Below are 54,812 nucleotides of genomic sequence, written 5' to 3'. Positions count from 1 at the left end.
CTGGGCGGCGCCCTGCTGTCGCGCTTTGCGGCCGCGCCGTCGGACTACCAGCAGACGGTTGCGGAGTACCAGGCGCCCACGGCGGCCGACTCCGTCGCAGGCAGCGCGGATGCGCAGGCCCTGGACAAGTCCGCACTGAGCGATGTGTCCGTGGGCGCTGCCACCGTGAGCCTGAAGATCCGCACGCAATCGGGCCAGACCGTGGAGCTGCGGATTGCCACGAACGACGGCAGCGAAGCGGGCAGCAGCAGCGGGCTGCGGGTCGAGGTCAAGAGTTCCGGCACCTTGAGCCAGGCCGAGAGCGCGGCCATCGCCCAGCTGGCCGACGGGCTGGACGAAGCGCTGGAAGGCCTGGGAAAGCCGGGCAAGCCCCAGCTGGAACTGGGCAAGCTGATGGACTTCGATCGCAGCGTGCTGTCCGGCCTGGACCTGGACATCAAGAACCCCAAGCCTTCGCAGCCCCTGTCCTCGTTCAGCCTGCATGTGGGCGCCGATGGCCGATCGGTGGCGATGAAGGGCGCGGCGGGCGAGCTGGCCGTCAACCTGGAGTCCGACGCGCCCGCAGGCGCCAGCGCGTCGCAGCGCCAGTCCGCGCTGGACCAGCATCTGAAGCGCTTTGATGCCGCCGCGCAGCGCGGCCGTGCGGATGCGGCGCTGGTGGACATGTTCAAGAGTGCCTTCAGTCAGCTGCACAACGCGCAGGCGCCGGCCGCGCCGGGCGCCATCGTCGCGCTCTCCGGGCTGGAGCGTTCCGTGCAGTCCCTGCAAAGCGGCCTGGCCGATTTCCAGGCCAGCTTCAGCGGTGACTTCGAGAACACCAACGAATTCGGCGCCGTGACCGAAATCGGCCGCGCCGAGTACCAGGTGGGCCAGAAGACCACCCGGCAGTCCCGCGGCAGGGAGGGCGAGTCGATCGCCCAGGTGGTGACCGAGTCCCTGAACGCCGAGTCCAAAAAGGCGCGCAACCGCAGCATGCTGGATTTGCAGTCGGGCAACTATGACCTGACCAAGGTGCAGGACAGCCGCACCATCACCACGCTGATCGAGACAGCCGGCAAGCAGGTCACCGGCGCGCTGCGCAAGACGCAGGAGCGCCAGATGCAGACGTGGGACCAGCTGGTGGAGCACCGCACCCAGCAGCACCGCGAAACGCCCGGTGGGCGCAGCTTCACTGAGCAACTCGCGTTGAGGTAGTCGCGCTGAGATAGTCGCGTTGAGGTAGTCGCGGCGCGGGCCGGGCCGTGTGTCGTCGTTGTGTCACAAAACTTCCGTATAAGAAGTTTTTTTGAACAAGACATGACAACGGCCCGCGCGTTCATGACCGAATTTCATCTTGCCGTCATCCAGGGCGGAGCCACTCAATGAACGCGCGCCGTGCTTTGGCGGCGGGGCTGGCGGCGCTGCTGCTGGCGGCCGTGGGCGGCGGCGTCTGGTACTCGCGCACGGCCCTGGTGCAGGACCGCCAGGCGCAGCGGGCGCAGCAGCAGGCCGTGACGGCGCGCGGCCTGATCGGCTCCGAGAAGGAAGCCTTCTTCCAGGACGAGCGCGTGCGCGACGTGCTGGCGCGCCACGGCGTGACGGTGACGGTGCAAAAGGCCGGCTCGCGCAGCATTGCCAACAGCTACGACCCCAAGCAGTACGACTTCGGCTTTCCCTCGGGCGCGCCGGCCGCGGCCCAGCTCAAGGCGGCGGCCAGGGCCGGCACGGTCTACACGCCGTTCTACACGCCCATCGTGTTCGCCAGCTGGCGGCCCATTGCCGAGATCCTGATCGCCAACGGCGTTGCGCAAAAGCAGGGCGAATTCTTTTACGTGACCGATCTTCCCGCCCTGCTGGCCATGGCCGGCAAGGGCACGCGCTGGCGTGACCTGAAGGCCTCCGGCGCCTTTGCGACCGGCAAGGCCGTGCTGCCCGCCAGCACCGATGTGCGCAGCTCCAACAGCGCCGCCATGTACCTGGCGCTGGCCAGCTATGTGCTCAACGGCCAGCAGGTGGTGCAAAGCCCGGCCGACCTGGAGCGCGTGATGCCGCAGGTGGCGCCGCTGTTTTTGCGCCAGGGCTTCCAGGAAAGCTCGTCGGCCGGGCCGTTCGAGGACTACCTGGCCCTGGGCATGGGCAAGGCGCCGCTGCTGGTGGCCTATGAGTCGCAGCTGGTGGAGTTCCTGCTGCGTCACCCGCAGCGCAGGAGCGGCGAGATGGTGATGCTCTACCCGCAGCCCACGCTGTATTCCAAGCATGTGCTCGTGCCCTACACGCCGGCAGGCGAGCGCGTGGGCCAGTTGCTTGAATCCGACCCGCAGCTGCGCGCATTGGCGCAGGAATACGGCTTTCGCACCGGCGGCGACACGCACGGCCCCGAGCGCTGGGCCGGGCAGGGCGTGCAGGCGCCCGCGCAGCTGGTGGATGTGATCGAACCGCCCAGCCAAGAGTGGCTGGAGCGAATGATCGTGGACATGGAGCAGCGCTTCAAATGACCGAACGTTCCAGGAGCAACCGATGAGCAACACCCCCCAGACCACCGCTGCCAGCGCCGCCGTGGCCGTGCCTGCGCAGGAGCAGGATTTCGTGCTGGAGCCGCCTGCGCCCGCCCTGCCCGTGCCCATCGAGTCGGCCAGCGGCAAGGTCCGCCTGAAGGCCGAGGAAGTGCAGCAGCTGGACGCGCAGGTGGCGCAGTTCATCGACGACATCACCGCCAACGACAGCCAGTCGCCCGCCTTCAAGGGCGCGGTCGAGCGCATCCACGGCATGGGCAACAAGGAGGTGCAGGCCGCTGCGGCCGTCTCCAACCGCATGCTGGAGCGCCCCGTCAAGACGCTGAACAACGGCCTGTTCGACCAGGGCAGCCAGATCGGCCAGGGCCTGATCGACCTGCGCCGCCAGGTGGAGGCGCTGGACCCCTCGCGCCAGGATGACCTGTTTAAGCCGCGTAAGCTGCTGGGCCTGATCCCCATGGGCAACAGGCTGGTGGACTACTTCGACAAGTTCCAGTCCAGCCAGAGCCACCTGAACGCCATCATCGACAGCCTCAAGCGCGGCAAGGACGAGCTGCTGCGCGACAACGCCGCCATCGAGCAGGAAAAGGCCAACCTGTGGGGCCTGATGGAGCGGCTGGAGAAATACATCCACATCGGCAAGAAGCTGGACGCGGCGCTGGAGGCCAAGGCGGCGCAGCTGGACGCCAGCGACCCTGAAAAGGCGCGCGTGGTGCGCGAGGACATGCTGTTCTACGCACGCCAGAAGGTCACCGACCTGCTCACCCAGATGGCGGTGAACGTGCAGGGCTACCTGGCGCTGGACCTGGTGCGCAAGAACAACCTCGAACTGGCCAAGGGCGTGGACCGCGCGACCACCACCACGGTCTCTGCCCTGCGCACGGCCGTCATCGTGGCGCAGGCGCTGGCCAACCAGAAGCTGGTGCTGGACCAGATCACGGCGCTGAACACCACCACGGGCAACCTGATCGCCGGCACCAGCGAGCTGCTGCGCGAGCAAAGCGGGAAGATCCACGAGCAGGCGGCCGGCAGCACCATCGACATCGCCAGGCTGCAGCAGGCCTTCGGCAACATCTACCAGACCATGGACGCCATGGCCGACTTCAAGGTCAAGGCCCTGGCCTCCATGCAGACCACGGTGGACACGCTGTCGCAGGAGGTGGACAAGTCCCGCGCCTATCTGGAAAAGAGCCGCCGCGAGGACGTGCGCGAGGCGCTGCAGGCGCCCGCCGGCGAGGTGGTGCTGTGAGCATGTTCCGGCGCCTGGCGGCCTGGTGGCTGCTGGGCCTTGCGCTGGTCCTGGCCGGCTGCGGCAAGTCGCCCGAACCCGCGCCGCAGGCCGCCGCAAAGGCCGATGCGCCCGCCGGTCCCCAGGGTGCGTTCACCGTGCTGGCCGGCTCCGAACTCAAGGACGTGGCGCCCGCGCTGGAGCAGGCCGCCACGGCGGCGGGCGTACCGCTCAAGCTCAGCTATGCAGGCACGCTGGAGATGGTCGAGCGCATCAATGCGGGCGAGCAGTACGACGCCATCCTGCCGCCCAATGGCGCCTATCCCGCGCTGGCGCTGGCGAACAAGCCGCTGGCGCGCGAAAAGCTTTTCTACTCGCGCGTGGCCCTGGGCGTGAAGGTCCCCGTGCTGCACAAGCTGGGCTGGGAAAAGGCCCCGCCCACCTGGGCCGACATCGCACGCGCTGCCGCCCAGGGCCGGCTGCGCTACGGCATGACCAATCCGGCCAGTTCCAACACCGGCATGAGCGCACTGTTCGCCGTGGCCTCGGCCGTGGCCGGCAAGACCGAGGACCTGGACGCCAGGGAGGTCAATGCCAAGGTGCTCAAGGACTTCCTGTCGGGCCAGAAGCTCACCGCCGGCAGCTCCGGCTGGCTGGCCGAGGCCTTCGAGCGCGAGCCCGGCGCCGTCGATGCGCTGGTCAACTACGAGGCCGTGATCCTGCGCCTGAACGAGAAGCTGCCCGCCGCCGACCGGCTCACCCTGGTCTACCCGCGCGACGGCGTGATCTCGGCCGACTATCCGCTGATGCTGCTCAACGCTGCGCGGCGCGCAGACTATGACCGGCTGGTCGCCCAGTTCAAGGCCCCCGCCTTCCAGGGCCAGCCGTTGCGCCAGGCCCAGCTGCGCCCCGCCAGCCCCGAGGCGCAGGCCAGCCCGGCCCTGCCCACGGCGCCCGTGGTGGAGCTGAGCTTTCCGAACCGGCTGGAGGTGATCGATGCCGTGCTCTCGGCCTACCAGAGCGATCTGCGCCGTCCGGCCACCAGCATCTTCGTGCTGGACGTGAGCGGCTCCATGAAGGGTGCGCGGCTGGCGCAGATGAAGGAGGCGCTCAAGCTGCTGTCCGGCGCCGAGGCCTCGGCCGCCAGCCAGCGCTATGCCGCCTTCCAGGCGCGCGAGCGCGTGCTGCTGATTCCGTTTTCGGGCCTGGTCGGCCAGCCCGCGCGCGTGCAGTTCGCGGCGGGCGACCTGCAGGCCGCAAGCGCCCAGGTGCTGGCCTATGCCGACAGCCTGGTGGCCGACGGCGGCACGGCCATCTACGACGCGCTCACGCTGGCCCAGCAGCAGGCACGCCAGGAACTGCGGGCCGATCCCGAGCGCTTCGTCAGCATCGTGCTGCTGACCGATGGCGCCAACACGGCCGGCCGCGACTGGGCCGCATTCGAGCGCGAGCAGCGCATGGCGCGCGACGGCGGCGCGCCGCTGGTGCGCGTTTTTCCCATCATCTTTGGCGAGGCGCAGTCCGGCGAAATGCAGGCCCTGGCCGCGCTGACGGGCGGGCGCGCCTTCGATGCGCGCAACACCGGCAAGAGCGGGCTGCCGCTGGTGTTCAAGGAAATCCGGGGCTACCAGTGACAGCGCCGCCAGCGATCGGACCCGCCTGATGCGCCGCCTGCAGCTTTTCTTCTACGGCAATGGCAACCTCGCCGGCCTGGCGCTGGCCCTGCTGGGGCCGGTGCTGCTGTTTGCCGGCGTGATCGGTGCCGGCTGGGGCTGGATCACGCTGGGCCTGTACGTCGCGGGCCTGCTGCTGGGCTGGGCCCTGCAGCCCGCGGGTGCCAGCTTCGAGCGGGCGCTGCAGCAGCACTGGAGCGCCGAGGACATCCGCGAACGCATCGACGAGCTGGTGCAAAAGGCCCGCCCGATGCTCACGCCCGAGATGCAAAAGCACCTGGACAGCGTGCGCGGCTCGGTGCACGAGGTGCTGCCCTCGCTGGCCGACGCCGGCCCGGTCTTCAACGACGGCCTGTTCACCGTGCGCGAAACGGTGCTGCAGTACCTGCCCGCCACGCTGTCGCACTATGCGGCGCTGCCGCCGCTGTTCCGTGTCACCCAGCCCGTGCAGGACGGCAAGACGCCCAGGCAGCTGTTGACCGAGCAGCTGGCGCTGCTGGCCGGGCAGATGCAGCAGGTGGTGGCCCATGTGGCGGCCAGCGACGCGCAGGCGCTGCTGGCCAATGGCCGCTTCTTGAAGCAGAAGTTCGACCAGCCGGATTTCCTGAAGTGAGGCGCCTGCAGGGTCGTCCCGCCACGCTGCGCGGACCCTGTGTTAGCATGCTCCGCCATGCAGCCTGCTGCATTCCCGTCTTCCAGACACCTGAACTCTCGATCCAAGACAGCCATGAACGGTACGCCCGTTTCGATCATCGTTGCACAGTGGTGGCGCTTCCAATAAGGAAGCGGCACGTCGTCGCGGTTGCGTACCGCACCTTGCCGCCGTGACGGCAGCAAGGCTCACTCAGCAGATGGCTCCCCGGCACGGCGGCTCCCAGAACCCAGGAGATTGCCCAGATGCCCTCAGATTCCCCCTTCCAGACCCAGGCAGCATTGCGCGCATTCCCGCGCCAGCCTTCGCTGCGGCATGCCCGTGCCACCCGTTTTTCCCTTTGAGACCCAGGAGCCGGTATGACCAGACTGCTGATGATCGACAACTACGACAGCTTCACCTACAACATCGTCCAGTACTTCGGCGAGCTGGGTGCCGATGTCACCGTGGTGCGCAATGACGAGGCCACGCTGGACGAGGTGATCGCCCTGGTCGAGCGCGAGAAGATCGACCGCCTGGTGATCTCGCCCGGCCCCTGCTCGCCGGCCGAAGCCGGTATTTCCGTGGCGGCCATCCAGCACTTTGCAGGCCGCCTGCCCATCCTGGGCGTGTGCCTGGGCCACCAGAGCATTGGCGCGGCCTTCGGCGGCGACATCGTGCGCGCGGGCCAGCAGATGCATGGCAAGACCAGCGTCATCACCACCGACCGCAAGGGCGTGTTCGCCGACCTGCCCGAGCAGTTCACGGTCAACCGCTACCACTCGCTGGCCATTGCGCGCTCCAGCCTGCCCGAATGCCTGGAGATCACGGCCACCAGCGAGGACGGCGAGATCCAGGGCGTGCGCCACACCAGCCTGGCCATCGAGGGCGTGCAATTCCACCCCGAGAGCATCCTCACCGAGCATGGCCATGCCATGCTCAAGAATTTCCTGGAACAGAAGGCCTGAGCAGGCCGGCACCCAACCGAGACACCGCAATGACCCAGATCACCCCCCAGGAAGCGCTGCAGCGCACCATCGAGCACCGCGAAATCTTCCACGACGAGATGCTGCACCTGATGCGCCTGATCATGCGCGGCGAGCTGTCGCCCGTGATGACGGCGGCCATCGTCACCGGCCTGCGCGTGAAGAAGGAGACCATCGGCGAGATCACGGCCGCGGCCGAGGTCATGCGCGAGTTCTCCAACAAGGTCCATGTGGAGGACAAGCGCCACCTGGTGGACATCGTGGGCACGGGCGGCGATGGCGCCAACACCTTCAACATCTCCACCTGCTCCATCTTCGTGATCGCGGCGGCGGGCGGCAAGGTCAGCAAGCACGGCGGGCGCAGCGTCAGCAGCAAGAGCGGCAGCGCCGACGCCATGGAGGCGCTGGGCGTCAACATCCAGCTCAGCCCCGAGCAGATCGCGCGCAGCATCGCCGACGTGGGCATCGGCTTCATGTTCGCGCCCAACCACCACCCGGCCATGAAGAACGTGGCGCCCGTGCGCAAGGAGCTGGGCGTGCGCACCATCTTCAACATCCTGGGCCCGCTGACCAATCCGGCCAGCGCGCCCAACATCCTCATGGGCGTGTTCCACGAGGACCTGGTCGGCATCCAGGTGCGCGCGCTGCAGCGCCTGGGCGCCGAGCACGCCATCGTGGTCTATGGCCGCGACGGCCTGGACGAGATCAGCCTGGGCGCGGGCACCCTGGTGGGCGAGCTCAAGGACGGCGTGGTGCGCGAGTACGAGATCCATCCCGAGGACTTCGGCCTGCGCATGGTGGGCACGCGCGCCTTCAAGGTGGACAATCCCGAGGAATCCAAGGCCATGCTGCTGGGCGTGCTCCATGGCGAAAAGAGTGCCGCGCGCGACATCGTCTGCCTGAACGCGGGTGCCGCCCTGTATGCGGCCAACGTGGCCTCCAGCATCGAGGACGGCATGGCCCGCGCCCAGGCGGCGCTGGACAGCGGCGCGGCCCTGGCCAAGCTCAACGAACTCGTGGCCTACACGGCCCGGCTGACGGCCTGAGCCGCGCAGCCCCCATCGACCACCGAATACAAGAAACCAAGGAAAGCAACGTGTCCGACATCCTCAAGCAAATCTGCGACGTGAAAGTGCAGGAAGTGGCGGCCGCCCAGAAGCGCATGCCCTTCGCGGACATGCGCCGCGACGCCGAAAGCCGCGTGCTCACGCGCGACTTCGTGGGCGCGCTGCGCGCCAAGATCGCCGCCGGCCAGGCCGGCGTGATCGCCGAGATCAAGAAGGCCAGCCCCAGCAAGGGCGTGATCCGCGAGGACTTCATCCCCGCCGACATCGCGCAAAGCTATGCCGATGGCGACGGCAAGGGCGTCAGCGCCGCCTGCCTCTCGGTGCTGACCGACAAGCAGTTCTTCCAGGGCAGCGTGGACTATCTCAAGCAGGCGCGCGCCAGCTGCCACCTGCCCGTGCTGCGCAAGGACTTCATGGTCGATCCCTACCAGATCTACGAATCGCGGGCCATGGGCGCCGACTGCGTGCTGCTGATCGCCGCCTGCCTGGACGACGCGCAGATGGCCGAGATGGAGCAGATCGCCCACAGCCTGGACATGGCCGTGCTGGTCGAGGTCCATGACGGCGCCGAGCTGGACCGCGCCCTGCGGCTCAAGACGCCGCTGGTGGGCATCAACAACCGCAACCTGCGCAGCTTCGAGGTCAGCATCCAGACCACGCTGGACCTGCAAAAGAACGTGCCCGCCGACCGCCTGCTGGTCACCGAGTCGGGCATCGGCAGCCGCGAGGACGTCAAGGCCATGCGCGATGCCGGTATCCACGGCTTCCTGGTGGGCGAGGCCTTCATGCGCGCCAAGGAGCCGGGGGAGGCGCTGGCCAAGCTGTTTGCCTAAGACGCGTCGTTGTGCGGGCCGGCCGGTGAATCCGGGGTCCGCACGATGCGCACCACCCCGAGCTTGAGCCCCAGCATGGCCAAGATGCGGTTCATGGTCTGCACGCTGCCTTCGCTGCGCTCCTGCTCGATGTCCTGCAGCGTTCTATAGGAAACGCCGCAAAGCTTGGCCATCTCGGCCGTGGTCAGCCGCATGGTCTTCTTCAGATGCCGCACGGCCTGCGGCAAAGACCATTCGGGGTGGGCCAGCACATCGTCAATGGCCTGCCTGCGCAGCTCCAGCTGCTGGGCAATGGGAATGGGGGTGAAACGCTTGTCCATGGTCTTCAGCGCAGCGCAGCGAGCTCCTGCGCACGTGCCAGGAGGGCGGGACGCAGGTGGCCGAGAACCTCGGGCTCCAGCCCTAGCGCCAGACCGTCTGCGGCGATGCGCTCCAGCGCGGGAATCATGGCCTTGAGGCCTTTCACCAGTGGATCGCGCTGCAACGGAGCCGACTGCGTGCCCCGGCGTTTTCGAGGGAGCTGCGCGGCCAGCGCACAGACGCTATCCAGCACACGGCCCCAATCGGGCCGGCCGCCCTGTTCATCCCGCCAGCGGATGCGTCGGGCAATGCCGTCCGGGTGGAGATACATGGGCGCAAAGTCGTACAGGGGCGTGAGCGCGATGCGGCCATCGAAACCGCGCTGCACGGCGGTGTTGCGCGCGTGGTTGTCCTTGTTGCCCAGGGCCAGGTTGGCAATGTCGCGTTTGATGTATTCGAGCACTTCCTGCTGCGGGTGGCTGCAGTGCCGCATCAGCTCCAGGCAGACCGTGTCATGGTCGGGCACGGCTTCGAAGCCTGGCATGCCGGTCAGCGTGGCAATGCTTTCCTGCGCCAGTCGCGTGACCGCGCCCCGGTGCACCTGCCGGTCAAACCGTCGTATGAACAGCGCACGCTGGTGCAACTCCAGCGGTGCATGCACCCGCAGTCCCAGATCGGCGGCCAGACGCATATAGGTGGCCTCATGCCTGAGGATGCAGGCCAGCTGCGGGTCGGTGCCGCGTCCGAACTTGACGATGTAGTGCTGCACCGCCTGCTCGTCCGCAAGGGTGTGGTCCAGGTACAGCAGACCATCCTGGGCGCGTGTCAGCAGCACCTTGGGCCACTCGCCTTGTATCCCGGAGGACCCGGCAACAAACAGGCCATGCGAGGCAAGGTACTCGGAGAACTCGTCGCCGCGTTGCGCAACCTCCTCGTCGGTGAACCCGCGCATGCCTCCCCCATGGTTGCCCAGCCATTGCGCCGCTTCCTTGACGCGCAGGTTTCCTATGGGGTTACCTGCCCCGGCCAGCAGCAACTGCCAGTCGGCAACCGCACCTGCCAGGGGAGATTGGCCCAGGCGTTGCAGCAGCTCGCGCCGACCAAAGCCTTGAGGCAGCATGTCGATCAGAAAGACTGGCCAATGCACCTGCTGCAGGGGCTCCAGCCCCACAGGCCAACGGGCGCAAAGGGCGCGGGCATCGGTGGCGCCCGCATGCTGGACCGCCCAGTCCACGGTATAGCCCGAGTAGGTGCTGGCCTTCCAGCCTTCTCCTTGCTGCCCGCGCAGGTCCACGCTCGCGACGTCGTGCCAGGCGCTGCAGTGGTGCAGTTGTAGAGTGCAGTTTGCGGTCATTTACACGAAATTCTAGGTAAAGCATTGGACTGACTCAAGGTTTTTCGTATGTTTTTCCGTGTAACCATTGTCTGTCTTTGGGGAACCATTGGAGGCGGACGTACCTCCCCGCCGCAGGGAAAGGTATGCTTGCCGTGATCCAACAGGCATGGCGCTTGCGCCCATGCATTTCAGCTGTACTTTATTGAGGGAGGCTGCTGCCTCGGCATGTGGCGGCGGTGCCCCCATCCGCCATGGCCCTTCAAGACGACGCAATCGCCCCGGCGCAAGCCGACCAACTCCAATCCGCCGATCCCGCCGACTGGCCCGTTGCGCCCGACTGGCAGCCCCTGGTCGAGGACTTCTTCGCGGGTGCCACGGGCCAGCAGCTGCTGACCTTTCTGCACCAGCGCCTGGAAGCCGGCGCGGTGATCTTTCCGCCCCAGCCGCTGCGCGCGCTGGAGCTGACCCCGCCCGATGAGGTGCGCGTGGTCATCCTGGGGCAGGACCCCTACCACGGCCGGGGGCAGGCCGAAGGCCTGTCGTTCTCGGTGGCGCCGGGCGTGCGCATGCCGCCCTCGCTGCAGAACATCTTCAAGGAGATGCAGCGTGACCTGGGCGTGCCCTTCCCGCCGTTCCCCAACCCGGGCGGCAGCCTGGTCAAGTGGGCCAGGAACGGCGTGCTGCTGCTCAACACCTGTCTCACGGTGGAGGAAGGCCAGGCGGCCAGCCACTCGGGCAAGGGCTGGGAGCTGCTGACCGATGCGGTGATCCGGCACATCGCCCAGGGCACGCGCCCCGTGGTCTTCATGCTCTGGGGCAGCCATGCGCAGTCCAAGCGCGCCTTCATTCCGGCCGACCGGGGGCATCTGGTGCTGACCAGCAACCATCCCTCGCCTCTGTCGGCGCTGCGCCCGCCCGTGCCCTTCATCGGCAACGGGCACTTCGGCAAGGCGCGCGACTTCCGCGCCCAGCACGGCTACTGAGCGGCCCGCTCGGGGCGTGGCTCCACGATGGGGAACACGCTGTCGAAGCGGTCCAGCATGGACATGAGCGCTGTCACCTTGGAGGCGTCGCCCTCGATGCGCAGCTGGCCGCTCTTGATGGCCTCGGCCATCGTGGTCTCCTGGCCTGCAATGGCGTCCAGCGTGGCGCGCGTCAGGCGCAGGCTGGCATGGGCGGAGGGCGCAAGGCCCGGGCTCTGGGTGAGGGCGCTGTTCTCCAGGTTCAGGCTGCGCTGCTCGCCGGTGTCGGTGAAGGTCCAGTTGAGCACGATGCGCTGGCCTGCGGCCTTGCCGGCGTCCAGCCGCACGCCCAGGTAGTCGAAGAACATCTCCAGCGGCAGGCTGCGCACCAGGTCGCGCGCGGCGCTGCCGGGCCTGGGAAGTTGGGGCACGCCCTGGCGCAGCTCCGCCGCGCCCTGCAGGAAGGCGTTGCGGGCCGTGGCCGATTCCATCTGGTAGCCCAGCTGCTCATAGGCATTGGCCGCCAGACGGCGCGCGGCCTGGTTGGCCGGGTCGGCAAAGACCAGCTGCGAGGCGATCTGCGCCACCCAGCGGTATTCGCCGCGCTCGTAGTCGGCCTGCGCACGGCGCAGCACGGCGTCGGCGCCACCCATGTATTCCACGGTCTTGCGCGCCGCGGGCACGGGCGGCAGCGCCTCCAGCTGGGCCGGGTTGCCTTCGTAGTAGCCCAGGTAGTGCTGGTAGATGGCGCGGATGTTGTGGCGCAGGTGGCCGTAGAAGGCATGTGTGGCGCCGTCGCGGGCCAGGGATTCGGGCATCTTCAGCATCTCGGCGATCTCCGAGCCCACGTAGCCGTGGTTCATGAGGCGCACGGTCTGGTCGTGCAGGTATTTGTAGGTGTCGCGCTGGCTGGCCAGCATGCGCTGCAGCCGGGGCTGGCCCCAGACCGGCCAGTGGTGCTGGGCGATCAGGATCTGTGCCTGGCCGCCATAGGCGTGCAGGGCGTCGTTCAGGTGGCGTGACCAGCCCAGCGCGTCGCGCACCTGGGCGCCGCGCAGCGGCAGCAGGTTGTGCTGGGTATGCACGGCGATCTCGGCCATGTTCAGCACCTTGAGCTGGGGGTAGTACATGATCATCTCGGCCGGCGCCTCGGCCCCGGGCGTGAGCGTGAATTCGATGTCCACGCCGTCGATGCGCAGGGTCTCGCGCGGCTTGTCGATCACGCGCGTGGGCGCGATCAGCCCCATGGTGCCGGGCGCACCCGCCTTGCCCAGCCCTGCGTCCACCTGTCCCCTGGCATCGCGCGGCAGCAGCATGCCGAACTGGTAGAGCGCGCGCCGGCCCATGGCGTGGCCGGCGATGACGTTCTCGCCCACGGCCTCGGCCATGAAGCCAGCGGGCGCGATGACCTGCACGCGGCCCGCATCCACCTCTTCCTGGCGCACCACGCCGCGCACGCCGCCGAAATGGTCCACATGGCTGTGCGAGTAGACGACGGCCACCACCGGCTTGCGCGGTCGGTGCTGGTAGTACAGGTCCATGGCGGCCTGGGCGGTCTCGGTGTACATCAGCGGATCGACCACGATCAGGCCCGTCTCGCCCTCGATGATGCTCATGTTCGACAGGTCCAGGCCGCGCACCTGGTAGAGCCCGTCCGTCACCTGGAACAGGCCGCTGACGCGGTTGCGCTGTGCCTGGCGCCACAGCGCGGGGTGCACGGTGTCGGGCGCCTGGTCCTGCTGCAGGAATGCATAGGCCTGCATGCCCCAGATGGGCCGGCCCTGGGCATTGCGCACCACCAGCGCATCCGCCGAGGCGATCAGGCCGCGTTGCGCGTCCTCCATGGCCTGGGCGTCATCCTGAGGCTGCTGCGCCAGCGCAGCCTGCTGGGCCGCGCGCGTGGCCGCGCTGGCTGCCTGTGGCCGGGCCATGTCGGAGACCGGCAGGCTGCTGCCTGCGCAGGCGCTCAGCAGGGCGGCGGCGGCCAGGCAGGCCAGCAGGCGGCAAGGGCGCGCCAGCGCGCGGGGCAGGGGGTGTGAGGCTTGCATGGGAAGGTCTCCTGGCATGTGTTCGATGTCAGCGGCGAAAATACGCAGGCCCGCCGGCTGTGTCTGTCAGCCACCCGACATCCCTTTCCATGCAAGCTTCCCTCGCCTCTTCCTACCTGCCCACGCTGCGCGCCGGCCGCTGGTTCAGCGCACTGGCGCCGCAGTTTGCCGATTTGCTGCTGGCGCTGGCACAGCCGCGCCGCCTGGAGGCGGGCGAAGCCCTGTTCCTGCGCGGCGATGCGCTGGAGGGCGGTTTGTTCGCCGTGGTCCGCGGCAGCATCGGTTTCTCCGGTGTGGGCGGCCAGAGCGAGCAGGCGCGCGAGGCTCTGCTCACGCGCATGGGACCGGCCACCTGGTTTGGCGAGATCGCGCTGTTCGACGGCTCGCCGCGCACCCATGATGCCCACGCCATGGAGCCCAGCGAGGTGCTGCAGGTGCCGCGCCAGCCGCTGCTGGACTGGCTGCAGCAGCATCCCGCGCACTGGCATGACCTGGGCGTGCTGATGTCGGGGCGCATGCGCGCGGCCTTCGCGGCGCTGGAGGACCTTGCCCTGATGCCCGCACCCCAGCGGCTGGCGCGCCGCCTGGTGGCCATGGCGCGTGGCTACGGCGAGCGGCTGGACGACGTGCCGGCCCGGCCGCGCCTGGATATCACGCAGGAGCAGCTGGCGCGCATGCTGTCGATCTCGCGCCAGACCACCAACGTGCTGCTGCAGGGCCTGCAGGCGCGCGGCCTCATCCGGGTGCAGCGCGGCGAGATCGAGATCCTGCAGTGGCAGGCGCTGTGCGCCGAGCGGTTCTGAGAAGGCCCGGTTGTGTGAGGGTCCATCAAGGCGGCGCTACGTGCTAACTGGCCGCCGTTTCAGACCACCAGCACGCCTTCCACGTCCTGCACCTTGCACCGCGCCAGTGCGAGATGGGCCTTGGCCCTGTCGAGCACCAGGTAGAGGAACAGTCCCTCGCGGTGGGCGCGCGCCTTCAGGGCGGGGTCATTCTGCATGGGGGCTGTCCTGCGACAGGGCTTCGATCTGCAGCAGCAGCAACTCGATCAGTGCCACCATCTGCGCGCGCTCGCGCACATCGGCCGGCACCACCGGGCATAGCAGGCCACGCGACTGCAGGTGCAGGGCAAATCCTTCGAGGTCGGGCCGGCCATGCCGGTCCATGCGGCACACGGCCACCACGCAGGCCGTGGTGCGCAGCGTGGCGGACAGGGCATTGATGTAGGTATCCAGGTCGCCCAGTGGGTCGGGCCGACTGTTGTCGATCAGCAGGATCACCTCCAGCGCGCCGTGCGAGAGGATGTTCCACATGAAGTCGAAGCGCTCCTGGCCCGGCGTGCCGTACAGGTGCAGTTTTTCGCCGTTGTCCAGGGTGAGTTCTCCGTAGTCCATGCCGGCGGTGGTCAGGGCCTTGTCCACTGCCGCATCGGTGTTGCGCACGTCGGTGCTTACCGGAGCGATCTCGCTGATGGCGCGTATGGCGGTGGTCTTGCCCGCGCCCGCGGTTCCGCAAATCAGGATCTTCAGCTCACTCATGCACGGAGGCTCTCGTCAATTGGGCCAGCCGCTGGCGGATGCGGTCGAGAATGCCCTGGGCAGGACCCGGGGCAGCGCTGCTGCGGTGTGCCGCGGCGGTCCAGCGCAGCAGGCCGATGGCATCGAGGCGGTTCAGGAAGGCCGCGCAGATCTCCGGCGCAAGGCCTGAGCGCCGGCACAGCGCCTGCAAGGTGGTCGGCCGGCCCGTCATCAACGTGGCCAGGCGCATGTGGTGCGCGCTTGTCAGCAGCCGCTGGGGGGGCCAGCGCAGCAGCTGCACCAGCATGTCGGTCGCCGCTGCCGGGTGGGGTGCCACCACCATGCGTTGCCCGGATGCCGTCTGGCGCACGGCCAGGGCGCGCAGGCCCATGGCATTGAGGCAGTCCTCCACCGCGTCGGCGCGCAGGGGCAGGCTCAGGTAGTCACCCGTGGGGCGGGTGCTCTGGGGCTGGCGGCCCACGCGCAGCGTCACCCGGCTGGACGGCGGCTCGTGCACGCCGTCATGTAGTACCACCAGGTCGGCCGAGGATTCCGTCCATTCCCAGCGGTGCTGCGTGCGGTGGTCCACCAGCCGCACGAAGGAGCGGAACAGCCTGGCGTCGCGGTCATCGAGGCCGCGCAGCGTGAAGGTGAGAGTGGCACGCTCATCCATGCCGCATTGCCTTCAGCAATTGCAGCCGCAACCGCAATTGCAGTTGCCTTGCCCGCAGGCTCCGGCCTGCCTGTTTCCTTGTGCCCATCACGTTGCCGTTTCCTGTCCTGAATGCGCCGCACGGCAAAGCAAGCCGCGCATGCCAATGATTTCAAAGGAGATGCGGGCGCATCATAGGAAGCGCTTGGAGCGGGAGCGGGCAGTTCGCCAGCGTGATTCGGAATCGTCCGATATGTATCCGGATCAGTCCTAGCGCATTGCGTTCCTGCAGCGAGACTTCAGACGCTTTGAGCGGTTTTTTTGTCGCTTCCGGATTTTCGGAGCCATGGCGGCGCTGAAAAACAGGAGTTATCTGGTTGTTGTAACCAAGACCTTGGAATGCATTGCAAATTCAGCAGGCTTGCCGTGTTTTGTGTCTGGGCGTTCCATGCCAGGGCGCCAGGCGGATTACCAGGAGGTTGGCAGCCTGAGCTGCAGCATCTCCAGGAAGGACTGCGCCGCATGCGGCAGCGTGCGGCCGGCCAGGGTCTGCACCTCGATGTCGCGCAGGTCCATGCCCCGGTCGCTGAGCGCCACGGCCACCAGCGCGCCCGTGGCCACCATGTGGCGCGCGGCGATCTCGCTGGCCACGGCCACGGCGGCGCCCTGGGCTGCAAAGTTCAGCAGGGTCTTGCCGTGGTTGCTCTCCATCACGGGCATCAGCATCAGGCCCTGGCGGCTGCAGGCGGCGTCCAGCAGCTGGCGCACGGCCGTGTCGGCCGGCGTGAGCGCCAGCGGATGGCGCACCAATTGGGCCAGCGACAGGCGCCGCGCCTGCGCCAGCGCATGGCCGGGGGCGACCAGGGCCACCAGCGGCGCGGCCACGCGGCAGGCCACGGCAATGCCTTTTTCGGGCGCGCGGCTGAAGCACAGGCCGATGTCTGCCGTGCCGCTGCGCACGGCCTCGGGCACGGCGGGCGTGGGCAGCACCATGACCTCGAAGACGATGCCGGCGTGCTCGCGCTGGAAGGCCGCGCACAGGCGCGGCAGGAACTCGTTGGCAAAGGCGTCGGAGCTTGCGATGCGCACGCGGCCGCTGCGCAGCCCCTGCAGGGCCTCGATCTCGCCCAGCGCGCGCTCGGCATCCAGGCCGGCGCGGCGCACATGGTCGGCCAGGATCTCGCCGGCCGCATTGAGCACCATGCCGCGCGGGTGGCGTTCGAACAGCGGCGTGCCCAGCAGCCCCTCCAGCGCCGCGATCTGGCGGCTGATGGCCGAGGCCGCCACATGCAGCCGCGCCGAGGCCTCGGTCAGCGATCCGCATTGCGCCACTTCATGGAAGTAGCGCAGCGCGGTGTCCTGCAAAAGAAGGTGGCGGGCGTCGGGCATGTCGCCCCGATTGTCATCAATTTGCCGCAGAGGCAACGCAGGTTTGCAAATTTGCTTATGGCGGCAAAGGGGCGAGGGTTCTACGATGGCCTGTTGCGGCGTTGCAGGGAGCAGCGGCTGCAGCTGTCCAACCCTCTGACCAGGAGTGTGCCCATGAAGGCATTGCCCAGCGTTTTACTTCCACGCCGCACCCTCGTGGCTGCGGCCTGTGCCCTGGCTGGCGCCATGGCCCTGCCCGCCGTGGCCCAGGGCCAGGCGTCCTGGCCCTCGCACCCGGTGCGCCTGGTCGTGCCCTTTCCGGCCAGCGGCGCCACCGACCTCGTGGCGCGCGTGGTGGCGCAGCGCATGTCGCAGGACCTGGGCCAGCAGCTGGTCATCGACAACCGCCCCGGCGCGGGCGGCACCATCGGCACGGGCGAGGCGGCCAAGGCCTCGCCGGACGGCTACACGCTGCTGTTCACCACCAGCAGCACGCATGCCATCTCGCCGCACCTGATGACCCGTCTGGCCTACAAGGCCGACAAGGATTTCACGCCGATTGCCGAGATCGGCGGGGCGGCCAGTATCCTGCTGGTCACGCCTTCTCTGCCCGCGCGCAGCGTCAAGGAACTGGTCGCCTACGCCAAGGCCCATCCGGGCGCCCTCAACTACGCCAGCAGCGGCAACGGGACCATCGTCCACCTGAACGCGGCGGCCTTCGCGGCGCGCGCAGGCCTGCAGCTGACCCATGTGCCCTACAAGGGCACGGCGCAGTCCATCACCGACCTGTCCGCAGGCCAGGTGCACCTGCTGTTCGACTCCATTCCCACCGGCATGCCCCATGTGGCCAGCGGCCGCCTGCGCGCCCTGGCTGTGACCGGCGACAAGCGCAGCGCGCTGGCGCCCGACCTGCCCACGGTGGCCGAGTCCGGCCTGCCCGGCTATTCTTCGGTCACCTGGTTCGGCGTCTATGGCCCGGCCGGCATGAAGCCCGAACTTGTCGCGCGGATCAATCAGGCCTTCAACAAGGCCATCCAGAATCCCGAGGTGGTGGCCAGCCTGGCCAGGCAGGGCGTGGAAGCCGCATCGCCGCGCACGCCCGAGCAGTTCGCCGCCATGGTGCAGGCCGACAGCGCGCGCTGGGCGCAGGTCATCAAAGACAACAAAATCACATTGGATTGAGTGAAGCACCCCCTGAGCGGCTTTGCCGCTTCCCCCTCTCCTGCGGGAGGGGGACGACGCCCTTGCTGCGGGGTGGCGCGGCCGGCGTAGGCCCTTGCTTGGCGTCCCTGAGCTGGGCCGTGCCTGCGGTTCCTCAAGCTATCGGTGGCGCGTTGGCGCTATGGAAATTGATATGACAAGCACTGTTACGGACTGGACACTTCCCTACGCCTCGCACCGCTCTTCGGTGCTGGGCCGCAACATGGTCTCCACCTCGCAGCCGCTGGCCGCGCAGGCCGGCCTGTCCATGCTGCTGGCCGGCGGCAATGCGGTGGATGCGGCCATTGCCACGGCCATGGCGCTGACCGTGGTCGAGCCCACGGGCTGCGGCCTGGGCAGCGATGCCTTCTGCATCCTGTGGGACGGCAAGGAATTGCACGGCCTCAATGCCTCGGGCCGCTCGCCCGAAGCCTGGACGCCCGAGTACTTCGCCGCGCTGGGCGGCATCCCCGAGAAGGGCTGGAACGCTGTCACCGTGCCCGGCGCCGTCTCGGCCTGGGTGGAGCTGTCGCGCCGCTTCGGCAAGCTGCCGTTCGAGCAACTGGCCCAGCCCGCCATCCGCTATGCGCGCGACGGCTTTGCGGTCTCGCCCACCATCGCCACGCTGTGGGCGCTGGGCGGCGCCAAGCTCGGCGACCAGCCCGGTTTTGCCGAGTGCTTCCTGCCCGATGGCAAGGCCCCCAAGGCGGGCGAGGTGTTCCGCAGCGAAGCCCATGCGCGCACGCTGGAGGAGATCGCCGCCACCAAGGGCGAATCCTTCTACCGCGGCGCACTGGCGCGCTCGATGGCCGAGCACGCCAAGGCCTGCGGCGGCGCCATGACCGAGGCCGACCTGGCCGCCCACCAGGCCGACTGGGTCGGCACGGTGTCGCAGACCTTTGGCGATTCGGTGATCCACGAGATCCCGCCCAACGGCCAGGGCATTGCCGCGCTGATGGCGCTGGGCATGCTGGATGCACTGGGCGTGGGCGCCGAGCCGCTGGACGGCGTGGAGTCCGTGCACCTGCAGGTCGAGGCCATGAAGCTGGCCCTGGCCGACCTGCACGAATACAACGCCGACGGCGACCACATGCGCGTCGAATCCGCCCATCTGCTGGACGCCCGCTACCTGCGCGAACGCGCGGCGCTCATTGACCGCGAGCGCGCCAGCGCGCCCACCTACGGCGCACCGCGCCCCGGCGGCACCGTCTACCTGGCGGCGGCCGATGCCAGCGGCATGATGGTCTCGTTCATCCAGTCCAACTACATGGGCTTCGGCTCGGGCGTGGTCGTGCCGGGCACCGGCATCAGCCTGCAAAACCGCGGCCACGGCTTCACCACGCAAGCCGGCCATGCCAACGAGGTCGCGCCGCGCAAGCGCCCCTCGCACACCATCATCCCGGCCTTTGCGATGAACGCCGACGGCACGCCCCAGATGGCCTTCGGCGTCATGGGCGGCCCCATGCAGAGCCAGGGCCACCTGCAGATGGCCCTGCGTGTGCTGCGCTACGGCCAGAACCCCCAGGCCGCCGCCGACGCACCGCGCTGGCGCGTGACGGGCGGCAAGGGCGTGGCCGTGGAACCCGCCTTCGACGCCGAGGTCGTCGCCGCCCTGCGCGCACGCGGCCATGAGGTCACGGTGGAGGAAGGCCATGGCGTCTTCGCCTTCGGCGGCGCGCAGCTGGTGCTGCGCGACGGCGACCACTACATCGGCGGATCGGACCCGCGCAAGGACGGGGGCGTGGTGGCGTTCTGAGCGGGGGCTGTGTTCTGCAGCCTCACCCCCAGCGCAACACCCAATCCGCTCGCCCCCGCGTTGCCGCAATGCGGCGCGCATTGGGCTCGTCCACCTGCGCCACCCAGTCGCGTGCGGCCTGGGGGCTGCGGCCGTGGAGTTCGTGGCGGCGGGTCAGGCGTTCGATGCGAAGGCGGTCGTCCATGTCCACGTACCAGACCTCGTCCAGCAGCGCGTGCACGGCATGCCAGTGTGTGCCCGGCGCATCCTGTTCCTCCATCAGCAGGTAGTTGCCTTCGGTGATGACCAGGGGCACGCCGGGCGCGATGGCGATGGCGCCTGCAATGGGCTCCTCGATGGCGCGCCGGAATTCGGGGGCGTAGACCGTTTCACCGGCCACGGGCGCGCGCAGGCGGCGCAGCAGGGCCATGTATCCGGCCGAGTCGAAGGTGTCGGGTGCGCCCTTGCGCTGCGCGCGGCCCAGGCGCTGCAGCGCGGACTGCGCCAGGTGGAAGCCGTCCATGGGCACGGCCGCCGCCAGCGGGCCCAGCGCCTGCAGCAGGGCGGCGCAGACCGTGCTTTTGCCTACGCCGGGCGGGCCCGCCAGGCCCAGCAGGCGTCGGGGGCCGGAGCGTGCCAGCGCAAATGCACGCGCCAGGGCTTCGGGCGGCAGGATGGCCGTCATGCGCGTGCCTGCTGCGCGCTGGCCAGCCCGTCTGCCATGAAGCCGCGTGCGTGCAGGGCCAGGTCCATGCCGTCTTCCCACATCGGGCGCCAGATGGCCAGCGCGTTCGACAGCTGCTCGTTGACGATGGCCGACGAGAAGCTCTCGAAGGTGACGGTGCCCTGGTAGCCGATCTGCGCGAGGGCACCGAAGAACTGCGCGAAGTCGATGTGGCCCGCGCCCAGGTAGCCGCGGTGGTTCTCGCCGATGTGCACATAGCCCAGCCGCTGTCCGCAGGCCAGCACGGGCGCGGCGAGGTCGGCTTCCTCGATGTTCATGTGGTAGGTGTCCAGGTGCACGCAGACATGGGGCTGGCCGACTTCGTCGATGAACTCCAGCGCCTGCGCGGCCGTGTTCAGCAGATTGCTTTCGTAGCGGTTGACCACCTCCAGGCCCAGCGTGACGCCGCGCTCGCCCGCGAAGTCGGCAATGCGCCGCACGGCCTCGATCGCGTTGCGCCGGCCCCGTGGCGTGCAGGGGTGGCCGTATTTCGCCATGGCGCCGTAGAGGATGCCGCCGAAATAGCGTCCGCCCAGGCGCGCCGTGATGTCCACGCCCTCTTGCAGCAGCGCCAGGCCGCGCGCGACTACGGCGGGGTCTTCGCTGGAGACATCGGCCTCGAAGGTCAGGCCCCGCGAGCAGCCCACGCCCAGGCCATGCTCCTGCAGCAGATCTCGCGTGAGTGCCAGGTCCATGAGCCGGGGGCCGTGCAGGGACAGCTCGACCAGGTCGTAACCGGCCTGGCGCGTCTGCTCGATCACATGGCGGGTGGATGCCGGCGACAGGTCGCCGGCCCAGACAAGGGCGTGGATGCCGAGGGGGTTCATAGGGGCTCCGGTTGGACGCTGCGAGAGCGTGAAGGGGAGGGTCCGGCGGGTGCCCGGGCAGGGCCCCGCCAGCGCGCCAGCAGGTGGCGCGCGGCCACGGCGGCGATCATGGTGGCGCCCCACAGGGCCTGCGTGAGCTGGGCATTGGCGCCCAGCAGGTTCACCCCGCTGGACAGCACCTGCAGGATGAGCAGGGCGACGAACAGCCCCGACACCCGGCCAAAGCCGCCCATGGGATCGGTGCCGCCCAGGATGGCCGCAAGCACCGTGACCAGCAGGTAGGACTGGGCGTAGCCCGCACTGGCCGAGTTGAAGCGCGCCATCATCAGCACGGCCGCGATCCAGCACAGCAGCGTGGACAGGGTGTAGACGCCGATCAGCACGCGGCGCGTGTCGATGCCCGCATGGCGCGTGGCCTCGGCATTGGAGCCGACCATGCGGATGGCCAGCCCGTGGCGTGTGCTGCCCAGGTACAGGCCCACCAGCAGGCACACGGCCGCGAAGATCCAGAACGGCAGCGGCAGGCCCAGCCACTGGGCCGAGCCCAGGGCCTGGAAGGCCTCGGGAAAGCCTGCAATGGGCTTGCCGCGCGTGAGCCAGACGCACAGGCCGTTGATCAGCGACATGGTGCCCAGCGTGACGAGGATGGGATGGGCGTTGACGCGCGCCACCAGCCAGCCGCTGGCCAGCCCCACCAGCAGGCTGGCGAGGGCGCCCACGGTCAGTGCCGCGGCGATGAGCAGGCCCTCATGGCCCGACAGGTCCAGGCCCAGCGCCGACAGGCCTCCCACCAGCACCCAGGCCATGGCCAGGCCCGCCATGTTGGCGCTGGCGACCACGGCCAGGTTGATGCCGCCACTGACCAGCGGCAGCATCTGCGCCAGTGCCAGCAGGCCCAGCTCGGGGATTTGCAGCAGCACCGATTGCAGCGTGCCCAGGGTGGCGAAGCTGCCGGGCAGCAGCAGCGTGAACACGGCGCACAGCAGCGCCAGCAGCGCGATCAGGCCCAGCGGCGCGCCAGTGCTGCGGTTCATGGCGCGGCCCCCGCCAAAGGCGCTGCAGGAGTGGCGTCAGTGCTGCACTGCCGGGTTCTTCGCTGCGTGCGCCGCAGTCCCGTTGCGGCGGCGCAGGCCAGCACCACGGCGCCCAGCAGCACCTGAAAGAAATACGGCGACACGCCCATCAGGTTCAACCCGTTGCGCAGCACGGCCAGCAGCAGCACGCCCATCAGCACGCCGCCCACGCTGCCCGTGCCGCCGAACAGGCTGGCGCCGCCCAGCACGGCGGCCGCGAGCACGAACAGCTCCGTGCCGACCAAGGCGTTGGGCACCGACTCGCCCACGCGGTGCGCCTGCACCAGGCCTGCGATGGCCGCCATCATGCCGAGCCAGCCATAGGCCACGCCCTGGATGGCGCCCAGCCCGATGCCCATGCGGTGGGCGGCTTCGGGGTTGCCGCCGAAGGCGTACAGGCGCCGCCCCAGCGCGCTGCGGCCCAGCAGCAGCGCGGTCAGCACGGCGGCCGCAGCGGCCACGGCGATGGGCAGGGTCAGGCGCACGGGGTCTGCGCTGTCGGTGCCCGCGAAGCGGGCCAGCACCACGGAATCGCTCCACCACGACGGCAGGTCGTAGATGGACCGGCCGCCCGTGCCATGCATCAGCAGCGCGAAGTACAGGTTCAGCGTGGAGATGGTGATGATGATGGAGGTGGCGCGCAGGCGGTGGATGAGCAGGGCGTTGAATGCGCCCAGCGCCAGTCCCGTGGCCAGGCCCAGCGCGATGCTGGCCGCCGGTGCCCAGCCCAGGCGTGTGGCCGCGAGGGCCGCAAGGTACTGCGCCACCGTGGCCGTGGCGGCAAACGAGATGTCGATGCCGCCCGCGACCAGCACCACCAGCAGGCCCACGGCCATGATGGCGGTGACCGATGCGCCCTCGGCCAGGTCCATCCAGTTGCCCAGCGTCCAGAAGCCCGGCGCCAGGGCGCCGAACAGCAGGGCCATGGCGGCAATGGCCAGGCCCAGCCGGGCGACGGGGTGGTGCAGCAGCGCGTGTGCGTGTTCAGGCATGGACGGCCTCCTCGATCTGGCTTTCGGAATGCACCCCCGGCACGAACTCGCCGGCCATGCGCCCGCCGCGCATGTGCAGCACGCGGTCGCAGTGGGCATGGACCTCGGCCACCTCGTCCGAGATGACGATCACCGCCATGCCCTGTGCGGCGAGCCCGTGCACGATCTCGAAGATGCCCTGCCGGTTGCCGATGTCCACGCCCACGGTGGGCGAGTCGAGGATCAGCAGGCGTGGCGCGGTCGCCAGCCAGCGGGCCAGCACCACGCGCTGGGCATTGCCGCCGGACAGCTGGTGCACGGGTGCGTCCAGCGCGGGCAGGCGCATGTGCAGGCGGTCGCGCCACTGGGCTGCGGTGGCGGCACGGCGACTGGCGGGCAGCCAGCCCAGCGGGCCGGACAGGCGCGGCAGCATGGCCAGCACCAGGTTGTCCTGCACGGACTGGCGCAGGTTCAGGCCGATGGACTGGCGGTCCTCCGGCACATAGGCAATGCCCGCCGCCATGGCGTCGCGGTTGCTGCGCAGCACCAACGTGCGGCCGCCCAGGCGGATGCTGCCGCGGTCGGGCCTGCGCATGCCGAACAGGCCCAGGGCCAGCTCGGTGCGGCCCGCGCCCAGCAGCCCGGTCAGGCCCAGGATCTCGCCCTCGCGCACATCGAAGCTCACGTCCTCGTAGTCGCCGTCGCGGCCCAGGCCGCGCACTTCCAGCAGCGCGGGCGCGGCGGACATGTCGCGCGCATGCAGGCTTTCCTTCAGTTCCTGCCCGGTCATCAGCGCGGCCAGTTGCCTGCCCGACAGTTGCGCGGCGGGCCAGGTGCCCAGCTTGCGCCCGTCGCGCAGCACGGTGACGCGGTCGGCGATCTCCATGACCTCGTCCAGCTTGTGGCTCACGAAGACGATGGCCATGCCATCGGCCTGGAGCCGGCGCACCACGGCCAGCAGCGCATCGACCTCGGCACGCGTGAGCGAGGCCGTGGGCTCATCCATGAACAGCAGCCTGGCCCGGGCCGCCATGCCCCGGCAGATGGCCACAAGCTGGCGGCCCGCAATGGGCAGGTCGCCCACCCGCGCATCCAGCGGCAGCGCAATGCCCAGGCGCCGCAACACGGCCTGGGCCGCCTCGCGCTGGCGCCTGCGGCGCACGGGCGCCCACCAGCGGCCCATGGCCTGGTCGAAGGCGATGTTCTCGGCCACGCTCAGGTTGGGAAACAGCGACAGGTCCTGGTAGATCACCTGGATGCCCAGGGACTTGGCCAGCGCCGGGTCCAGCCGCTGCACCGTCTGTCCGCCGATGTCGATGCGCGCGCCCGGCTGCGGCGCGTGCACGCCGCTGAGCACCTTGATCGCCGTGCTCTTGCCGCTGCCGTTGCTGCCCATCAGGCAGTGCACCTCGCCGGGCATCACGTCCCAGTCCAGCGCATGCAGCGCGGTGGCCTCACCAAAGCGCACGGTGACCGCCTGCATGCGGACCAGCGCCGTTGTGGTGGCATCCATGGCAGCGCGCGGCTCACAGGCCCAGGCCGACCAGCCGGTCTATGGTCTGCCGGTTGATCGGCTCCAGCCTCTGGCCCTGAATGTTGCGGCGCTCGCGGTCCACCTGGACCTTGCCCAGGCCCGGTATCTCCATGCCGTCCGTGGGCTCGCGGCCGTCGATCAGCATCTTGCCCACATGCACGATCACCTCGCCGGCCAGCGCGGGGTTCCAGATGAAGCCCTCGCGGATCACGCCGTCGCGCACCAGCTTGGCGCCCTGGCCCGGCGAGAACGAGCCCACCACGGCAATGCGCTCGGCTTTGCGCGCATCGGCCACCGCGCGGCCCGCGCCAATGGGGCCCTGGCTGCCGAAGGCCAGAAAGCCCTTGAGGTCGGGATGCGCGCGCATCAGGTCCTGGGCGCTGCGGTAGGAGTCGTCCAGGCTCTCGGCCACGCCGAAGCGCTCGGACACCAGCTGCATCTTCGGCCACTGCTTTTTCTGGTGGGCGATGGCCGCATCGGCCCAGGCGTTGTGCAGCGGCACGGTCAGCGAGCCCACGAAGACCACGTACTTGCCCTCGCCACCCATGGCCTTGCCCAGGCTGTCCATGTGGCGCTCGCCAAAGCCCGCGACGCTGCTCAGCTCGATGTTCCAGTCGGCGCCCTTCTGGTCGGGCGACTCGTGCGTGAGCACCTTGATGCCTGCGCTGCGCGCGCGGCGGAACACGGGCTCCAGCGCCCTGGCATCGTTGGGCACCACGGCGATGACCTTGCTGCGGCGCGCGATCAGGTCCTCGACCGCGCGCACCTGCTGGGCGGCATCGGCCTCGGTGGGACCGACCATGCCGCTGGAGATGCCCAGCTCGCGGCCTGCCTTGCGGATGCCGGTCTCCATGGCGTTGAACCACGGAATGCCCCCGACCTTGGCCACCACCGACACATCCTCGGCACCGGCCGCGCCTGCCAGCACCGCCAGGGTGCAGGCCAACAGTGCCCTCGAGAACCGGCTGAATCCATGGAACATGGCGCTCCTCCCTCTGTTTTGCACAATCGATTGTGCAAACTATAGACAGATGGAATTCCATTGCCGATGCGGGATTTCCCGGGCCGCTGCTGCGTGCCGGCTCCGGCCCGCCCGAATCGCTGCCGCAGCGGCTACGATGGCCGCCGAGCGCTCCCGTCCCAACCCCTGCAGAGCACCGTGAACCGCCCCCGAACCTCCACCATCTACGACCTGGCCGAACTGGCCGGCACCTCGGCCTCGACGGTCAGCGCCATCCTCAACGGCAGCTGGCAGTCGCGGCGCATCAGCGAGGAGACCGCGCGCCGCGTGCAGCAGCTCGCCCAGGAACACAGCTTTGCCGTGAACCGCCAGGCCAGCGGCCTGCGCCGCCAGCGCTCGGGGCTGATCGGCATGGTGATTCCCACGCACGAGGACCGCTTCTTCGGCGCGCTGTCCCAGGCCTTCGAGCGCCTGGCCCACGCGCGCGGCCTGTGCCCGCTGGTGGTCAGCACGCTGCGCGACGGCGCGCTGGAGGTGGAGACCGTGCGCTCGCTGATCGCCTTTCGCGTGGAGCACCTCATCGTCACGGGCGCCACCCGGCCCGACGCCATCAGCGCCGAATGCCGCCAGGCCGGCGTGCGCCATGTCAACGTGGATCTTCCCGGGAAAAAGGCGCCCTCCGTCACCAGCGACAACCGATGGGGTGCGGCCGAACTCACGCGCCTGCTGCTGGCGCGCTCCAGGCCCCCGGCAGGTGCGCCGCAGGACGCCGTCTGCTTTCTGGGTGGCGTCCGCAAGGAGTACGCCACCGAGCAGCGCCTGTCCGGCTTTCGCGAAGCCCTGGCGCCCCACACGCCGGTGGCGGACGAGCACATCGTCTGCTGCGGCTACGACCCCGAAGCGGCCCGCCTTGCCATGGCAGCGCTCTATCAGCGCCTGGGCGGCCTGCCGCGCGCGCTGCTGTTTTCATCGGGCATCACGCTGCAGGGCGCCATCCGCTTCCTGCGCGCACTGCCCGATGCGGAACTGGCGCAATGCAGCTTTGGCAGCTATGACTGGGACCCCTATGCCGAATGCCTGCGCTTCCCGGTGCACATGGTGCGCCAGAACGTCGAAGGCCTGATGGCCGAGGCCTTCCGCGCCATCGATGGGGACGGCCTGCGCGCGGGGCAGGTGGTGCAGGTGCGGCCGCAGTTGGTGGAGTGGGGGGAGGGCTGACCGCTGGACGGCGCTGTGCCCGCAGGGCTGCGCCTAATGCTGCGCGAATTCCTTGATGCTCTGCATGGCGGACTGGCCTTCGCCAGCCACCACGATCACCTTGTGGTGCTCGAGCTCCCGCATGATGTCCTGGCTGACTTCCCTGTGAGCCTGCTTGTCCTGTGGAGGCAGGTTCACATTGACGAGGATGTCTCCGGGCAATTCACGCTGCCGGATCAGTCGCGCGATCTTGCCGGTCCAGACGTCGCCATGCGCAGCAATGTCGTTGGCATCGCTTTGGCCCAGATGCAGGGCCTTGATGATCTTGCGGGGCTTGTCGCCCACCGTCTGCACGAAGTCGAACCGGGCACTGACGTACTCGTTGCCTATGCGCGCCGGCCTGAACGGCGCATCCAATTCGAGGCCGCCCAACAAAGCCCTCAGGCGTTCGTTCATCGTGCGTTCCACGTACTCGGGCGTGGCAAAAGCATGGTCGACATAGTGGTCGAACTGCTGCTGCAACTCCCGGGCCGGATCCTGGGTGAGCACCACTTTGGCGGGGCTGAAGCGCACAATGGCTTCGCGTGGCTGCTCGAGCGCGGCCATCATCCCCCTCAAAGCATCTGTCTTCGCCTGCGGCGCCAGGCTGTGGGCGAGGGTCTCGAGCCGCGACAACTCTTCCTCCACGGCCTTGACTGCGCTCTTGTAAAAATCCCTGTCAAGCGCATCGAAGAAATCGGTGACGCGCTTGGACTTGCGGCTTTGCAGCAGAAAACCGAAGTACCCGCTTTGCGGGCAGGTCAGCACAATGCCGACGTTGGCGAACTCGCCGGTCTCGGCATACGGGACAAATTGGACTATCGAATAGCGGCAGGCAAGAGGCTTCATGTGAACCTCCAAAAGTCGGGCGATTTGCACTTCGCAAGCGTCGCGGCAATGGCATTGATGTCCACCCTGGCGGGGATGTCGCATTCCGGGTTGTTCCAATGCCATTCCGGTGGAATATTGTCGCAGGCAAAGCGGAAAACGGCATCCATCGCCTCGGAAAGTTGATCCTGTAGCCGGTCGCGCGACACAAGATCTGTCTTCTGCCAGCAGCCTCTGAAAATGTGATTCTCGATAAAGGTTGCGGCGTCCAGATGCGGGTCGAAGGCGAGGTTGTGGTCGATGACCACCAATGCGCTGCGATGCGCATCCCACAGCAGGTTGGAGTTGCCGTCCATGCGGTCCACGTTCTGTACCCACCAGTCGAAGGCGAGGATGTTGGCCTGCAGGTCCTGCGGTACATGCAGGATCTGGGCTTTGTCGAACCAGGTGCATCCGGGATGACGCTGCGAGCCGAACGCTATGCCGCAGCCCAATTCACGCCATGGCCTGGGCGCCTCGTCCAGAAGTTCCTGGCTGACATGCAGCAGCTTGAAGGGCGGCAGCGGCAGGCCCAACTGCACGGCCAGATGCGCACAGATCCACTCGTTGCACAGGCTGGACCGATCCGTCTGCCGTCCTTTGACGTAGTAGGTCTGGCCATCGTCGGCCCGGCACAGAAACGGCTTTTGCGCGCCTTGCTCGGAGCGGCCCTGGATTTCAATGACTTCAGCGATGGCAGGCGGCATCTTCGTCTGTGTCGTACAGGTTGCGGGAGGTCTGCTTCCAAGTGCCATCTTGCCCGATTTCGGCTGGATGGCCTTTGCTGCGAGTGTGATGCGGCGAGGCGTGCGGCCCTGACCCCACCAACCCCGGCATCACCGTGAAATCCACCTGCGCCTGCGCCAGTTGCTGCATGGCCGGGATCAGGGCGCGGGCGTCGCCGCGCCGCCATTGGAAGGCGTAGTGCAGGGGCGCGAGGGCGGCCTTGGGATGGGCGCCCCCGACGGCGCGCAGGCCCAGGGCGGCGATCCAGCCGGTGGGCAGGAAGCCCACGCCCAAGCCGGCGCGCAGCATGCCGGCCACGGCGCCCCAGCTGTTGCACAGGATGCGCTCGCGCACGCTGGCGCCCTGGGCCAGCAGCCAGTCGTCCAGCAGGCGCGTGGTGCCGGCCTGCGGGGGCAGGGTGACCAGTGCATGGCGCTGCAGCAGGGCCGTGGCGCCCAGGCGGCCCGCGCCTGCCAGGCCGGGGGCCACGGCCCAGGCAAAGCGCGCGGCGCCCACGGGGCGGGACAGCAGGCTGCTGCGCGAGGAGCGGCCCGCGATGACGGCAAAGTCCAGTTCGCCGTCGTCCAGGCGCTGCTCCAGCACGCCGCCCACGTCCACATGGGGCTCCAGCACCAGTTGCGGATGGGCCTGGCGCGCGGCGGCCACGAAGGCCGGCAGCCAGGTCAGCGCCGACAGGTCGCCCACGCCGAAGCGGCAATGCCCGGCCAGTGCCTCGCGCGTGTCCAGGGCCTGGCCCAGCGCGGCCATGGCGTTGAGCACCTCCAGCGCGGCGGGCAGCAGGCGCTGGCCGGCGTCGGTGAGCACGGCGCGGTGGCCGCTGCGGTCGAACAGCGGCTGGCCCAGCGCGGACTCCAGTTCCGTGATGCGCTTGGACAGCGAGGACACGGACAGGTGCACGCGCTGCGCGGCCGTGGCGAAGTTGCTGCAGGTGGCGGCCCACCAGAAGGCTTCGAGCTGCTTGACCGAGGGTGTGGACATGGGCTTGTCATTGGCAAAAAGCGAACAAGTGCATTCTAAATAATCCACTTTCATTCAATGGATGCGCGGCCTACAGTGGCGCCGGTTCCTGAACATTCCGAGGTCCGCACCATGGCCGCCATCGCTTCCTCCTCTGCCTCTGCCTCCACGCCTTCGGCACCCGCCCTGCCAGCGCCGCGCGCCCCGGCCGTGCTGCGCCGCATGCTGTCGCTGCATGATTTCGAGGAGGCCGCGCGCCGCAGGCTGCCCCGGCCCATCTTCGGCTACATCGCCGGGGCGGCAGAGGACAACGCCTCGCTGCGCGACAACCGCGAGGTGTTCGGCGAATGGGGCCTGACCACGCGCGTGCTGGCCGATGTGTCGCAGCGCTCGCAGGCCGTGGAGCTGTTCGGCGAGCGCTATGCCAGCCCCTTCGGCATTGCGCCCATGGGCATCAATGCGCTGTCCACCTACCGGGGCGACCTGGTGCTGGCCCGCGCGGCCCAGCGCGCAGGCATTGTGTCGGTGATGAGCGGCACTTCGCTGATCCCCATGGAGGAGGTGGCGCGCGAGAGCCCGGCCACCTGGTTCCAGGCCTATATCCCCGGTGACCAGGCCCGCATCGACGCGCTGATCGACCGCGTGGAGCGCGCAGGCTTTCGCACCCTGGTGGTGACGGTGGACATACCGATCTCCGCCAACCGCGAGAACAACATCCGCACCGGCTTTTCCACGCCGCTCAAGCCCAGCCTGCGCCTGGCCTGGGACGGCATGGTGCGCCCGGGCTGGGTGGCCGGCACCTTCCTGCGCACGCTGCTGCGCCACGGCATGCCGCATTTCGAGAACTCGTTTGCCACGCGCGGTGCGCCCATCATGTCGTCCAGCGTGATGCGCGATTTTTCGGCACGCGACCACCTGAGCTGGCACCACATCGAGGCCATCCGCCGCCGCTGGAAGGGGCCGCTGGTCATCAAGGGCGTGCTCAGCGTGGAGGACGCGCTGCAGGCCCGGCGCGTGGGGGCCGACGGCATCGTGCTGTCCAACCATGGCGGGCGGCAGCTCGACGGCGCGGTGTCGGCCATGCGCATTCTTGAGGACGTGGTGGCGGCCCTGGGGCCGGACTATCCGGTGCTGATCGACGGGGGCTTTCGGCGCGGCTCCGATGTGCTCAAGGCCGTTGCGCTGGGCGCGCGCATGGTGCTGGTGGGCCGGCCCTTCAACTATGCCGCCGCCGTGGGCGGCGAGGCCGGCGTGCTGCACGCCATCGGCCTGCTGCGCGACGAGGTGGACCGCAACCTGGCCATGCTGGGCGCCCCCTCCTGCGGCGCGCTGGACCGCTCGCACATCGTGCGCCGCGCATCGGCCTGACAGAAACCTCCACCGTCCGTTCAAAACACAGCCATTCCCAGGAGACATCCCATGAACCACTTCATTTCACGCCGCAGCCTGTGCGCCCTGATGCTGGCCGCAGGCGCCGCACCGGGCGCCATGGCGGCCGATGCCGGCGCCTATCCCATGCGCCCGGTGCGCCTGATCGTGCCGTTTGCGGCCGGCGGCACCACCGACATCGTGGCGCGCGCGATCGCGCCGCGCATGGCAGAGGCCCTGGGCCAGCCGCTGGTGGTGGACAACAAGGGCGGCGGCGGAGGCGCCATCGGCGCGCACGAGGCCGCGCGCGCCCAGCCCGACGGCTACACGCTGGGCGTGGCCACCGTGTCCACCACGGCCACCAATGCGGCCATCAACCCGCGCCTGCCCTACAACCCGCTCACCGATTTCACGCCCATCACCAACATTGCGGCCACGCCCAATGTGCTGGCCGTGCATCCGGGCTTCAAGGCGCAGAGCTTTGCGGCCTTCGTGGACGAGGTGAAGAAGAACCCCGGCAAGCATGCCTACGGCACGGCGGGCACGGGCTCCATAGGCCACATGCTGATGGAGCTGATGTCCAGTCGCTCGGGGCTGTCGCTCACGCATGTGCCTTACCGGGGATCGGGCCCCGCGCTCAACGATGCGGTGGCGGGCCAGGTGCCCATCGTCTTCGACAACCTGCCCTCGGCCCTGCCCTTCATCAAGGCGGGCCGGCTCACCGCGCTGGCGGTGGCCGCGCCCGAGCGCCTGGCCCAGCTGCCCCAGGTGCCCACCTTCAAGGAGCTGGGGCTGGAGCCTGTCAACCGCAGCGCCTTCTACGGCATCTACGGCCCCAAGGGGCTGTCGCCCGAGATCGTGGCGCGCCTGCATGCGGCCGCCCAGCGCGCGCTGGCCAGCCCCGAGGTGCGCCGCCAGATCGAGGACACGGGCTCGCGCGTGATCGGCAACCGCCCCGAGGAGTTCGCGCGCGAGATCGCGGCCGAGAACGCCCTGTACCGCAAGATCGCCACGGAGCGGCGCATCGTGGCGGATTGAGGGGCAGCCGGCGAAAGGGAGGATAGGGGCTGCGAAAGAATTTTCGCCAACGCTGTCACAACGCGCACGCCCCGCGCGTCTTGAAGGTATGGGCCAGCCATTCCGGCCGGCTGCTACATCCCTCAAGGAGTGTTTTCCATGTCCGCTTCGTCTTCCGCTGCCACCGGCGCCCGTCCTCTTGCCGCCCCCACGCCGCGCCTGAACTTCCAGGCCGTGGCCCCCGAGCTGTACAAGGCCCAGGCCGGCATCAACGCGCTGCTGCACGAGTCCAGCCTGGGCATCCAGCTGCTGGAGCTGGTGTTCCTGCGCGTCTCGCAGATCAACGGCTGCGCCTTCTGCGTGGACATGCACACGCGCGAACTGCTGTCCCGGGGCGAGGACCTGCAGCGCATCAACAGCATCGTCACCTGGCCCGAGGTGGATTTCTACGACGGGCGCGAGCGCGCCGCCCTGAACTGGGCCGAGCGCTGCACGCGCCTGAGCCAGGCCCATCCCGAGCAGCAGGACTTCGAGGCGCTGCGCGCGCATTTCAGCGAGCGCGAGATGGTGGAGCTGACCTATGCCATCGGCAGCATCAATGTCTGGAACCGCCTGTGCGCGGGCTTTGCAGCCCCCGTGGCACGCAAGCCGATCAAGCTCTGAACGTGCGCAAGCCGCTCACTCCGCCGTGAGCTTTCGCTCCTTGACCAGCCTGCCCCACTGCTCGTACTCCTTCTTCATGAAGGCCGCGAACTCGGCGCGCGTGGTGGGCTGGGGGGTGAGGCCGTGCTTGTTCAGCGCGTCCTTGACGCCGGGGTCATTGAGTACCTTGACGATCTCGGTGTTCCAGCGGTCCAGCATCGGCTTGGGCGTCTTGCCCGGTGCCACGAAGGCATACCAGTTCAGTGCCTCGAAGCCGGGATAGCCGGCTTCGGCCACCGTGGGGATGTCAGGCATGTACGCCGGGCGTGTCAGCCCCGTGGTGGCCAGCGGGATCAGCTTGCCGGCCTCGATGTGGGGCAGGGCCGTGGGCGGCGCTGCGAAGTAGCTGGTCACGCGCTCACCCAGCAGGTCCTGCAGCGCGGGCGCGCCGCCCTTGTAGGGCACGTGCACCATGTCGATGCCCGCGCGCTGGTTGAACAGCTCGCCTGCCAGGTGGGAGGCCGAGCCCGCGCCCGTCGAGGCGTAGTCCACCGTGCCCGGGTTCTTCCTGGCCTTGGCCACGAACTCGGCCAGGGTCTTCACGCCCGCGCCCTTGTGCACCACCAGCACGTTGGGAAAGTTCACGCCGCCCGAGATGGGCGCCAGGTCCTTGAAGGGGTCGTAGGGCAGCTTCATCAGGTGCGGCGCAATGGTCAGCGGCCCCACCGAGCCGAACAGCAGCACCGAGCCGTCGGCCGCCGCATTGGCCACCTGCTGGTGGGCGATGTTGCCGCCCGCGCCGCCCTTGTTCTCCACCACCACGCTCTGGCCGATGTTCTCGCCCAGCTTCTTGGCGATCAGGCGCGCGGCCGCATCGGCAGCGCCGCCGGCGGCGAAGCCCACGACCAGGGACACGGGCTTTTTGGGAGGAAAGTCCTGGGCCTGCGCACTGGCGGCCAGTGCGAGCAGGGAGGCGGCCAGGGCGCTGGCGTGCAGGAAGTTGCGCTTGTTCATCATGGGGTTGTCTCCGTCATTGGCTGGGAATCGGGGCGGATGCGGCTAGTCGGCACCCAGCCCGATGGGGCTGGGCTGGCGCTTTTCGGTGTTGTGGCGCAGCAGGGACGCCGTGCGGAACACGCCGTGCGCGAACTTGCCGTAGGGCAGGGTGGCGAACAGGGCGATCACCGCGCCCAGGTGCAGGCACAGCAGCAGGGCCAGGGCCGGCGTGCCGCGGCCCAGCCACAGCGCCATGCCGCTGGCCGCGACCAGGAACAGCAGGGCGATGAAGCCCAGGTCCATGGGTTTCTGGCGCGCGTCGCCATGCAGCGGGTGGCGCCTGCGGTTCAGGTGCCACAGGCCTGCGGTGCCCAGCATGAGGCTGGTGCCGCCCACGGCGCCCAGCAGCTTGGGCAGGCTGGGGAATTCGTAGGGCGCGGCCCAGCCGAACACGTAGTGGTAGACCGTGGCCAGCGCCGTGGCCGCAAAGCACAGCATGAATCCGTAGAAGGTCAGGTGGTGGAAGCGCCTGCGGCTCAGGGTGTAGGCATCGTCCTCGTTGTGGCAGCCCTCGCCGTGGCCGCCGTCCAGGTATTTGAGGCGCAGCACGTCGTGCGCGGCCTCGGCCGCCGCCGGCGTGCCCACGTCCACGCCGCCGGTGGCGGGCTTGACGTCCTTCCAGAAGCGGCGCACGCCCATGGCCAGCGCCAGCACCACGAACAGGAACACGGGCGCGAAGATGCCCACCAGCAGGTTGTGCGGGAACAGGTTGTAGAAGTTGGCGCCCAGGTCGGCGCCCCACAGCCGGCCCGGGCCGCCCTGCAGGGCCACGGCCAGCACCAGGAACAGCGACAGGCCTGCGGCCAGGGCCAGCGACAGCGTGAGCCCGTTCCTCTGGTACAGGCGCCCCAGGGCGGGCGGCCAGGCGTAGTCGGCATAGGTCTGGCCGCGCACCTCGGCCATGGCCTTGGGGATGTTGATAGCGAATTCATGCGGCGGCGCGTACTGGCAGGCATGCAGGCAGGCGCCGCAGTTGTGGCACAGGTTGGCCAGGTAGTGCACATCGGCCTTGCCGAACTCCAGGCGCCGCGTCATGGCCGGGAAGACCGCGCAAAAGCCTTCGCAGTAGCGGCAGGCGTTGCAGATCTGCAGCGCGCGCGCCACCTCGCCTTCGGCGGCCGTTTCGGTGGAGACCGGCAGGATGGGGATGACCCGGCCTGCGGCCAGGTCCTGGGCTTCTTGGGCCAGGGCGTTCAGGGTCTGCATCTCGGTCAAGCCTTCTCTGTCACTGCGCCGCGCACGGCGGGGTGGCCCGTGGCGGCCAGGGCTGCGTTGCGGCCCGCGATGCGGCCGAAGGCCGTGCCGATGGACATGCCCACGCCGGCCGTATAGCCCTTGCCCAGCACGTTGCCGGCCATCATTTCGCCGGCCACGAACAGGTTGGTGCTGGGCTGGCCGGCAAAGCGCACGGCCGCCGTGTCGTCGGTCTCCAGGCCCAGGTAGGTGAAGGTCACGCCGGGGCGCAGCTGGTAGCCGTAGAAGGGCGCCGTGTCGATGGGGCGGGCCCAGTGGGTCTTGGCGGGGGCCAGGCCCTCGGTATGGCAGTCGTCCAGCGCCGTGTGGTCGAAGTGGCCGACGCGGCAGGCGCCGTTGTAGGCATCCAGGGTCTGCATGAAGCGGTTTTCGTCCAGGCCCAGCTTGCGTGCCAGCTCGGGCAGGGAGTCGGCGCGCACGCCCGGGAAGACCGGCGGCATGAAGCGGCCTATGGCCTTGGCGTCGATGACGGACCAGGCGGTCTGGCCCGGCTGCTGGGCCACCAGGCGGCCCCAGATGGCATAGCGCTTGGGCCAGAAGTCCTCGCCCTCGTCATAGAAGCGCTCGGCCTCGCGGTTGACCACCACGCCCAGCGAGACGCAGTCGATGCGCGTGCAGATGCCGCCGTCGTACAGCGGCGCGCGCGCGTCGATGGCCACCATGTGGGCCTGGGTGGGGTCGCCGATGCGGTCGGCGCCATGGTCTTCGAGCAGGTGGCGCAGCAGCACGCCGCGGTTGAAGGCCGTGCCGCGGATCAGGAAGTTGTCGGACGGCCATTCGCCGCGCGCGTTCTGCCCCCAGGCCTCGCGCAGCCACTCGCGGTTGGACTCGAAGCCGCCCGCCGCCAGCACGCAGGTCTTTGCGGTGATGCGCTGCTCGCCCACCCAGGCGGCCTTGAACTCGCCGCCCTCGATCTCCAGCCGGTCCACGGGCGACGCGTAGCGCACCTGCACGCCCAGCCGTTCGGCGCTGCGGTAGTAGGCATTGACCAGGGCCTTGCCGCCGCCCATGAAGAAGGCATTGGTGCGCGCCACGTGCAAAGCGCCCGACAGCGGCGGCTGGAAATGCACGCCGTGGCGGCGCATCCAGTCGCGGCAGGTGGAGGAGGCGCGGATCACCATGCGCGCCAGGTGCTCGTTGGTGATGCCGCCCGTGACCTTGAGCAGGTCCTGCCAGAACTCCTCTTCGGGGTAGGCCTCGACCAGCACGTCCTGGGGCGCGTCGTGCATGCAGCGCAGGTTGCGCGTGTGGCCGGAATTGCCGCCGCGCCAGTCGCGCGGCGCCGCCTCCAGCAGCAGCACACTGCGGCCTGCCTCGCGCGCCATCAGGGCCGCGCACAGGGCGGCATTGCCGCCGCCTATGACCAGGACATCGGGGTCCATGGAGTTCTCCTTGCATTCGCCATCGTGGGGATTGCGAATGTAGGGAGAACGCAGCGCGGCGGGCAGGGGCCCGCCGGCATGGGGGTATCAGTCTTCGTGATGGATGAGGGCCGTGCCGGCCCAGGCGCCGCCGCGCAGCAGCTGGCGCACGCAGTCGATCAGCACCACGCGCGCGGCCAGGGCGGCGGGCGACAGCTCATCCTCGGACAGGCTGCACAGCAAGTTGGTGCGCAGGGCATCTTTGTCCGTGATACGCGACCACTCGAAGCGCTGCGCGGCATCGGCATAGCGGCCCATGGAGGCCCAGGGCTGCACCGTGCTGCCCAGGCCTGCATCCACGGCCGCCATGACCATGGACAGCGAGTCCACCTCCAGCACCAGATGCGGCGTGAAGCGCGCCTGCGAGAAGGCCGTGTCCAGCGTGCTGCGCAGGCCGTGCAGGCCCGTGGGCAGGATCAGCGATTCGCCGGCCAGGTCGGCCAGCGCCATCTGCGGCGGCAGCGGCTCGGGGTGGTGGCCGCGCGCGCGGATCAGGAACAGTTCTTCCTCGATCAGCGGATGCACCTGCCAGCGCCGCCCGCCTGCGCGGGCCTGACCGCCGTGCAGGCGGGCGTCGAACAGCACGGCCATGTCCAGCGCGCGCGCATTGAGCATGTCGGTCAGGTGGCCGGACATGCCCTCCACCATGTGCAGGCGCACATCGGGGTAGCGCGCGCGCATGGCCTGCATCATGGGCAGGCCCAGCATGGCCGAGGTGGTGGGCGCCAGGCCCACGCTGACCGAGCCCGACAGCCGCGCCTGCTGCGCGCTGCGCACGGCCTGCTCGGCATGGCGCAGCGTGAGCTGGGCCTCGCGGAAGAAGGCCACGCCCGCCTCGGTGGGCACCACACCGCGCGGCGTGCGCTGCAGCAGCCTGGTGGACAGCTCGCTTTCCAGACGGCTGACCTGCTGGCTCAGCGCGGACTGGACCATGTCCAGGTCCAGGGCGGCGCGGCTCATGGAGCCGAGTTCGACGATGCGGACGAAGTAGCGGAGTTGTCTCAGTTCCATGGGGGCGGCGCTTGTGGTGTGCAGCGCCGATTGTCGGTGCAGACCGGGGCTTGGCCTCAGATGCCGCGCGGCAGCAGGGCCGCCAGGGCCTCGCCTATCGAGCGCGCAATCAGCTTCTGGCGCTCGCCGGGCATGCGCTCCAGCGTGGAGGCCACGCTGACGGCGGCCACGGGCTCGCCTTCGGCATTGCGCACCGCCATGCCCACGGCCAGCACGCCGCGCGTGGCGTGGTTGCCGATGACGGACCAGCCGCGCTGGCGCGTGGCCTTCACCAGCAGGGCCATGCGCTCGGGCGTCATGCCGCCGTACTGCTCCAGCACGGGCGCGTTGGCCGCCATCGCGGCCTGCACCTCGGCATCGGGCAGGGCGGCCAGCAGGGCCAGGCCCGCCGCTCCCACGCCCAGCGGCTGGCGCGTACCCACCTGGATCACCAGGATCTGCACCGGATGCGTGCCCACATGGCGGGCGATGCAGTGCGATGCCGCGCCTTCGCGCACGATGGCAAAGGCCGCGTCCGCGCAGCCCGCGCTCACGCGCTCCAGCACGGGCTGCAGCCGCACGGCCATGTTGGGCTGGCCCGCGCTGGCGGCCGTGGCCGCCAGCCGGTGGCCGGCCGCATAGGCGAAGCGCCCCCTGTGCGCCACATAGCCGCTGTCCACCAGGGTGGACAGCAGGCGGTACACCGTGGCGCGCTCCAGCCCCGTGGCGCGGCACAGGTCAGCGACGCGCAGGCCCTCGCGGCCAGCGGCCAGCACGGCGTCCAGCACCTGCAGGCCACGGCGCAGGGTGCGGCTGCCGGCATCGTCGGCGGAGACTGGAATGTCCGCTGGCCGGACGTTTGGATTGGTGCTGCGCGAAGGCATGGAAAAGAATTTCCCGGTGATTGCAGGCAGGGCAGAAAAGGGCCTGCGTGCAGCGCGCAGTGTGCCGCAGGCCGTCGAAAGCCCACACAGGCAGACATGAGCGGACATCAGCGGACATAAGCAGACATCAGAACGATCATCTGGAGACAAGACATGACAATCCCTGCCCGTTTCAATCCGTGGGCGCGCCGGCGCCTGCTGGCCTGTTCCTTCACCTGCGCACTGGCCGGCATGGCCGCCGCGACCGTCGCGACCGTGGCGTTGGCGCCCGCGCCCGTGCTGGCGCAGCCGGCGGCCTGGCCGGCCCGGCCCGTGCGGCTCGTGGTGGGCTATGCGGCCGGTGGCGCCACCGACGTGATCGCACGCCTGGTGGCCGCCCGGATGGGCGAGCAGCTGGGCCAGAGCGTGGTGGTGGACAACCGCACGGGCGCCAACAGCAATGTGGGCGCCGAGGCCGTGGCGCGGGCGCCTGCGGACGGCTACACGCTGTATGTCTACACCATTGCCAACACCATCAATGCCTCGCTCTACCCCCGGCTCGGCTATGACCCGGTCAAGGACTTCGAGCCCATCGGCCTGATCGCCAAGATTCCCAACATCCTCGTGGTCAACCCGCGCCTGCCCATACAGAACGTGGCCGACTATGTGCGCCATGCCCGGCAGAGTGCGCAGGGCATCAGCTTCGCCTCGTCGGGCAGCGGCTCGTCGATCCACCTGTCGGGCGAGATGTTCCGTCAGCTGTCGGGCCTGCGCATGCTGCACGTGCCCTACCGGGGCAGCGCACCGGCCATCACCGACCTGCTGGGCGGGCAGGTGGATTCCATGTTCGACAACGCGCCCTCGGCCCTGCCCCACGTGCAGGCCGGCAAGCTGCGCGCGATCGCCATCACCAGCGCCCGGCGCTCGGCGCTGCTGCCCGATGTGCCCACGCTGGCGGAGTCGGGCTATGCGGGCTTCGACGTGCAGTCGTGGTTCGGCCTGGCCGCCCCTGCGGGCACGCCGCCCGCCGTGATCGAGCGGCTGAACCATGCCCTGAACACCGCCCTGGCCGCACCCGAGCTGCGCCAGCGCCTGGGCGAGATGGCCGCCACGCCCGAGCCCGGCACCCCGGCGCAGATGCGCAGCTTTGCGGCGTCGGAGATCAAGCGCTGGCGCGAGGTGGTCAAGGCCTCGGGCGCCACCGCCCAGTAGTTCGGCACACGTTCGGCAAAAGCTCGACACAACCACCCCACAAGGAGACGACCCCCATGCAACCCATTGATTTTTTCTGGCGCGCGGCCGAGCGCTGGCCGCAGCGCATCGCCATCGACGCGCCGGGCGGCTGCATCCGCTATGACGCGCTGGCCCGCAAGGTGGCCGCGCTGGCGGCCGGCCTGCAGGCGCTGGAGCCTGCCGTGCAAAGCCGCGTGGGCATCTGCGCGGGCAACAGCGCAGACCATATCGCCGCCCTGCTGGCGGTGATGGCCAGCGGCAAGGTCTGGGTGCCGCTCAATCCCAAGAGCACGCAGTCCGAGGTGCGCCGCATCATCGATGCCACCGAGCCTTCCATCGTGCTGTGCGATGCGGGTGGCGCTGCGCTGGTGCAAGGGGCGCCGGGCATCCACCTGGTGCTGGGCGAGGGCACGGCGGCCCTGGAGCAGGCGCAGACCGGCGCTTTGCCTGTGACACCCGAACTGCCCGCCGATGCCATCCAGGCCATCAAGTTCACGGGCGGCACCACGGGCCTGCCCAAGGGCGTGATGCAGCCCTGCCGCGCCTGGATGGCCGGCATTGCCAACCAGATCCAGGCCTGGGGGTTCGATGAACATGACCGCTACGTCATGGCCGCGCCCATCACGCATGGCACGTCCACCTACCTGCTGCCCATCCTGGCGCAGGGCGGCTGCCATGTGCTGCTGGATGGTGCGGGTGCCGAGGCCGTGCGCAGCGCCTTTGCCCTGCGCGGCGGCACCGTGTGCTTCATGCCGCCCACCCTGATCTACATGCTGATGGCTCTGCCGGGCGCCAGCCGTGCGGACTTCCCCGGCCTGCGCCGCCTCATCTACGGCGGCGCCGCCATGCCGCCCGAGAAAATCCGCCAGGTGCGCGCCTTCTTCGGCCCCGTGCTGGCCACCACCTATGGCCAGACCGAGGCGCCGCAGATCCTCACGGCCATGCGGCCCGAGGACTTCGAGGACGAAGGCCTGTGGACCTCCGTGGGCCGGACCACCTGGTTCAGCGACCTGGCCATCATGGCGCCCGACGGCCGCCTGCTGCCCCGGGGCGAGGTGGGCGAGGTCGTGGCGCGCGGCGATCTGCTGATGAGCGGCTACTGGCGCCTGCCCGGCAAGACGGCCGAGACCCTGGTGAACGGCTGGCTGCACACGGGGGACCGGGGCCTGATCGATGCGCAGGGCTACCTGCACCTCAAGGACCGCCTGAAGGACCTGGTCATCACGGGCGGCTTCAACGTCTATCCCGTGGATGTGGAAAACGCCCTGGGCCAGCATCCGGCCGTGCACGAGTGCGTGGTCTTCGGCATCCCCGACGATCACTGGGGCGAGGCCGTGCAGGCCGCCGTGCAATTGCGCGCCGAACTGCGCCCCGACCAGCGGCCGGACGAGGCCGAACTGATCGCCTTCGTGCGCCAGCGCCTGGGCCCCGTGCAGACACCCAAGCGCATCCACTTTCACGCCAGCCTGCCGCGCTCGCCCGTGGGCAAGCTGCTCAAGACGGCCGTGCGCGAGCTCGCGCTGGCGCCCCGCTGATCCCGCACACCATCACAAGGAGACCCTGGCCATGGCCACGCACCAACCCCCCGTCACCCGCCTGTGCACCCACACCCTCACCAGCCTGCATTACCGCGATGCCGACCTGGTCGAGGACCTGATGGGCAAGAAGACCTTCACCGAGGTGATGCTGATGCAGATCCTGGGCCGAACGCCGCGCCCCGTGGACCTGCGCATCGCCGATGTGGTGCTCATCGTGCTCATGGAGCATGGCCTCACGCCCAGCGCCATCGCCACGCGCCTCATCTACATGAGCGCGCCCGAGAACCTGCAGGGCGCCGTCTCGGCCGGCCTGCTGGCCGTGGGCAGCTCCTTCGTGGGCACCATGGAGAACTGCGCCGCGCTGCTCGACCGCATCGCCGCCGCCGCCGACCCCGAGGCCGAGGCCCGCGCCATCGCCCGGCACCACAAGGCGTTGAAAAGCCCCGTGCCCGGCTTCGGCCACCACCTGCACAAGCCCGTGGACCCGCGCGCCTACAAGCTGCTGGACATGGGCCGCGCCGAACCCGAACTGGCGGGCAGCAGAATCCGCGCGCTCGAAATCCTCTCTGCCGCCGTGGACGCCGCGGCGGGCCGGCCCATCACCATCAACGCCACGGGGGCCGTGGCCGCCCTGCTGGGCGAGATCGGCGTGCCCACGGCCGTGATGCGCGGCTTTGCCGTCATCTCGCGGGCGGCCGGGCTGGTGGCGCATGTGGTGGAGGAGCAGCAAAGCCCGTCGGGCCGGTTCATCTGGGAAACGGTGGAGGAAGCCATCCCTTACGCGGGGCATGCAGTTTCCGCGAACGCTGCGTGAAGCAATGACCGATGGACCACCGCGCGCCATGCCTCGAGCATGGAGTCCATGCAACAAGCCCATGGATTGTCCGGCGCCCTCGACGGCCTGCGCGTGGTGGACCTGTCCCGCATCCTGGCGGGACCCTGGTGCACCCAGAACCTTGCCGACCTGGGCGCATCGGTACTCAAGATCGAGCGTCCCGGCACGGGCGACGACACGCGCGCCTGGGGCCCGCCCTTCGTGCAGGCGCCCGGTGGCGAGACCGTGTCGGCCTACTTCCTGTCCTGCAACCGCGGCAAGCAGTCGGTGGCGCTGGACTTCACCGAGCCGGCCTCGCATGCCTGGCTGCTGCGCCAGATCCGCGATGCCGACGTGCTGGTGGAAAACTACAAGGCCGGCGCGCTGGCGCGCCACGGCCTGGACTACGCGGCGCTGGCCGCCATCAACCCCGGGCTGATCTACCTGTCGATCACGGGCTTCGGCCAGAGCGGCCCGTTTGCGCACAAGCCCGGCTACGACTATGTGTTCCAGGGGCTGGGCGGCCTCATGGGCTACACGGGCGTGGCCGATGGCGAGGAGGGCGCGGGCCCGCTGCGCACGGGCGTGGCCGTGGTGGACCTGATGACGGGCATGTATGCCACCAGCGCCGTGCTGGCGGCCGTGGTGCAGCGCCAGCGCACGGGGCGCGGCCAGCACATCGACCTGGCGCTGCTGGACGTGGCCGTGGCCATGAATGCCAACCAGGCGGCCAACTACCTGGTCAGCGGCGAGAACCCGCGCCGCACGGGCAACGCCCATCCCAATTGCGCGCCCTACGAGGTGTTTGCCTGCGAAGACGGCCATTTCATCCTGGCCATCGGCAATGACGGGCAGTTCGCCGCCCTGTGCTCCGTGCTGGGCACGGACTGGCACCTGGACGCGCGCTTTGCCACCAATGCCGCGCGCCTGACCGGCATGGCGCAGCTGCGCCCGCTGCTGCGCGCGGCGCTGGGCCGCTGGCCGCTGCAGGCCCTGACCGATGCGCTGGACACCGCCCAGGTGCCCTGGGGCTGCATCAACACCATGGAGCAGGTCTTCGCCCATCCGCAGGTCCGGCACCGCCAGATGCTGCAGACGGTGGAGCACCCGCAGCTGGGCACGCTGAAGCTGGTGCGCAACCCCATGGTGCCGGCCGGCAGCGGCGCCCAGGTGCCGCCGCCGCCCGTGCTCGGTGCGGCGCCGCAGGACCTCTGAATCCCTAGACATCGACAAGCCAAGAAGGAGACAAGGATGACGAAACGCATGAAAGCACTGAAGGCCGCCGTGGCAGCCGCCGCGCTGGCGGGGATGCCGCTGGCATATGCAGCAGGGGCAGCGGGGGCGGCAGGGGCAGGAAGCTATCCCGAGCGGCCCGTACGCCTGGTCGTGCCCTATGCGGTGGGCGGCGCCACCGATGTGATCGCGCGCGTGGCGGCGCGCTACCTGGGCGAGACGCTGGGCCAGGCCGTGGTGGTGGAAAACCGCCCCGGCGCGGGCGGCAGCACGGGTTCGGCCTATGCGGCCAAGCAGCCGGCCGACGGCTACACCCTGGTGATGATGGTGGAGAGCTCGCATGCCGTGAACCCCAACGTCTACGCCAAGCCCGCGTATGACCCGGTGAAGGACTTCACCCCCATCACCAACATCGCCAACGTGCCGGGCGTGATGGTGGTCAGCGCAGGCTCGGCCTACAAGAGCGCCAGGGACGTCAGCGACGCGGCGCGCGCCGCGCCGGGCAAGCTCAACTACGGCTCCTCGGGCAATGGCGGGCTCAGCCACCTGAGCGGTGCGCTGTTCGGCAGCACCACGGGCACCACCCTCACCCATGTGCCCTACAAGGGCCTGGGGCCGGCGCTCAACGACCTGATGGCGGGGCAGCTCGATGTGGTGTTCGACAACATGCCGTCTTCCGGTGCGCTGATCGCGGGCGGCCAGCTGCGTGCGCTGGCCGTGTCCAGCCCCGTGCGCCTGCCGGCCCTGCCGGGCGTGCCCACCTATGCCGAGGCCGGGCTCAAGCCCATGAACGACATGTCCTGGTACGGCCTGGGCGCGCCTGCCAGGCTCGATCCCGCCATTCTTGCCAGGCTCAGCGAAGCCATGCGCAAGACCTTGCAAAAGCCCGAGCTGATCAAGACCATCGAGCAGCAGGGCGCCGTCGTGGACTTCCAGGAGCCTGCGCAGTTCAGGCAGACGGTGGAGCGCTCCAACCGGGCCTGGTCCCAGCTGATCCGCGACATCGGATTCGAGAAACTTTGAGGAGATCTGCCGTGCATGCACAAGTGACCTTTCCCACCCCGCAGACCGCCGTGCTCACCATCACCGGCGGCGGGCCGCTGAACATCCTGGGCACGCCCGTGATCCGCGCGCTGACCGCGCAATTGGCCGAGCTGGCCGAGCGCCCCGATCTGCACTGCCTGGTGCTGCGCGGATCGGGCACGCGCGCCTTCGTGGCGGGGGCGGACATCCGCGAGATGGCGTCGCTCAACGCCGCCTCGGCACGCGCCTTCATCAGCGGGCTGCGCGACCTGTGCAACGCGGTGCGGCATTTCCCCGTGCCCGTGATCGCCCGGCTGCAGGGCCATACGCTGGGCGGCGGGCTGGAGCTGGCCATGGCGGCCGACCTGCGCATCGCGGCCGATGATGCCGTGGTGGGCATGCCCGAGGTCAAGGTCGGCATTCCCTCGGTGATCCACGCGGCCATGATGCCCGCGCAGATCGGCGGCACGCGCGCCAGCTGGCTGCTGCTCACGGGCGAGAACATCGGCGCCCTGCAGGCCGAGCGCTGGGGCCTGCTCAACGAATGCGTGCCCGGCGACCAGCTCGATGCGCGCATCGCGCAGATTGCCGAGGGGCTGGGCGGGATCGGCATCGAGGCGCTGCGCCAGCAAAAGCGCCTGCTGCGCCGCTGGGAGGGCATGGGCGTGGACTCGGCCATCACCGACAGCGTGGCCGAGTTCGGCGCGGCCTTCAACACGGGCGAGCCGCAGCACCACATGAATGCCTTCCTGGAGCGCAAGCAGGCCAAGGCCCAGGCCCAGGCCCAGCCCTGAACCTAGGCCTTGTCGGCCAGCCCTTTCAGAAAGCTGCGCAGCCGCTGCGCGGTGGGCGTCAGCGGCCGTTCGCTGGAGCGCACCAGCTGCAGCGGGCGCCGTGCCCAGGTTTCCTCCAGCGGCAGGCAGGCCACCGCATGCGCGGTGCCGAGCCTGCGGTAGATGCTTTGCGGAATGATGGCCAGGCCCACGCCCTGCGAGACCAGCCGCACGATGGAGGTGAAATCGTCCACGTGGATGCGGCAGCGCAGCGGCCGGCCATGGCGCTTGGCCAGCTCGCGCAGAAAGGCGTAGTTGCTGCTGGTCAGCGCCATGCCCACGAAGGCATGGGACAGGGTGTCGAAGAAGCGGCAGGAAGGGCCTTCGCCGTCGTCAGGCCTCTCGCCCGGCTGGGGCACCAGCGGATGGCCGGGCGGGGCGATTACCACCAGGCGGTCCTGCGCAAAGGTCTCGCAGGCCACGGCGCCCGCCATGGGCTCGCCCGCGTAGACGCCCAGGTCGGCCTCGCCCTCGGCCACGCTGGCGGCAATCGTCTCGCTGGTCTGCTCGACCAGGGTGAGGTTCACCTCGGGAAAGGCGGTCAGAAACTCGCCGATGTGCGGGCCGATGAAGCCGTGCAGCGAGGAGCTGTTGGCCGCCAGCGTTGCCTTGCCCTGCAGGCTGCTGCCCAGCAGGGCGGCCTCGGCCTCCATGCCGTCGATGGCGGCGAACACGCCGCGCGCATGCTCGAGCATGGCGTGGCCTTCCTCGGTCAGCCGCATGCCCTTGTGCTCGCGCGTGAACAGCTGGCAGCCCAGGGCCTGCTCCAGATTGCGCAGGCGCTGGCTGGCGGCCGAGGGCGTCAGGTGCCGCGCCTGGCTGGCACGCGAGAGATTGCCGGCCTGGGCGATGGCCATGAACAGCTTCAGATCGGTCAGGTCGTAGCGCATGCGGGCGTTTCCTAGGGAGCAGGAGGGCCATTATTCCTGCTGGCGCAGGGCTGCAAAGCCCGTGGCGCGCAGCCTTTGAAGGGCGCTGGGATAATCGCTGCCATGACTAAACACCGCGTCGTGGTGGGCCTGTCGGGCGGTGTGGACTCCGCTGTCACGGCCCATCTCCTCAAGCAACAGGGCCATGAAGTGGTCGGCATCTTCATGAAGAACTGGGAAGATGACGACGACAGCGAATACTGCTCGTCCAATGTCGATTTCGTCGATGCCGCCGCCGTGGCCGACGTGGTCGGCATCGAGATCGAGCATGTGAACTTCGCCTCCGAGTACAAGGACCGCGTCTTCGCCGAGTTCCTGCGCGAGTACCAGGCCGGCCGCACGCCCAACCCCGATGTGCTGTGCAATGCCGAGATCAAGTTCAAGGCCTTCCTGGACCACGCCATGCGCCTGGGCGCCGAGAAGATCGCCACGGGCCACTACGCCCGCGTGCGCCAGAACCCCGGCACGCAGCTGTTCGAGCTGCTCAAGGGACTGGACCCGGCCAAGGACCAGAGCTACTTCCTGCACCGCCTCAACCAGGCCCAGCTGTCCAAGGCCATGTTCCCCGTGGGCGAGCTGAAGAAGACCGAGGTGCGCCGCATTGCCGAGGAGATCGGCCTGCCCAACGCGAAGAAGAAGGACTCCACGGGCATCTGCTTCATCGGAGAGCGGCCGTTCCGCGACTTCCTGAACCGCTACATCAGCAAGGAGCCCGGCAACATCCTCGACGACCGCAACCGCAAGCTGGGCAAGCATGTGGGCCTGTCGTTCTACACGCTGGGCCAGCGCTCGGGCCTGGGCATCGGCGGCGTCAAGGAAAAGGGCGCGCCGCGCGGCGGCGGCGACCATGAGCCCTGGTTCGTGGCGCGCAAGGAGCTGGACACCAACACGCTGCGCGTGGTGCAGGGCCATGACCACCCCTGGCTGCTGTCGCAGTCGCTGCTGGCCGACCAGGTCAGCTGGGTGGCCGGCCACGCGCCCGCCGAGGGCAAGGCCTACGGCTCCAAGACGCGCTACCGCCAGCCCGACTCGCCGGCCCTGATCTCGGGCGCCACGCCCGAGGGCTTCCGGCTGGATTTCCCCGAGCAGCAATGGGCCGTCACGCCCGGCCAGTCGGCCGTGCTCTACGACGGCGACGTGTGCCTGGGCGGCGGCATCATCGCGGCGGTGGATCCGCACTGATGCAGCACTGACGCGGCACTGATGCGGCATTGATGCCGGGCAGGATTCGGCCCGTCGCGTTTTGCTATCGTCACGGGGGGCGGCACAACCGCCCCTTTTTCTTTTTCCTTTTGTTCTTCACGACAGCACCACAGGAGACCCCATGGCTTCATCGATTCTTGCGCGCCGGCATTTTCTGGGAGCGGCCCTGGGCGCCGTGGCCACGGCCGGATGCAACGGCGAGGTGTCCTGGGGCGACCCCATCGATCCGCCCGTGACGGACCGCGTCAAGCGTGCGCTCGATCAACTCGACGGCCAGGTGCGCGCGCAGATGCGGCGCACGGGCGTGCCCGGCGTGGCCGTGGCGGTGGTGCATGAAGGCCGCCTGGTCTATGCCCAGGGCATGGGCGTGCGCCGTCTGGGCTCGTCGCTGGCCGTGGATGCGGACACGGTGTTCCAGCTCGCCTCCGTCTCCAAATCCGTGGGCGCCACCGTGGTGGCGCAGCAGGTGGGCCAGCGCCGCGTGTCCTGGGACACGCGCGTGCAGCAGGGCCTGCCCTGGTGGACGCTGGAGGATGCCGACGCGGCCCAGCGCATCACCGTGGGTGACATGTATGCCCACCGCTCGGGCCTGCCCGGCCAGGCCGGCGATGCGCTGGAGGAGCTGGGCTACAGCCAGCGCCAGATCCTGGAGCGCCTGCGCTACCTGCCGCTGCGGCCCGTGGGCACCCAGTACGCCTACAGCAACTTCGGCCTGACCACGGGCGCCGAGGCCGTGGCCGCCATCGCAGGCCAGTCCTGGGCCGCGCTGTCGCAGCAGGCCGTCTACGGCCCGCTGGGCATGACGCAGACCAGCTCGCTGTTTGCCGATTTCGAGGCGCGCGCCAACCGCGCGGCCGGCCACCTGCGCGTCAATGGCGTGTGGCAGACGGGGCCGGTGCGCCGGCCCGATGCGCAGTCGGCCGCCGGCGGCGTCAGCTCCACGGTGCGCGACATGGCGCGCTGGATGACCATGCTGCTGGACGAAGGCCGCTTCGAGGGCCGCCAGGTGGTCGATGCGCAGGCGCTGCGCACGGCGCTGTCGCCGCAGATGCTGCAGTCGCCGGCCGGCAACGGCGAGCCTGCGCGCTACTACGGCTTCGGCTTCAACGTGGGCGTGTCCGAGGCGGGGCGCACCACCTACAGCCACTCGGGCGCCTTCGGCACGGGCAGCGCGACCAGCTTCACCGTCATGCCCGAGCTCAAGCTGGGCATCGTGGTGCTGACCAACGGCATGCCCATCGGCGTGCCCGAGATCGTGGTCTCGCAGTTCCTGGACCAGGTCGAATGGGGCCGCCAGCGCCAGGACTGGGAGAGCATCTGGACCAAGCGGCTGGCACCCATCATGCAGCCGCATGGCGAGCTGGCAGGCAAGACCCGGCCCCCTTTCCCCCGACCGCCCCGGCCGCTGGGCGCCTATGTGGGCAGCTACGCCAACCGCTTCTACGGGCCGGCCCAGGTCAGCCTGCAGACGGGCGGCGGTGGGCTGCAGGTCAGCCTGGGTTCGCAGCGCATGCTGCTCAGCCACTGGGATGGCGAGGTCTTCAGCTTCGTGCCCGAGGGCGATTCGCCGGGCAGCCTGTCCAAGGCCACGTTCGACGGCAACCAGCTCACGCTGGAGTATTTCGACGATGTGCTGACCCCGGCCGGCGTCAGTGCGGGGATAGGGCGCTTTTCGCGCTGAGGGTGGCCTGCTCCGCGCCGTCGGGCAGGGGATCGCCGGGCACGGGCAGCCAGGCGGCCAGCACGGTGGCACCGGGCTCCGAATCCATGTCCAGATGGCCGCCCAGGCGCTGCAGGCGCGCCTGCATGCTGCGCAGGCCCACGCCCATGCCGGCCTGCTGCACGGCGGCCACGTCAAAGCCTGCTCCGTCGTCGGTGATGCGCAGCATCAGCCAATGCGGCTCGGGCCACTGCAGCTGCACCTGCACGCACTGGGTGCGGCTGTGCTTGATCACATTGGCCAGCGCTTCCTCCAGCACGCGCGTCAGCGCCAGGCACTGCAGCGCACCGGGCGGCTGCGGCCAGGCGGCCGGCACCTGCCAGTCGGACTGCATGTCCAGCGCGTCGAACAGGCTGGCAAAGCGGTGGCGCAGCGGCGCGATCCACGCCTGGGGCGTGTCCGGCACGGTGACGGAGACGCTGGTGCCGCTGTCGATCATCTGGCGCAGGTCGTCGCGCAGCAGCTTGAGCACGGACAGGAACTGGCGGTTGTGCATGGGGGTGCCGGCCTGCTCCACCATGGCGATGGAGCGCACCAGGGAGCCGCCCAGGCTGTCGTGCAGGTCGTGCGCCAGCTGCATCCGTTCCTGCAGCCGCGAGTGGCTGAGCGCCAGCGCATGCTCGCGCGCCAGCGTGCCGCCGAGCTCGTCGCAGGCACGCGCCACGCTGTCGGTCAGCTCCTGGTTGAACTGTTCGATGCGGCGCATGCTGAGCACGAACTGCCGGCCCAGCACCATGGACAGGGCCAGCATGGTCAGCGGCGCGGTATAGGGCATCCAGGGCGTGGCGGGGCCAATCACCTTCTTGAGCGCCAGCATGTCGTGCAGGCCCGCGCACAGGAAGACCAGCAGGCAGGCCGCGTAGACCAGGTGGCCCGGCTCGCGCGTGCGCCAGGCGTGCAGCGGAAAGTGCAGCGACACGGCCACGCAGATGCCGAAGTACACCAGGCCGATGTGCAGCACACCGTCCACCAGCGGCCAGGGCGCGAAGATGGCGGCGGCCATGCCGGCCAGCGTCAGCGCCCACAGCAGCTTTTCCAGCCGGGGCAGGTGCAGCCTGCCGAAGCGCCAGGTGAACAGGCAAAAGCTCTGGCTGAACAGCAAGAAGACCAGCAGGTTGCCGCGTGCCACAGCCAGGGTGTCGGGGAAGGGCCGGGCCTCGGTGGCCAGGATATTGGCCAGGAACAGCGCCCAGCAGAAGGCATTGAGCGCGTACCAGCCAAAGGCCTTGCTGGCGCGCCGCTGCAGCCAGGCAAAGGCGAACAGCACGCCCAGCACCAGCGAGACCACGATGTTCATGGCAAACAGCGTGCGCTGGTTCCACCAGGTCTGCTCGTGCCACCGGCGCAGCGCCTCGGGCTCGCCCAGGCGCACCTCGCCCAGGCCGGGCGTCTGCTCGGCCAGGCCGTGCACGCGTATCCACACGCTGTTGGTGCCCGCATGCAGGGCGGATTCGGGCAGCAGCCAAAAGCGCGGCATGTTCCAGCTGCGCGACAGGGGCTCGACCAGGTGCCGGTCGCGCCACAGCAGGTCGCCGTTCACGAAGACCTCGCCGGCCATGACCATGGAGTGCAGGGCCAGCGCCACGGGATCGGCGGCGGCGGGAGTGGTGGCAGCGGCGGCAGCGGGGTGAGCGCAGCCGCGCTGCCAGTCGATGCGGTACCAGACGGCGCCGCTGTAGCCGGGCCAGCGGTCCAGCCAGTGGTCGGGCAGGGTCACGCTGTGCCAGTCGCGTACCGCGCTGGCGATGGGCGGCGGTCCCAGGCCTGCGGCCTTGGCGGACTGGATGGACAGGATCTGCGGCAGGCAGGCCTGGGCCAAGGCGCAGGGACTGCACAGGAGGACCGCCAGGCCCAGGGCCTGGCCCAGAGCGAAGTGCCGCACCGGGCCGAACCACCGGCGCCACCCGCCCATGGCCGTCAGCCCAGCAGGCCGCGCACGCGTGCCGTGTTGACGGCGCGCGTGCGCGAGGACACGGCCAGCTTGCGGTAGATGTGCTTGATGTGGCATTCCACCGTGTAGCGCGACAGGTGCAGCTGCTCGGCGATCTCGCGGTTGGTCAGGCCATCGGCCACCAGGCGCAGGATCTGGCTTTCGCGCACGCTCAGCGTGGACTCGGTGCCGCTGCTCTCCGGCGTGGCCGGTGCCGCGCCCTGCAGCTCGGCGATCACGCGGCGCGCGATGAAGGGGTCGATGGGGGCGCCGCCGCGCAGCACGCTGCGGATGGACAGCGACACTTCCAGGTCGTCGCGTTCCTTGAGCACATAGCCGGTGGCGCCTGCGCGCAGCGCCGCGAGGATGGCGTCCTCCGTGCTCCAGGCCGAGATCACCAGGATGCCCACGGCCGGGTCTGCGCTGCGCATCTCGGCGATCAGGTCGATGCCGCTGCCGTCGGGCAGGCCCAGGTCCACCAGAGCCAGCGCCACGGGCTCGGCCAGGCAGGCGCGGGCCTGGGCCAGGGAGCCTGCGAACAGCAGGGCATCGGGCGTGTAGCCCAGCTGGCCCAGCACGGACTGCAGCCGCTGGCGGATCAGCGGCTCGTCCTCCACCACCAGCACCGGGGCCGGAAGCGTGGACTCTGGGACAAGCAGATGGGCGGGCATGGAAAAGGCGTGCGCAGCGGCGGGCGTAAAAAGGGGCAGGATGGCCGCCCGACTGTGGGCGAAGCCCGCATCTTTGCATATCCCTGAAAACTGGTAATCGCGGGGGCGCGCGCCGCTGCGCCGTCCATAATTCCGGCCCGGGCCGCACGGGCGGACCCTGGCAACGACACCTACCGAAAGGACGCCGCCGCATGGCACGCGTACGTGACCCTGCTGGCTACGATGGCCAGCGTGAAATGATCCTCTCCCACGCCGCCCAGCTGTTCGCGCAGCGCGGCTATGCGGGCACCTCCATGAACGAGGTGGCTGCGGCCTGCGGCGTCTCCAAGGCCACGCTCTACCACTATGTGCTCGACAAGCACGACCTGGCCGTGCGCATTGCCGAAGAGCATGTGCTGCGCCTCGAAGCCCTGGTCAACGACACCCTGCAGGCCCATGCCGATCCCGAGCAGCGCCTGCATGCGCTGATCCGCGGCTTCGGCCAGGAGTACGCCCAGGCCCAGAATGCCCACCGCGTGCTGACCGAGGACGTGCGCTTCCTGCGCGAGGAAGACCAGCAGCGCATCCTGGACGTGGAGCGCCGCGTGGTCGCGGCCTTTGCACAGACCATTGCCCAGGTGCGCGGCGAGCCCGCCGACAGCGCCCTGGGCAAGCCCCTGGCCATGCTGCTGTTCGGCATGATCAACTGGACCTTCACCTGGCTCAAGCCGGGCGGCACGCTGGACCATGACGCCATTGGCACCATGGTGTCCCAGCTGTTCTTCGGCGGCGTGCGCGCGGTCAGCGTGCCGGACGGCAAGAAGCCGCGCAAGGCCCGCCAGGCCTAGGCTCGGCCCGGTCCCTTACCACCGGCGCTGCACGACCACGAAGCGGTCGGCCACGAAGGCCAGCGTGGTGTAGCTGGCATTGGCCGCGGGATTGCCGCCCGTGGCGTGGAAGTCGGAAAAACCGGCCGACTGGTTGACCATCACGCCCTGCGTGAGGTTGATGGACAGGGCCACGCGCGAGCGCAGCGCCGAGGCCGCCACGGCATCGACGAAGGCCGCATCCGTGGAGTACAGGCCCAGCGTCATCGCGCCATGCGCGCGCACGCTGCGCTCGGCCAGCTCGCGCGCGGCCTGGGCCGAGGGCACGGCCACCAGGTAGGAGACGGGGCCGAAGCATTCGCGCTCGTAGATGGCGGCGTCCGCCACGTCCAGCGCGCGCAGCGCGGGCGTGCGCACCTCGGCCTGCGGGTACTCGGGATGGGTGAGCTTTTGCGAGGCGCGCACGGCGCGGCCCACGGTGGCGGCCTGTTCCACGCGCTCCACGGTCTGGGCAGAGCCTATGGCGCCCAGCACGGTGAAGGCCACCTTGGGATCGGCCAGCAACTGGTCGATGGCGGCGGCCAGATCGGCGCCGACCTGCTCGAAGCTCTTGTGGCCCTGGTCAGTCTCTATGCCGCCGGCCGGAACCAGCAGGTTCTGCGTGGTGGTGCACATCTGGCCGCTGTACAGCGACAGTGACAGGGCCAGATTGCGCAGCATGCCTGCGTAGGCATCGGTGGACTCGATCACCACCAGGTTCACGCCGGCCATCTCGGCATACAGGCGTGCCTGCGGCGCGTTGGACTGCAGCCACTGGCCGAAGGCATTGCCGCCGGTGAAGTCGATGGAGGCCACGGCGGCGTGCGTGGCCAGGGCCTGGGTCAATTCGGGCTTGTCGCTCACGGCCAGGGTCACGAGGTTGGGGTCCAGGCCCTGCTCGGTCAGCACATCGCGCAGCACGCTCACGGTGAGCGCGGCCGGCAGCACGGCGTTGGGGTGGGGCTTGACGATCACGGGGTTGCCCGTGGCCAGCGCGGCGAACAGGCCCGGGTAGGTGTTCCAGGTCGGGAAGGTGGCGCAGCCGATGACCAGGGCCACGCCACGCCCCACGATCTCGAAGCGCTTGTGCAGCACGGCGGGCGCATGCTTGCCCTGGGGCTTTTCCCAGACGGCCTCGGCAGGCACGTCGGCCATGGCCTTCCAGGCCACGGCAATGGCTTCCAGGGCGCGGTCCTGGGCATGGGGGCCGCCGGCCTGGAAGGCCATCATCGCGCCCTGGCCCGTGGTCAGCATCACGGCATGCGCGATCTCGAAGCTGCGCTGGTGGATGCGCGTCAGCGCCTCCAGCAGCACGCCGGTGCGGCCCTGGGGTCCCAGCGCCTGCCATGCGGGCTCGGCCGCCTGGGCGGCATCCACCAGCGCCTGGGCATCGCACTCGGGGTAGCGGATGTCCAGGGCCACGCCATAGGGCGATTGCTCGGTGGCCACGCGGGCGCGTTCACCGGGCTGGCGCAGCGGATAGTCCTTGCCGAACAGCGCCTGCACGGCGGCATGGCCCTGGGCCTGGGCGGTCTCGCCATACACCTTGGGCGAGGGCGCTTCGGGGAAGGGCGACCAGTGGCCCCGGCGGGACAGGGCCTGCAGCGCGTCGTCGAGCAGGGGGCGGTGGCGTTCGTAGAGGGCGTGGGCGGGCATGGGATGTCTCCTGGGTTGGAATGTGGCGTCGCTATCAGGGTTAGTACCGGACAACAAGCCTTGTTGCTCAAGAAAGCTGCATCTTATAATCCTACCGTCCGGTCGGTCAATTATTCTGAACCCCTTGCCTCACGACGCCAGAACCCCGATGAACAAAGACCTGCGCCCCGCCCCCGGCGAACTCGACCCCATCGAAACCGCCAGCCGCGACGAGATCGCCTCGTTGCAGCTGCAGCGCCTGCGCTGGTCGCTGCAGCATGCCTACGACCATGTGCCGTATTACCGCCGCGCGTTCGACGAGAAGGGCGTGCACCCCTCCGATCTGCGCACGCTGTCCGACCTGGCCCGCTTTCCCTTCACCACCAAGAAGGACCTGCGCGAGAACTATCCGTTCGGCATGTTCGCCGTGCCGCGCCAGAAGGTGGCGCGCGTGCATGCCTCCTCGGGGACCACGGGCAAGCCCACCGTGGTGGGCTACACGTTGAATGACATCGACAACTGGGCGAACCTGGTGGCGCGCTCCATCCGCGCGGCGGGCGGGCGGCCCGGCGACATGGTGCATGTGGCCTATGGCTACGGCCTGTTCACGGGCGGCCTGGGCGCGCACTACGGTGCCGAGCGCGCGGGCTGCACCGTGGTGCCCATGTC

50 protein-coding genes and 1 pseudogene (1 of these 51 running past the window's edge) are annotated in these 54,812 nt (G+C 69.4%); 26 read left to right on the top strand and 25 right to left on the bottom strand.

Annotation, left to right across the window (positions count from 1 at the left end; translation table 11 throughout):
- From ACF8NF_RS14030 to trpC, 8 genes are all read left to right on the top strand, one after another.
- Positions 1-1,194: the 3' portion of a hypothetical protein gene (locus ACF8NF_RS14030; RefSeq protein WP_061288982.1), read on the top strand. 303 nt of this gene lie to the left of the window's left edge; the window shows 1,194 of its 1,497 coding nt (coding positions 304-1,497); its start codon lies beyond the left edge, outside the window; its stop codon occupies positions 1,192-1,194.
- 167 nt (positions 1,195-1,361) lie between these two features.
- On the top strand, positions 1,362-2,474 hold the full coding sequence (locus tag ACF8NF_RS14025; RefSeq protein WP_312840791.1) for a hypothetical protein: 1,113 nt from the start codon (positions 1,362-1,364) through the stop codon (positions 2,472-2,474).
- 22 nt (positions 2,475-2,496) lie between these two features.
- A complete protein-coding gene (locus tag ACF8NF_RS14020; RefSeq protein ID WP_063327569.1) occupies positions 2,497-3,741 on the top strand; it encodes a toxic anion resistance protein in 1,245 nt (414 codons plus the stop codon).
- Positions 3,742-3,743: 2 nt separating this feature from the next.
- The gene (locus ACF8NF_RS14015) at positions 3,744-5,354 is read left to right on the top strand and encodes a VWA domain-containing protein (RefSeq protein ID WP_016449538.1); all 1,611 of its coding nucleotides are present in this window, start codon (positions 3,744-3,746) and stop codon (positions 5,352-5,354) included.
- Positions 5,355-5,382: 28 nt separating this feature from the next.
- Positions 5,383-6,006, top strand: a complete 624-nt coding sequence (locus ACF8NF_RS14010) for a hypothetical protein (protein ID WP_012202699.1) — start codon at positions 5,383-5,385, stop codon at positions 6,004-6,006.
- Positions 6,007-6,404: 398 nt separating this feature from the next.
- Positions 6,405-6,992 carry an aminodeoxychorismate/anthranilate synthase component II gene (locus ACF8NF_RS14005; RefSeq protein WP_012202700.1) on the top strand — a complete coding sequence of 196 codons (588 nt, stop codon included), beginning with the start codon at positions 6,405-6,407 and terminating at the stop codon, positions 6,990-6,992.
- Between the two features lie 29 nt (positions 6,993-7,021).
- Complete coding sequence (gene trpD, locus ACF8NF_RS14000) at positions 7,022-8,056, top strand: anthranilate phosphoribosyltransferase (RefSeq protein ID WP_013804671.1); 1,035 nt, start codon at positions 7,022-7,024, stop codon at positions 8,054-8,056.
- 50 nt (positions 8,057-8,106) lie between these two features.
- Positions 8,107-8,910, top strand: coding sequence for an indole-3-glycerol phosphate synthase TrpC (gene trpC, locus ACF8NF_RS13995; protein ID WP_016449540.1), 804 nt, complete (start codon positions 8,107-8,109; stop codon positions 8,908-8,910).
- Here the strand turns inward: trpC and ACF8NF_RS13990 are convergent.
- Together ACF8NF_RS13990 and ACF8NF_RS13985 are read right to left on the bottom strand one after the other, a co-directional pair.
- Complete coding sequence (locus ACF8NF_RS13990) at positions 8,907-9,230, bottom strand: helix-turn-helix transcriptional regulator (protein WP_016449541.1); 324 nt, start codon at positions 9,228-9,230, stop codon at positions 8,907-8,909. The two genes, trpC and ACF8NF_RS13990, sit on opposite strands and share 4 nt — an antisense overlap.
- 5 nt (positions 9,231-9,235) lie before the next feature.
- Positions 9,236-10,564: a HipA domain-containing protein gene (locus ACF8NF_RS13985; protein WP_209799431.1), complete on the bottom strand. Its 1,329-nt coding sequence runs from the start codon at positions 10,562-10,564 to the stop codon at positions 9,236-9,238.
- Positions 10,565-10,797: 233 nt separating this feature from the next.
- On the opposite strand from ACF8NF_RS13985, the gene ACF8NF_RS13980 reads away from it, so the two are divergent.
- A complete protein-coding gene (locus ACF8NF_RS13980; protein ID WP_017405881.1) occupies positions 10,798-11,529 on the top strand; it encodes a uracil-DNA glycosylase in 732 nt (243 codons plus the stop codon).
- Here the strand turns inward: ACF8NF_RS13980 and ACF8NF_RS13975 are convergent.
- Complete coding sequence (locus ACF8NF_RS13975; protein ID WP_392450742.1) at positions 11,523-13,556, bottom strand: alkyl/aryl-sulfatase; 2,034 nt, start codon at positions 13,554-13,556, stop codon at positions 11,523-11,525. The genes ACF8NF_RS13980 and ACF8NF_RS13975 overlap by 7 nt on opposite strands.
- Before the next feature lie 89 nt (positions 13,557-13,645).
- On the opposite strand from ACF8NF_RS13975, the gene ACF8NF_RS13970 reads away from it, so the two are divergent.
- The gene (locus tag ACF8NF_RS13970; protein WP_016453989.1) at positions 13,646-14,359 is read left to right on the top strand and encodes a Crp/Fnr family transcriptional regulator; all 714 of its coding nucleotides are present in this window, start codon (positions 13,646-13,648) and stop codon (positions 14,357-14,359) included.
- 59 nt (positions 14,360-14,418) lie between these two features.
- Here ACF8NF_RS13970 and ACF8NF_RS13965 read toward each other — a convergent pair whose 3' ends face one another.
- The 4 genes from ACF8NF_RS13965 to ACF8NF_RS13950 all read right to left on the bottom strand — a co-directional run bounded on the left by ACF8NF_RS13965 (position 14,419) and on the right by ACF8NF_RS13950 (position 17,114).
- Positions 14,419-14,556 carry a hypothetical protein gene (locus ACF8NF_RS13965; RefSeq protein ID WP_017405883.1) on the bottom strand — a complete coding sequence of 46 codons (138 nt, stop codon included), beginning with the start codon at positions 14,554-14,556 and terminating at the stop codon, positions 14,419-14,421.
- Complete coding sequence (locus ACF8NF_RS13960) at positions 14,546-15,094, bottom strand: ATP/GTP-binding protein (RefSeq protein ID WP_392450741.1); 549 nt, start codon at positions 15,092-15,094, stop codon at positions 14,546-14,548. Before ACF8NF_RS13960 ends, ACF8NF_RS13965 begins: the two co-directional genes overlap by 11 nt.
- Positions 15,087-15,746 carry a hypothetical protein gene (locus ACF8NF_RS13955; protein ID WP_017405885.1) on the bottom strand — a complete coding sequence of 220 codons (660 nt, stop codon included), beginning with the start codon at positions 15,744-15,746 and terminating at the stop codon, positions 15,087-15,089. Before ACF8NF_RS13955 ends, ACF8NF_RS13960 begins: the two co-directional genes overlap by 8 nt.
- A 447-nt stretch (positions 15,747-16,193) precedes the next feature.
- Positions 16,194-17,114, bottom strand: coding sequence for a LysR family transcriptional regulator (locus tag ACF8NF_RS13950; RefSeq protein ID WP_026062511.1), 921 nt, complete (start codon positions 17,112-17,114; stop codon positions 16,194-16,196).
- 153 nt (positions 17,115-17,267) lie between these two features.
- Here ACF8NF_RS13950 and ACF8NF_RS13945 point away from each other — a divergent pair, with 153 nt between their 5' ends.
- Positions 17,268-18,275 (top strand): tripartite tricarboxylate transporter substrate binding protein, encoded by a 1,008-nt coding sequence (locus tag ACF8NF_RS13945; protein WP_074923583.1) that lies wholly within the window; start codon positions 17,268-17,270, stop codon positions 18,273-18,275.
- A 172-nt stretch (positions 18,276-18,447) separates the two neighbouring features.
- The gene (locus tag ACF8NF_RS13940) at positions 18,448-20,049 is read left to right on the top strand and encodes a gamma-glutamyltransferase family protein (protein WP_026062513.1); all 1,602 of its coding nucleotides are present in this window, start codon (positions 18,448-18,450) and stop codon (positions 20,047-20,049) included.
- 22 nt (positions 20,050-20,071) lie between these two features.
- Here ACF8NF_RS13940 and ACF8NF_RS13935 read toward each other — a convergent pair whose 3' ends face one another.
- From ACF8NF_RS13935 to ACF8NF_RS13910, 6 genes are read right to left on the bottom strand one after another with little or no spacing between them, the layout of a single operon-like run.
- Positions 20,072-20,713, bottom strand: a complete 642-nt coding sequence (locus ACF8NF_RS13935; RefSeq protein ID WP_017405889.1) for a nucleoside/nucleotide kinase family protein — start codon at positions 20,711-20,713, stop codon at positions 20,072-20,074.
- Entirely contained in the window at positions 20,710-21,579 is an 870-nt protein-coding gene (locus ACF8NF_RS13930) for a sugar phosphate isomerase/epimerase (protein WP_017405890.1), read from the bottom strand. Before ACF8NF_RS13930 ends, ACF8NF_RS13935 begins: the two co-directional genes overlap by 4 nt.
- A complete protein-coding gene (locus tag ACF8NF_RS13925; RefSeq protein WP_280048156.1) occupies positions 21,576-22,613 on the bottom strand; it encodes an ABC transporter permease in 1,038 nt (345 codons plus the stop codon). Before ACF8NF_RS13925 ends, ACF8NF_RS13930 begins: the two co-directional genes overlap by 4 nt.
- Positions 22,610-23,644, bottom strand: coding sequence for an ABC transporter permease (locus ACF8NF_RS13920; protein ID WP_392450739.1), 1,035 nt, complete (start codon positions 23,642-23,644; stop codon positions 22,610-22,612). Before ACF8NF_RS13920 ends, ACF8NF_RS13925 begins: the two co-directional genes overlap by 4 nt.
- Positions 23,637-25,136, bottom strand: a complete 1,500-nt coding sequence (locus tag ACF8NF_RS13915) for a sugar ABC transporter ATP-binding protein (protein WP_392450738.1) — start codon at positions 25,134-25,136, stop codon at positions 23,637-23,639. Before ACF8NF_RS13915 ends, ACF8NF_RS13920 begins: the two co-directional genes overlap by 8 nt.
- 13 nt (positions 25,137-25,149) lie before the next feature.
- A complete protein-coding gene (locus ACF8NF_RS13910) occupies positions 25,150-26,139 on the bottom strand; it encodes a substrate-binding domain-containing protein (RefSeq protein ID WP_392450737.1) in 990 nt (329 codons plus the stop codon).
- 177 nt (positions 26,140-26,316) lie between these two features.
- Here ACF8NF_RS13910 and ACF8NF_RS13905 point away from each other — a divergent pair, with 177 nt between their 5' ends.
- Positions 26,317-27,336, top strand: a complete 1,020-nt coding sequence (locus ACF8NF_RS13905) for a LacI family DNA-binding transcriptional regulator (RefSeq protein WP_392450736.1) — start codon at positions 26,317-26,319, stop codon at positions 27,334-27,336.
- A 33-nt stretch (positions 27,337-27,369) separates the two neighbouring features.
- On the opposite strand, the gene ACF8NF_RS13900 is transcribed toward ACF8NF_RS13905, so the two are convergent.
- From ACF8NF_RS13900 to ACF8NF_RS13890, 3 genes are read right to left on the bottom strand one after another with little or no spacing between them, the layout of a single operon-like run.
- Positions 27,370-28,203: a DUF3037 domain-containing protein gene (locus ACF8NF_RS13900; protein WP_099734931.1), complete on the bottom strand. Its 834-nt coding sequence runs from the start codon at positions 28,201-28,203 to the stop codon at positions 27,370-27,372.
- Complete coding sequence (locus ACF8NF_RS13895; RefSeq protein ID WP_017405896.1) at positions 28,200-28,928, bottom strand: HipA family kinase; 729 nt, start codon at positions 28,926-28,928, stop codon at positions 28,200-28,202. Before ACF8NF_RS13895 ends, ACF8NF_RS13900 begins: the two co-directional genes overlap by 4 nt.
- On the bottom strand, positions 28,909-29,946 hold the full coding sequence (locus ACF8NF_RS13890; RefSeq protein ID WP_099734930.1) for a LysR family transcriptional regulator: 1,038 nt from the start codon (positions 29,944-29,946) through the stop codon (positions 28,909-28,911). The genes ACF8NF_RS13895 and ACF8NF_RS13890 overlap by 20 nt, the downstream gene beginning before the upstream one ends.
- 111 nt (positions 29,947-30,057) lie before the next feature.
- On the opposite strand from ACF8NF_RS13890, the gene ACF8NF_RS13885 reads away from it, so the two are divergent.
- From ACF8NF_RS13885 to ACF8NF_RS13875, 3 genes are all read left to right on the top strand, one after another.
- Complete coding sequence (locus ACF8NF_RS13885) at positions 30,058-31,293, top strand: alpha-hydroxy acid oxidase (protein ID WP_392450735.1); 1,236 nt, start codon at positions 30,058-30,060, stop codon at positions 31,291-31,293.
- Positions 31,294-31,344: 51 nt separating this feature from the next.
- A complete protein-coding gene (locus ACF8NF_RS13880) occupies positions 31,345-32,331 on the top strand; it encodes a tripartite tricarboxylate transporter substrate binding protein BugE (RefSeq protein WP_043791342.1) in 987 nt (328 codons plus the stop codon).
- A 138-nt stretch (positions 32,332-32,469) separates the two neighbouring features.
- The gene (locus tag ACF8NF_RS13875) at positions 32,470-32,973 is read left to right on the top strand and encodes a carboxymuconolactone decarboxylase family protein (RefSeq protein WP_160855344.1); all 504 of its coding nucleotides are present in this window, start codon (positions 32,470-32,472) and stop codon (positions 32,971-32,973) included.
- Between the two features lie 15 nt (positions 32,974-32,988).
- On the opposite strand, the gene ACF8NF_RS13870 is transcribed toward ACF8NF_RS13875, so the two are convergent.
- The 5 genes from ACF8NF_RS13870 to ACF8NF_RS13850 all read right to left on the bottom strand — a co-directional run bounded on the left by ACF8NF_RS13870 (position 32,989) and on the right by ACF8NF_RS13850 (position 38,557).
- On the bottom strand, positions 32,989-33,969 hold the full coding sequence (locus tag ACF8NF_RS13870) for a tripartite tricarboxylate transporter substrate binding protein (RefSeq protein ID WP_200903758.1): 981 nt from the start codon (positions 33,967-33,969) through the stop codon (positions 32,989-32,991).
- Positions 33,970-34,011: 42 nt separating this feature from the next.
- Positions 34,012-35,214, bottom strand: a complete 1,203-nt coding sequence (gene tcuB / locus ACF8NF_RS13865) for a tricarballylate utilization 4Fe-4S protein TcuB (RefSeq protein WP_338499026.1) — start codon at positions 35,212-35,214, stop codon at positions 34,012-34,014.
- Between the two features lie 5 nt (positions 35,215-35,219).
- Positions 35,220-36,644: an FAD-dependent tricarballylate dehydrogenase TcuA gene (gene tcuA / locus ACF8NF_RS13860; protein ID WP_392450733.1), complete on the bottom strand. Its 1,425-nt coding sequence runs from the start codon at positions 36,642-36,644 to the stop codon at positions 35,220-35,222.
- Between the two features lie 87 nt (positions 36,645-36,731).
- Entirely contained in the window at positions 36,732-37,694 is a 963-nt protein-coding gene (locus tag ACF8NF_RS13855; RefSeq protein ID WP_012202727.1) for a LysR substrate-binding domain-containing protein, read from the bottom strand.
- A gap of 56 nt (positions 37,695-37,750) precedes the next feature.
- Complete coding sequence (locus ACF8NF_RS13850; RefSeq protein WP_016449568.1) at positions 37,751-38,557, bottom strand: IclR family transcriptional regulator; 807 nt, start codon at positions 38,555-38,557, stop codon at positions 37,751-37,753.
- Positions 38,558-38,710: 153 nt separating this feature from the next.
- Here ACF8NF_RS13850 and ACF8NF_RS13845 point away from each other — a divergent pair, with 153 nt between their 5' ends.
- Genes ACF8NF_RS13845 through ACF8NF_RS13820 form a run of 6 tightly spaced genes read left to right on the top strand, consistent with a single transcriptional unit; the run spans position 38,711 to position 45,171 of the window.
- Positions 38,711-39,748: a tripartite tricarboxylate transporter substrate binding protein gene (locus ACF8NF_RS13845; protein WP_043780580.1), complete on the top strand. Its 1,038-nt coding sequence runs from the start codon at positions 38,711-38,713 to the stop codon at positions 39,746-39,748.
- 56 nt (positions 39,749-39,804) lie between these two features.
- Positions 39,805-41,304 (top strand): class I adenylate-forming enzyme family protein, encoded by a 1,500-nt coding sequence (locus tag ACF8NF_RS13840; RefSeq protein WP_016449570.1) that lies wholly within the window; start codon positions 39,805-39,807, stop codon positions 41,302-41,304.
- Between the two features lie 31 nt (positions 41,305-41,335).
- Positions 41,336-42,121, top strand: a complete 786-nt coding sequence (locus ACF8NF_RS13835) for a citryl-CoA lyase (protein WP_392417232.1) — start codon at positions 41,336-41,338, stop codon at positions 42,119-42,121.
- A 48-nt stretch (positions 42,122-42,169) separates the two neighbouring features.
- Complete coding sequence (locus ACF8NF_RS13830; RefSeq protein ID WP_392450732.1) at positions 42,170-43,336, top strand: CaiB/BaiF CoA transferase family protein; 1,167 nt, start codon at positions 42,170-42,172, stop codon at positions 43,334-43,336.
- Between the two features lie 36 nt (positions 43,337-43,372).
- Positions 43,373-44,377, top strand: coding sequence for a tripartite tricarboxylate transporter substrate binding protein (locus ACF8NF_RS13825; RefSeq protein ID WP_154836194.1), 1,005 nt, complete (start codon positions 43,373-43,375; stop codon positions 44,375-44,377).
- Positions 44,378-44,388: 11 nt separating this feature from the next.
- Complete coding sequence (locus ACF8NF_RS13820; protein WP_392450731.1) at positions 44,389-45,171, top strand: enoyl-CoA hydratase; 783 nt, start codon at positions 44,389-44,391, stop codon at positions 45,169-45,171.
- Between the two features lie 2 nt (positions 45,172-45,173).
- Here ACF8NF_RS13820 and ACF8NF_RS13815 read toward each other — a convergent pair whose 3' ends face one another.
- On the bottom strand, positions 45,174-46,100 hold the full coding sequence (locus ACF8NF_RS13815) for a LysR substrate-binding domain-containing protein (RefSeq protein WP_392450730.1): 927 nt from the start codon (positions 46,098-46,100) through the stop codon (positions 45,174-45,176).
- Positions 46,101-46,202: 102 nt separating this feature from the next.
- Between ACF8NF_RS13815 and mnmA the strand changes: the two genes are divergently transcribed.
- Positions 46,203-47,321 carry a tRNA 2-thiouridine(34) synthase MnmA gene (gene mnmA / locus ACF8NF_RS13810; RefSeq protein WP_392450729.1) on the top strand — a complete coding sequence of 373 codons (1,119 nt, stop codon included), beginning with the start codon at positions 46,203-46,205 and terminating at the stop codon, positions 47,319-47,321.
- A 142-nt stretch (positions 47,322-47,463) separates the two neighbouring features.
- The gene (locus tag ACF8NF_RS13805) at positions 47,464-49,023 is read left to right on the top strand and encodes a serine hydrolase (protein ID WP_016449576.1); all 1,560 of its coding nucleotides are present in this window, start codon (positions 47,464-47,466) and stop codon (positions 49,021-49,023) included.
- Here ACF8NF_RS13805 and ACF8NF_RS13800 read toward each other — a convergent pair.
- The gene (locus ACF8NF_RS13800) at positions 48,992-50,974 is read right to left on the bottom strand and encodes an ATP-binding protein (protein WP_392450728.1); all 1,983 of its coding nucleotides are present in this window, start codon (positions 50,972-50,974) and stop codon (positions 48,992-48,994) included. The two genes, ACF8NF_RS13805 and ACF8NF_RS13800, sit on opposite strands and share 32 nt — an antisense overlap.
- A 5-nt stretch (positions 50,975-50,979) precedes the next feature.
- Complete coding sequence (locus ACF8NF_RS13795; RefSeq protein WP_392450727.1) at positions 50,980-51,663, bottom strand: LuxR C-terminal-related transcriptional regulator; 684 nt, start codon at positions 51,661-51,663, stop codon at positions 50,980-50,982.
- A gap of 191 nt (positions 51,664-51,854) precedes the next feature.
- On the opposite strand from ACF8NF_RS13795, the gene ACF8NF_RS13790 reads away from it, so the two are divergent.
- On the top strand, positions 51,855-52,490 hold the full coding sequence (locus tag ACF8NF_RS13790) for a TetR/AcrR family transcriptional regulator (RefSeq protein ID WP_012202739.1): 636 nt from the start codon (positions 51,855-51,857) through the stop codon (positions 52,488-52,490).
- Between the two features lie 15 nt (positions 52,491-52,505).
- Here ACF8NF_RS13790 and paaN read toward each other — a convergent pair whose 3' ends face one another.
- On the bottom strand, positions 52,506-54,164 hold the full coding sequence (paaN, locus tag ACF8NF_RS13785; protein WP_238001356.1) for a phenylacetic acid degradation protein PaaN: 1,659 nt from the start codon (positions 54,162-54,164) through the stop codon (positions 52,506-52,508).
- A 148-nt stretch (positions 54,165-54,312) separates the two neighbouring features.
- Between paaN and ACF8NF_RS13780 the strand changes: the two are divergent.
- Positions 54,313-54,812, top strand: a pseudogene (locus tag ACF8NF_RS13780) (phenylacetate--CoA ligase); the annotation flags it as partial.

It is taken from the genome of Delftia sp. WSY_22, assembly GCF_043104185.1.
Classification (GTDB): Bacteria; Pseudomonadota; Gammaproteobacteria; order Burkholderiales; family Burkholderiaceae_C; genus Comamonas; species Comamonas tsuruhatensis.
This window is presented reverse-complemented; position numbering and strand designations above follow the sequence as displayed.

Excerpts from the sequence above, each read along its gene's own strand:
- ACF8NF_RS14025 (WP_312840791.1), top strand. The coding sequence starts at position 1,362 with ATGAACGCGCGCCGTGCTTTGGCGGCGGGGCTGGCGGCGCTGCTGCTG.
- ACF8NF_RS14020 (WP_063327569.1), top strand. The coding sequence starts at position 2,497 with ATGAGCAACACCCCCCAGACCACCGCTGCCAGCGCCGCCGTGGCCGTG.
- ACF8NF_RS14015 (WP_016449538.1), top strand. The coding sequence starts at position 3,744 with ATGTTCCGGCGCCTGGCGGCCTGGTGGCTGCTGGGCCTTGCGCTGGTC.
- ACF8NF_RS14010 (WP_012202699.1), top strand. The coding sequence starts at position 5,383 with ATGCGCCGCCTGCAGCTTTTCTTCTACGGCAATGGCAACCTCGCCGGC.
- ACF8NF_RS14005 (WP_012202700.1), top strand. The coding sequence starts at position 6,405 with ATGACCAGACTGCTGATGATCGACAACTACGACAGCTTCACCTACAAC.
- trpD (WP_013804671.1), top strand. The coding sequence starts at position 7,022 with ATGACCCAGATCACCCCCCAGGAAGCGCTGCAGCGCACCATCGAGCAC.
- ACF8NF_RS13990 (WP_016449541.1), bottom strand. The coding sequence starts at position 9,230 with ATGGACAAGCGTTTCACCCCCATTCCCATTGCCCAGCAGCTGGAGCTG.
- ACF8NF_RS13985 (WP_209799431.1), bottom strand. The coding sequence starts at position 10,564 with ATGACCGCAAACTGCACTCTACAACTGCACCACTGCAGCGCCTGGCAC.
- ACF8NF_RS13980 (WP_017405881.1), top strand. The coding sequence starts at position 10,798 with ATGGCCCTTCAAGACGACGCAATCGCCCCGGCGCAAGCCGACCAACTC.
- ACF8NF_RS13975 (WP_392450742.1), bottom strand. The coding sequence starts at position 13,556 with ATGCAAGCCTCACACCCCCTGCCCCGCGCGCTGGCGCGCCCTTGCCGC.
- ACF8NF_RS13970 (WP_016453989.1), top strand. The coding sequence starts at position 13,646 with ATGCAAGCTTCCCTCGCCTCTTCCTACCTGCCCACGCTGCGCGCCGGC.
- ACF8NF_RS13965 (WP_017405883.1), bottom strand. The coding sequence starts at position 14,556 with ATGCAGAATGACCCCGCCCTGAAGGCGCGCGCCCACCGCGAGGGACTG.
- ACF8NF_RS13960 (WP_392450741.1), bottom strand. The coding sequence starts at position 15,094 with ATGAGTGAGCTGAAGATCCTGATTTGCGGAACCGCGGGCGCGGGCAAG.
- ACF8NF_RS13955 (WP_017405885.1), bottom strand. The coding sequence starts at position 15,746 with ATGGATGAGCGTGCCACTCTCACCTTCACGCTGCGCGGCCTCGATGAC.
- ACF8NF_RS13950 (WP_026062511.1), bottom strand. The coding sequence starts at position 17,114 with ATGCCCGACGCCCGCCACCTTCTTTTGCAGGACACCGCGCTGCGCTAC.
- ACF8NF_RS13945 (WP_074923583.1), top strand. The coding sequence starts at position 17,268 with ATGAAGGCATTGCCCAGCGTTTTACTTCCACGCCGCACCCTCGTGGCT.
- ACF8NF_RS13940 (WP_026062513.1), top strand. The coding sequence starts at position 18,448 with ATGACAAGCACTGTTACGGACTGGACACTTCCCTACGCCTCGCACCGC.
- ACF8NF_RS13935 (WP_017405889.1), bottom strand. The coding sequence starts at position 20,713 with ATGACGGCCATCCTGCCGCCCGAAGCCCTGGCGCGTGCATTTGCGCTG.
- ACF8NF_RS13930 (WP_017405890.1), bottom strand. The coding sequence starts at position 21,579 with ATGAACCCCCTCGGCATCCACGCCCTTGTCTGGGCCGGCGACCTGTCG.
- ACF8NF_RS13925 (WP_280048156.1), bottom strand. The coding sequence starts at position 22,613 with ATGAACCGCAGCACTGGCGCGCCGCTGGGCCTGATCGCGCTGCTGGCG.
- ACF8NF_RS13920 (WP_392450739.1), bottom strand. The coding sequence starts at position 23,644 with ATGCCTGAACACGCACACGCGCTGCTGCACCACCCCGTCGCCCGGCTG.
- ACF8NF_RS13915 (WP_392450738.1), bottom strand. The coding sequence starts at position 25,136 with ATGGATGCCACCACAACGGCGCTGGTCCGCATGCAGGCGGTCACCGTG.
- ACF8NF_RS13910 (WP_392450737.1), bottom strand. The coding sequence starts at position 26,139 with ATGTTCCATGGATTCAGCCGGTTCTCGAGGGCACTGTTGGCCTGCACC.
- ACF8NF_RS13900 (WP_099734931.1), bottom strand. The coding sequence starts at position 28,203 with ATGAAGCCTCTTGCCTGCCGCTATTCGATAGTCCAATTTGTCCCGTAT.
- ACF8NF_RS13895 (WP_017405896.1), bottom strand. The coding sequence starts at position 28,928 with ATGCCGCCTGCCATCGCTGAAGTCATTGAAATCCAGGGCCGCTCCGAG.
- ACF8NF_RS13890 (WP_099734930.1), bottom strand. The coding sequence starts at position 29,946 with ATGTCCACACCCTCGGTCAAGCAGCTCGAAGCCTTCTGGTGGGCCGCC.
- ACF8NF_RS13885 (WP_392450735.1), top strand. The coding sequence starts at position 30,058 with ATGGCCGCCATCGCTTCCTCCTCTGCCTCTGCCTCCACGCCTTCGGCA.
- ACF8NF_RS13880 (WP_043791342.1), top strand. The coding sequence starts at position 31,345 with ATGAACCACTTCATTTCACGCCGCAGCCTGTGCGCCCTGATGCTGGCC.
- ACF8NF_RS13875 (WP_160855344.1), top strand. The coding sequence starts at position 32,470 with ATGTCCGCTTCGTCTTCCGCTGCCACCGGCGCCCGTCCTCTTGCCGCC.
- ACF8NF_RS13870 (WP_200903758.1), bottom strand. The coding sequence starts at position 33,969 with ATGATGAACAAGCGCAACTTCCTGCACGCCAGCGCCCTGGCCGCCTCC.
- tcuB (WP_338499026.1), bottom strand. The coding sequence starts at position 35,214 with ATGCAGACCCTGAACGCCCTGGCCCAAGAAGCCCAGGACCTGGCCGCA.
- tcuA (WP_392450733.1), bottom strand. The coding sequence starts at position 36,644 with ATGGACCCCGATGTCCTGGTCATAGGCGGCGGCAATGCCGCCCTGTGC.
- ACF8NF_RS13855 (WP_012202727.1), bottom strand. The coding sequence starts at position 37,694 with ATGGAACTGAGACAACTCCGCTACTTCGTCCGCATCGTCGAACTCGGC.
- ACF8NF_RS13850 (WP_016449568.1), bottom strand. The coding sequence starts at position 38,557 with ATGCCTTCGCGCAGCACCAATCCAAACGTCCGGCCAGCGGACATTCCA.
- ACF8NF_RS13845 (WP_043780580.1), top strand. The coding sequence starts at position 38,711 with ATGACAATCCCTGCCCGTTTCAATCCGTGGGCGCGCCGGCGCCTGCTG.
- ACF8NF_RS13840 (WP_016449570.1), top strand. The coding sequence starts at position 39,805 with ATGCAACCCATTGATTTTTTCTGGCGCGCGGCCGAGCGCTGGCCGCAG.
- ACF8NF_RS13835 (WP_392417232.1), top strand. The coding sequence starts at position 41,336 with ATGGCCACGCACCAACCCCCCGTCACCCGCCTGTGCACCCACACCCTC.
- ACF8NF_RS13830 (WP_392450732.1), top strand. The coding sequence starts at position 42,170 with ATGCAACAAGCCCATGGATTGTCCGGCGCCCTCGACGGCCTGCGCGTG.
- ACF8NF_RS13825 (WP_154836194.1), top strand. The coding sequence starts at position 43,373 with ATGACGAAACGCATGAAAGCACTGAAGGCCGCCGTGGCAGCCGCCGCG.
- ACF8NF_RS13815 (WP_392450730.1), bottom strand. The coding sequence starts at position 46,100 with ATGCGCTACGACCTGACCGATCTGAAGCTGTTCATGGCCATCGCCCAG.
- mnmA (WP_392450729.1), top strand. The coding sequence starts at position 46,203 with ATGACTAAACACCGCGTCGTGGTGGGCCTGTCGGGCGGTGTGGACTCC.
- ACF8NF_RS13805 (WP_016449576.1), top strand. The coding sequence starts at position 47,464 with ATGGCTTCATCGATTCTTGCGCGCCGGCATTTTCTGGGAGCGGCCCTG.
- ACF8NF_RS13800 (WP_392450728.1), bottom strand. The coding sequence starts at position 50,974 with ATGGGCGGGTGGCGCCGGTGGTTCGGCCCGGTGCGGCACTTCGCTCTG.
- ACF8NF_RS13795 (WP_392450727.1), bottom strand. The coding sequence starts at position 51,663 with ATGCCCGCCCATCTGCTTGTCCCAGAGTCCACGCTTCCGGCCCCGGTG.
- ACF8NF_RS13790 (WP_012202739.1), top strand. The coding sequence starts at position 51,855 with ATGGCACGCGTACGTGACCCTGCTGGCTACGATGGCCAGCGTGAAATG.
- paaN (WP_238001356.1), bottom strand. The coding sequence starts at position 54,164 with ATGCCCGCCCACGCCCTCTACGAACGCCACCGCCCCCTGCTCGACGAC.